At 40.0% G+C, this 57277-nt stretch carries 48 protein-coding genes and 1 rRNA gene (1 of these 49 running past the window's edge); 28 read left to right on the top strand and 21 right to left on the bottom strand.

The window, feature by feature from the left end; translation table 11 throughout:
- Window positions 1–48 precede the first annotated feature (48 nt).
- From L659_RS0103835 to rhlB, 3 genes are all read right to left on the bottom strand, one after another.
- Window positions 49–1584: ribosomal RNA gene (locus L659_RS0103835) — 16S ribosomal RNA — on the bottom strand.
- Window positions 1585–2112: 528 nt separating this feature from the next.
- Window positions 2113–3606 (bottom strand): guanosine-5'-triphosphate,3'-diphosphate diphosphatase, encoded by a 1494-nt coding sequence (gene gppA, locus L659_RS0103830; RefSeq protein ID WP_010555420.1) that lies wholly within the window; start codon window positions 3604–3606, stop codon window positions 2113–2115.
- 43 nt (window positions 3607–3649) lie between these two features.
- Window positions 3650–4927, bottom strand: coding sequence for an ATP-dependent RNA helicase RhlB (rhlB, locus tag L659_RS0103825; protein ID WP_002960940.1), 1278 nt, complete (start codon window positions 4925–4927; stop codon window positions 3650–3652).
- Window positions 4928–5018: 91 nt separating this feature from the next.
- Here rhlB and trxA point away from each other — a divergent pair, with 91 nt between their 5' ends.
- Together trxA and rho are read left to right on the top strand one after the other, a co-directional pair.
- Window positions 5019–5345 (top strand): thioredoxin TrxA, encoded by a 327-nt coding sequence (gene trxA / locus L659_RS0103820; protein ID WP_002960942.1) that lies wholly within the window; start codon window positions 5019–5021, stop codon window positions 5343–5345.
- A 185-nt stretch (window positions 5346–5530) separates the two neighbouring features.
- Window positions 5531–6790, top strand: a complete 1260-nt coding sequence (rho, locus tag L659_RS0103815; RefSeq protein ID WP_002960945.1) for a transcription termination factor Rho — start codon at window positions 5531–5533, stop codon at window positions 6788–6790.
- A gap of 63 nt (window positions 6791–6853) precedes the next feature.
- Here rho and L659_RS0103810 read toward each other — a convergent pair whose 3' ends face one another.
- Complete coding sequence (locus L659_RS0103810; RefSeq protein ID WP_024589666.1) at window positions 6854–9673, bottom strand: ATP-binding protein; 2820 nt, start codon at window positions 9671–9673, stop codon at window positions 6854–6856.
- A gap of 76 nt (window positions 9674–9749) precedes the next feature.
- On the opposite strand from L659_RS0103810, the gene L659_RS0103805 reads away from it, so the two are divergent.
- A complete protein-coding gene (locus L659_RS0103805) occupies window positions 9750–10322 on the top strand; it encodes a DNA-J related domain-containing protein (RefSeq protein WP_024589665.1) in 573 nt (190 codons plus the stop codon).
- 22 nt (window positions 10323–10344) lie between these two features.
- Here L659_RS0103805 and dbpA read toward each other — a convergent pair whose 3' ends face one another.
- A complete protein-coding gene (dbpA, locus tag L659_RS0103800) occupies window positions 10345–11733 on the bottom strand; it encodes an ATP-dependent RNA helicase DbpA (RefSeq protein WP_007580581.1) in 1389 nt (462 codons plus the stop codon).
- 191 nt (window positions 11734–11924) lie between these two features.
- Between dbpA and L659_RS0103795 the strand changes: the two genes are divergently transcribed.
- The 3 genes from L659_RS0103795 (at window position 11925) to L659_RS0103785 (ending at window position 16612) form a co-directional block, all read left to right on the top strand.
- Entirely contained in the window at window positions 11925–14003 is a 2079-nt protein-coding gene (locus tag L659_RS0103795) for a TonB-dependent siderophore receptor (RefSeq protein WP_024589664.1), read from the top strand.
- A 180-nt stretch (window positions 14004–14183) separates the two neighbouring features.
- Window positions 14184–15584, top strand: a complete 1401-nt coding sequence (locus tag L659_RS0103790; protein WP_024589663.1) for a M20/M25/M40 family metallo-hydrolase — start codon at window positions 14184–14186, stop codon at window positions 15582–15584.
- 86 nt (window positions 15585–15670) lie between these two features.
- Complete coding sequence (locus L659_RS0103785) at window positions 15671–16612, top strand: tetratricopeptide repeat protein (RefSeq protein ID WP_024589662.1); 942 nt, start codon at window positions 15671–15673, stop codon at window positions 16610–16612.
- A 44-nt stretch (window positions 16613–16656) separates the two neighbouring features.
- Here the strand turns inward: L659_RS0103785 and L659_RS0103780 are convergent, their stop codons facing one another.
- Window positions 16657–17562 carry a DUF808 domain-containing protein gene (locus L659_RS0103780; protein ID WP_024589661.1) on the bottom strand — a complete coding sequence of 302 codons (906 nt, stop codon included), beginning with the start codon at window positions 17560–17562 and terminating at the stop codon, window positions 16657–16659.
- A 145-nt stretch (window positions 17563–17707) separates the two neighbouring features.
- Here L659_RS0103780 and L659_RS0103775 point away from each other — a divergent pair, with 145 nt between their 5' ends.
- The 5 genes from L659_RS0103775 to L659_RS0103755 all read left to right on the top strand — a co-directional run bounded on the left by L659_RS0103775 (window position 17708) and on the right by L659_RS0103755 (window position 23026).
- A complete protein-coding gene (locus L659_RS0103775; protein WP_007580576.1) occupies window positions 17708–17989 on the top strand; it encodes an MliC family protein in 282 nt (93 codons plus the stop codon).
- 66 nt (window positions 17990–18055) lie between these two features.
- Entirely contained in the window at window positions 18056–20086 is a 2031-nt protein-coding gene (locus tag L659_RS0103770; protein WP_024589660.1) for a methyl-accepting chemotaxis protein, read from the top strand.
- Window positions 20087–20157: 71 nt separating this feature from the next.
- Window positions 20158–21624 carry a 4-hydroxy-3-polyprenylbenzoate decarboxylase gene (gene ubiD / locus L659_RS0103765; RefSeq protein WP_024589659.1) on the top strand — a complete coding sequence of 489 codons (1467 nt, stop codon included), beginning with the start codon at window positions 20158–20160 and terminating at the stop codon, window positions 21622–21624.
- 109 nt (window positions 21625–21733) lie between these two features.
- Entirely contained in the window at window positions 21734–22447 is a 714-nt protein-coding gene (gene fre, locus L659_RS0103760; RefSeq protein WP_024589658.1) for an NAD(P)H-flavin reductase, read from the top strand.
- 168 nt (window positions 22448–22615) lie between these two features.
- A complete protein-coding gene (locus L659_RS0103755) occupies window positions 22616–23026 on the top strand; it encodes a CBS domain-containing protein (protein ID WP_024589657.1) in 411 nt (136 codons plus the stop codon).
- A gap of 58 nt (window positions 23027–23084) precedes the next feature.
- Here L659_RS0103755 and add read toward each other — a convergent pair whose 3' ends face one another.
- From add to cyaY, 8 genes are all read right to left on the bottom strand, one after another.
- Window positions 23085–24086 carry an adenosine deaminase gene (gene add / locus L659_RS0103750; protein ID WP_007580566.1) on the bottom strand — a complete coding sequence of 334 codons (1002 nt, stop codon included), beginning with the start codon at window positions 24084–24086 and terminating at the stop codon, window positions 23085–23087.
- Window positions 24087–24216: 130 nt separating this feature from the next.
- On the bottom strand, window positions 24217–26904 hold the full coding sequence (locus L659_RS0103745; protein ID WP_024589656.1) for a CHASE domain-containing protein: 2688 nt from the start codon (window positions 26902–26904) through the stop codon (window positions 24217–24219).
- A 51-nt stretch (window positions 26905–26955) separates the two neighbouring features.
- Window positions 26956–28065, bottom strand: coding sequence for a heme biosynthesis HemY N-terminal domain-containing protein (locus L659_RS0103740; RefSeq protein WP_024589655.1), 1110 nt, complete (start codon window positions 28063–28065; stop codon window positions 26956–26958).
- Window positions 28062–29903 carry a uroporphyrinogen-III synthase gene (locus L659_RS0103735; protein WP_024589654.1) on the bottom strand — a complete coding sequence of 614 codons (1842 nt, stop codon included), beginning with the start codon at window positions 29901–29903 and terminating at the stop codon, window positions 28062–28064. The genes L659_RS0103740 and L659_RS0103735 overlap by 4 nt, the downstream gene beginning before the upstream one ends.
- Window positions 29904–30842: a hydroxymethylbilane synthase gene (gene hemC / locus L659_RS0103730; RefSeq protein ID WP_010554568.1), complete on the bottom strand. Its 939-nt coding sequence runs from the start codon at window positions 30840–30842 to the stop codon at window positions 29904–29906.
- Between the two features lie 35 nt (window positions 30843–30877).
- Window positions 30878–31855, bottom strand: a complete 978-nt coding sequence (locus L659_RS0103725; protein ID WP_024589653.1) for a DUF2914 domain-containing protein — start codon at window positions 31853–31855, stop codon at window positions 30878–30880.
- 22 nt (window positions 31856–31877) lie between these two features.
- Window positions 31878–32534 carry an alpha/beta hydrolase gene (locus L659_RS0103720; RefSeq protein WP_024589652.1) on the bottom strand — a complete coding sequence of 219 codons (657 nt, stop codon included), beginning with the start codon at window positions 32532–32534 and terminating at the stop codon, window positions 31878–31880.
- Window positions 32531–32854: an iron donor protein CyaY gene (gene cyaY / locus L659_RS0103715; protein ID WP_002960979.1), complete on the bottom strand. Its 324-nt coding sequence runs from the start codon at window positions 32852–32854 to the stop codon at window positions 32531–32533. Before cyaY ends, L659_RS0103720 begins: the two co-directional genes overlap by 4 nt.
- A 341-nt stretch (window positions 32855–33195) precedes the next feature.
- Here cyaY and lptM point away from each other — a divergent pair, with 341 nt between their 5' ends.
- The 8 genes from lptM (at window position 33196) to L659_RS0103675 (ending at window position 39317) form a co-directional block, all read left to right on the top strand.
- Window positions 33196–33390, top strand: coding sequence for an LPS translocon maturation chaperone LptM (gene lptM, locus L659_RS0103710; protein WP_024589651.1), 195 nt, complete (start codon window positions 33196–33198; stop codon window positions 33388–33390).
- Window positions 33391–34644, top strand: a complete 1254-nt coding sequence (gene lysA / locus L659_RS0103705; RefSeq protein WP_024589650.1) for a diaminopimelate decarboxylase — start codon at window positions 33391–33393, stop codon at window positions 34642–34644. It begins immediately after the preceding gene.
- Between the two features lie 64 nt (window positions 34645–34708).
- On the top strand, window positions 34709–35539 hold the full coding sequence (dapF, locus tag L659_RS0103700) for a diaminopimelate epimerase (RefSeq protein ID WP_024589649.1): 831 nt from the start codon (window positions 34709–34711) through the stop codon (window positions 35537–35539).
- Window positions 35536–36147, top strand: a complete 612-nt coding sequence (locus L659_RS0103695) for a DUF484 family protein (RefSeq protein WP_024589648.1) — start codon at window positions 35536–35538, stop codon at window positions 36145–36147. The genes dapF and L659_RS0103695 overlap by 4 nt, the downstream gene beginning before the upstream one ends.
- Window positions 36144–37088, top strand: coding sequence for a tyrosine recombinase XerC (locus tag L659_RS0103690; protein ID WP_024589647.1), 945 nt, complete (start codon window positions 36144–36146; stop codon window positions 37086–37088). Before L659_RS0103695 ends, L659_RS0103690 begins: the two co-directional genes overlap by 4 nt.
- Before the next feature lie 10 nt (window positions 37089–37098).
- Window positions 37099–37806, top strand: coding sequence for an HAD-IA family hydrolase (locus L659_RS0103685; RefSeq protein WP_024589646.1), 708 nt, complete (start codon window positions 37099–37101; stop codon window positions 37804–37806).
- Window positions 37807–37834: 28 nt separating this feature from the next.
- Complete coding sequence (locus L659_RS0103680; RefSeq protein ID WP_024589645.1) at window positions 37835–38938, top strand: retroviral-like aspartic protease family protein; 1104 nt, start codon at window positions 37835–37837, stop codon at window positions 38936–38938.
- Between the two features lie 22 nt (window positions 38939–38960).
- Window positions 38961–39317 carry a HopJ type III effector protein gene (locus L659_RS0103675; RefSeq protein WP_024589644.1) on the top strand — a complete coding sequence of 119 codons (357 nt, stop codon included), beginning with the start codon at window positions 38961–38963 and terminating at the stop codon, window positions 39315–39317.
- Window positions 39318–39327: 10 nt separating this feature from the next.
- On the opposite strand, the gene L659_RS0103670 is transcribed toward L659_RS0103675, so the two are convergent.
- Both L659_RS0103670 and L659_RS0103665 read right to left on the bottom strand, forming a co-directional pair.
- Window positions 39328–39735: a GNAT family N-acetyltransferase gene (locus L659_RS0103670; RefSeq protein ID WP_024589643.1), complete on the bottom strand. Its 408-nt coding sequence runs from the start codon at window positions 39733–39735 to the stop codon at window positions 39328–39330.
- A 40-nt stretch (window positions 39736–39775) separates the two neighbouring features.
- Complete coding sequence (locus L659_RS0103665) at window positions 39776–40081, bottom strand: DUF6482 family protein (RefSeq protein WP_024589642.1); 306 nt, start codon at window positions 40079–40081, stop codon at window positions 39776–39778.
- A 109-nt stretch (window positions 40082–40190) separates the two neighbouring features.
- Between L659_RS0103665 and L659_RS0103660 the strand changes: the two genes are divergently transcribed.
- The 3 genes from L659_RS0103660 to L659_RS0103650 all read left to right on the top strand — a co-directional run bounded on the left by L659_RS0103660 (window position 40191) and on the right by L659_RS0103650 (window position 42577).
- Window positions 40191–40883, top strand: coding sequence for a pseudouridine synthase (locus L659_RS0103660; RefSeq protein ID WP_024589641.1), 693 nt, complete (start codon window positions 40191–40193; stop codon window positions 40881–40883).
- Window positions 40884–40984: 101 nt separating this feature from the next.
- Window positions 40985–41359, top strand: coding sequence for a BlaI/MecI/CopY family transcriptional regulator (locus tag L659_RS0103655; protein ID WP_007580531.1), 375 nt, complete (start codon window positions 40985–40987; stop codon window positions 41357–41359).
- A gap of 9 nt (window positions 41360–41368) precedes the next feature.
- Complete coding sequence (locus L659_RS0103650) at window positions 41369–42577, top strand: M56 family metallopeptidase (RefSeq protein ID WP_024589640.1); 1209 nt, start codon at window positions 41369–41371, stop codon at window positions 42575–42577.
- A 73-nt stretch (window positions 42578–42650) separates the two neighbouring features.
- Here L659_RS0103650 and L659_RS0103645 read toward each other — a convergent pair whose 3' ends face one another.
- Window positions 42651–43034 (bottom strand): MAPEG family protein, encoded by a 384-nt coding sequence (locus tag L659_RS0103645; protein WP_010554555.1) that lies wholly within the window; start codon window positions 43032–43034, stop codon window positions 42651–42653.
- Between the two features lie 239 nt (window positions 43035–43273).
- Between L659_RS0103645 and L659_RS0103640 the strand changes: the two genes are divergently transcribed.
- Window positions 43274–44152 (top strand): DMT family transporter, encoded by an 879-nt coding sequence (locus L659_RS0103640; RefSeq protein ID WP_024589639.1) that lies wholly within the window; start codon window positions 43274–43276, stop codon window positions 44150–44152.
- A gap of 67 nt (window positions 44153–44219) precedes the next feature.
- On the opposite strand, the gene L659_RS0103635 is transcribed toward L659_RS0103640, so the two are convergent.
- From L659_RS0103635 to L659_RS0103620, 4 genes are all read right to left on the bottom strand, one after another.
- On the bottom strand, window positions 44220–44537 hold the full coding sequence (locus tag L659_RS0103635; protein ID WP_007580521.1) for a DMT family transporter: 318 nt from the start codon (window positions 44535–44537) through the stop codon (window positions 44220–44222).
- Window positions 44537–46069 carry a bifunctional GNAT family N-acetyltransferase/carbon-nitrogen hydrolase family protein gene (locus L659_RS0103630; protein ID WP_010554553.1) on the bottom strand — a complete coding sequence of 511 codons (1533 nt, stop codon included), beginning with the start codon at window positions 46067–46069 and terminating at the stop codon, window positions 44537–44539. Before L659_RS0103630 ends, L659_RS0103635 begins: the two co-directional genes overlap by 1 nt.
- Before the next feature lie 98 nt (window positions 46070–46167).
- The gene (locus L659_RS0103625; RefSeq protein WP_024589638.1) at window positions 46168–47016 is read right to left on the bottom strand and encodes an MBL fold metallo-hydrolase; all 849 of its coding nucleotides are present in this window, start codon (window positions 47014–47016) and stop codon (window positions 46168–46170) included.
- A gap of 79 nt (window positions 47017–47095) precedes the next feature.
- Window positions 47096–49381 carry a penicillin acylase family protein gene (locus L659_RS0103620; RefSeq protein WP_024589637.1) on the bottom strand — a complete coding sequence of 762 codons (2286 nt, stop codon included), beginning with the start codon at window positions 49379–49381 and terminating at the stop codon, window positions 47096–47098.
- Between the two features lie 156 nt (window positions 49382–49537).
- Here L659_RS0103620 and ycaO point away from each other — a divergent pair, with 156 nt between their 5' ends.
- The 5 genes from ycaO to folM form a co-directional block, all read left to right on the top strand.
- A complete protein-coding gene (gene ycaO, locus L659_RS0103615) occupies window positions 49538–51298 on the top strand; it encodes a 30S ribosomal protein S12 methylthiotransferase accessory factor YcaO (protein WP_024589636.1) in 1761 nt (586 codons plus the stop codon).
- A gap of 115 nt (window positions 51299–51413) precedes the next feature.
- Window positions 51414–54776 carry an ATP-binding protein gene (locus tag L659_RS0103610; RefSeq protein ID WP_024589635.1) on the top strand — a complete coding sequence of 1121 codons (3363 nt, stop codon included), beginning with the start codon at window positions 51414–51416 and terminating at the stop codon, window positions 54774–54776.
- A 43-nt stretch (window positions 54777–54819) separates the two neighbouring features.
- The gene (locus tag L659_RS0103605) at window positions 54820–55449 is read left to right on the top strand and encodes a YceH family protein (RefSeq protein WP_024589634.1); all 630 of its coding nucleotides are present in this window, start codon (window positions 54820–54822) and stop codon (window positions 55447–55449) included.
- A 68-nt stretch (window positions 55450–55517) separates the two neighbouring features.
- Window positions 55518–56348, top strand: coding sequence for an ammonia-dependent NAD(+) synthetase (gene nadE / locus L659_RS0103600; RefSeq protein WP_024589633.1), 831 nt, complete (start codon window positions 55518–55520; stop codon window positions 56346–56348).
- A gap of 223 nt (window positions 56349–56571) precedes the next feature.
- Window positions 56572–57277: the 5' portion of a dihydromonapterin reductase gene (gene folM / locus L659_RS0103595; protein WP_024589632.1), read on the top strand. Its footprint extends 14 nt past the window's final position; 706 of the gene's 720 nt are visible here — the first part of the coding sequence; the start codon lies at window positions 56572–56574; its stop codon lies beyond the right edge, outside the window.

Below are 57277 nucleotides of genomic sequence, written 5' to 3'. Positions count from 1 at the left end.
TAACAATCATCTGTGTGGACACTACGAACAAATAAGTTCTAAATCGTATAAGGAGGTGATCCAGCCCCAGGTTCCCCTAGGGCTACCTTGTTACGACTTCACCCCAGTCATGAATCACTCCGTGGTAAACGTCCTCCCGAGGGTTAGACTATCTACTTCTGGAGCAACCCACTCCCATGGTGTGACGGGCGGTGTGTACAAGGCCCGGGAACGTATTCACCGCGTCATTCTGATACGCGATTACTAGCGATTCCGACTTCATGGAGTCGAGTTGCAGACTCCAATCCGGACTACGACGCACTTTAAGTGATTCGCTTACTCTCGCGAGTTCGCAGCACTCTGTATGCGCCATTGTAGCACGTGTGTAGCCCTACACGTAAGGGCCATGATGACTTGACGTCGTCCCCACCTTCCTCCGGTTTATCACCGGCAGTCTCCTTAGAGTTCTCAGCATTACCTGCTAGCAACTAAGGATAGGGGTTGCGCTCGTTGCGGGACTTAACCCAACATCTCACAACACGAGCTGACGACAGCCATGCAGCACCTGTATCAGAGTTCCCGAAGGCACCAAACCATCTCTGGTAAGTTCTCTGTATGTCAAGTGTAGGTAAGGTTCTTCGCGTTGCATCGAATTAAACCACATGCTCCACCGCTTGTGCGGGCCCCCGTCAATTCATTTGAGTTTTAACCTTGCGGCCGTACTCCCCAGGCGGTCTACTTAATGCGTTAGCTTTGAAAAACAGAACCGAGGCTCCGAGCTTCTAGTAGACATCGTTTACGGCGTGGACTACCGGGGTATCTAATCCCGTTTGCTCCCCACGCTTTCGTACATGAGCGTCAGTGTTGACCCAGGTGGCTGCCTTCGCCATCGGTATTCCTTCAGATCTCTACGCATTTCACCGCTACACCTGAAATTCTACCACCCTCTATCACACTCTAGTTTGCCAGTTCGAAATGCAGTTCCCAGGTTGAGCCCGGGGCTTTCACATCTCGCTTAACAAACCGCCTGCGTACGCTTTACGCCCAGTAATTCCGATTAACGCTCGCACCCTCCGTATTACCGCGGCTGCTGGCACGGAGTTAGCCGGTGCTTCTTCTGTCAGTAACGTCACACATGATGGGTATTAACCACCACGCTTTCCTCCTGACTGAAAGTGCTTTACAACCCGAAGGCCTTCTTCACACACGCGGCATGGCTGCATCAGGCTTGCGCCCATTGTGCAATATTCCCCACTGCTGCCTCCCGTAGGAGTCTGGGCCGTGTCTCAGTCCCAGTGTGGCTGATCATCCTCTCAAACCAGCTAGGGATCGTCGCCTTGGTGAGCCATTACCTCACCAACTAGCTAATCCCACTTGGGCCAATCTAAAGGCGAGAGCCGAAGCCCCCTTTGGTCCGTAGACATTATGCGGTATTAGCAGTCGTTTCCAACTGTTGTCCCCCACCTCAAGGCATGTTCCCAAGCATTACTCACCCGTCCGCCGCTCGTCAGCAAAGTAGCAAGCTACTTTCTGTTACCGCTCGACTTGCATGTGTTAGGCCTGCCGCCAGCGTTCAATCTGAGCCATGATCAAACTCTTCAATTAAAAAGTTTTATGTCTTTCGACAGCTCAATGAATTCTGAATTTATTTTAATATCTTTCGATATTGAATTGACTGTGCCGAATAATTGCCGAAACAACTATTCTGTTGGTCACTCAGTTTTCAATTGAGACTCTAATTTATTTGCCTCTCTACCTAAGTAGGTTGGCTGTTAGAACTCAACCTGTACGAGTGCCCACACAGATGATTGCTTTATATTGTTAAAGAACGTTGCGATTATAAAGTCAAACTTTATCTCGCTAGGGCTGCGCATATTACGCTTTCCTATTTTTTTGTCAACACTTAAATTTAAACTTTCTAAAAAGATTCAAACTAAGTTTTACTTAACACCCTGAGTTGTTCGTGCCTCGCTATGCGTTGGCGTTTCCCGTCTCAGTGGGGTCGCATTATAGGGAGATCCGAAAACAGATCAACCCTTTTTTGAAGAAAACTTGAAATAATGTGCTGTTCGCACATATTTGCATCGAAATGGTTACTTTAAACACTAAAAAGGCCCTGGTGGGCCTTTTTAATTAGTTTACTATGAGCTTCCACCCAAGTTTACCTTGTTGTTTAGACTCTTGTTGTAGCTCGCTGGCCATTAATGGATGATCTTTTAACCAGTTACTTTCAAACTTAAGGTCTAACACTTCATTTTTAGCAGTTAACTTAAACTTAGGCAGTACGTCATCTTGTCTGCGCATTGATAAGATGACTGCTATTCGTAGTAATCTCACTATATATTGCGCTAATAGACTATTTACGCCGAGTGAATTAAAACAGCCTTTTGGAAAATCAGAACGATGCGCATCCGCTACCGCTACTATTAATTTATGCTCTGACTGTGAAAAACCAGGCATATCAGTATTTTCCAAAATATAAGCAGTGTGTTTATGGTACTGCTTATATTCTATTAGTAATCCAATCTCATGAAGCTGCGCTACCGCTTTTAATAGTGGTAACCCATTTAAACTTTCAATTGGCCAATCTTTATCAATACTTACCGCTAACTGCATAGCCAAGCTTGAAACTCGACACGCTTGTTTTTGATCAACGTGATAACGACTCATAAACCCATCAACTGTGCGTTTACGAATGTCGTTATTATGAAACTCCGGAACCATGCTATATAAAACACCTTCACGCAGTGCTCCACCCGCCAACCCCATTTTTTCTATTTCAAGAGATTCAAATAGTGCGATTAAGATTGCAAGTCCTGATACAAATACCAGTCGACGGTCTTCACTTAATCCAGGAAGGTCTAGCGCTGCAATAGTGCTAAATGCAATTGCTTGCTCTTTTATAGTGTTGAGCTTTTCAAGCGTAAGTAAATCGTCAAGATTTTGAGCGACCATAATTTCTTGAATTGCTTGCACTGTGCCAGAAGCACCAGATGCAATTTGCCATCCCGCTGTTTTATATTCTGGAGAAATTTCATCAATGACTGTACGAGCTGCCTTTATGGCTGCGTTAAAGTTACTCTTACTTAATTGGCAATCTTTAAAGTAGCGCTCAAGATAGGTAACACAGCCCATATTGAGGCTTTTGTAATGTAAGGCATCAAATGCTTTACCAATTACAACTTCGGTACTTGCACCACCAATGTCAATAACAAGCTGTTTGCCAGTACAAGATGAAGTATGAGCAACACCTTTATAAATTGTGCGCGCTTCTAATTCTCCGCTAATAACATTAATGTTATGGCCAAGAATCTTTTCTGCATGATTTTTGAATACTTCGGCGTTAGTTGCTAACCGTAAGGTGGCTGTTGCTACTATGGTGATGTTTTTATCTGGGATATCTTGTAGACGCTCAGCAAAAAGGGCAAGGCATTCCCAGCCTCGCTGCATTGCTTCAGTGCTCAATACGTTATCTTTATCAAGCCCTGCGGCTAATCGGACTTTGCGTTTAACACGTCCAATTGTTTGTAGACCGCCAGCAATTGATTTGGCTATAAGCATATGAAAGCTATTTGAGCCCAAATCAATAACTGCGTACACATTTTTTTGCGGTTTAAGTTGCCCCACCGTTCAAAAACCTCTAGTTACTACTACTTATACAAACGGTCGTTTACGACCGTCCTTTTTGGTAACTATTATTTGGGCGACGTCCGCTGTTATTACTACGGTTACGTGGACCTGTTGAATAGTTGCGCTTTCTTTGAATAATAGGCTGAGTTAAATCATCTAGCAATGCTGTTTTATCATAATGTGATAAAGGAATGCTGTGCTCTATATATTCTTCAATTTCATGCAGGTTATATGCATATTGCTCACATGCAAAACTAATTGCGTGGCCTGATGCACCAGCGCGGCCAGTACGACCAATACGGTGAACATAGTCTTCACAATCGTCAGGTAAATCAAAGTTAAATACATGACTTACTTCTGGAATATGAAGACCACGCGCTGCAACATCAGTCGCAACCAAAAAGTCTAAGTCGCCTTTGCTAAACTGCGCTAATATAGTTTGGCGTTTTTTCTGGTTAACATCACCAGTAAGCATACCTACACGATGACCGTCTGACTTAAGCCAAGCATATACTGTTTCACAACTGTGCTTGGTATTTGCAAACACGATTGCTTTCTCTGGCCATTCTTCTTCAATTAAGGTTAACAACAGCTTAATTTTATCTTCTTGCGAAGGATGAAATAGCTCTTCTTGAATACGTTTACCCGTTTTAACGTCAGGTTCAATTTGAACATGTTCTGGGTTTGTCATGTGCTCAAAAGCTAATTCTTGTACGCGATACGATAATGTGGCAGAAAATAATAAGTTTAAACGCTTTGATGTATCTGGCATACGATCGAACATATAGCGAATATCTTTGATAAAACCTAAATCGAACATACGATCAGCTTCGTCAAGCACGACTACCTCAATTTCATTAAGGGTGTAACAGCCTTGCTTATACAGATCAATTAGACGACCTGTAGTACCAATTAAAATATCAACGCCTTTTTCTAGTTGTGCACGTTGTTTTTCGTAATCTTCGCCACCATATACTAAACCTAAGTTAAGATTACAGTGCGGCGCTAAAATTTTAGCATCTTTGTGTATCTGAATCGCAAGCTCCCGAGTAGGGGCCATGATCAGGGCTCTTGGATGTTTACTAGGTGCTTTGCTAGATTGTAATAACCGATGGCACGTGGCAGTTAAAAACGCCAACGTTTTGCCTGTACCTGTTTGAGCTTGGCCCGCGATATCGCGTCCATCACAAATAAAAGGTAGGCATTTTGCTTGAATAGGTGTGCAATATTCAAACCCATTCTCGGTTAAACCGGCAACCACTTCCGGTGCGATAGCAAAGTCTGAAAACTTTTTATCGGTTAAATGTGTCTTAGTCATAGCGTTTAAGCATAACGTTTAAACTTGCAATAAGAAACAAGAGTGTTTAAATACGCACTAAATATTTCGCCTAACTAAATCGGAGAGCGCAATGAGCGAGAAAATAATCCAAATTACTGACGATAGCTTTGAAGCTGACGTATTACAATCTGACAAACCAGTACTAGTAGATTTCTGGGCTGAATGGTGTGGACCTTGTAAAATGATCGCCCCTATTCTTCACGAAGTTGCTGATGAATACGACAGCCGTGTGACTGTTGCTAAATTAAACATTGACCAAAATGCTGGCACACCGCCAAAATTTGGTATTCGTGGTATCCCTACTTTACTTCTTTTTAAAGATGGTCAAGTAGCTGCAACGAAAGTAGGTGCTCTTTCAAAAACTCAACTTATTGAGTTTTTAGAAAACAACATCTAACTGTAAGCTAGAACAATAAAAAGGGCTTTTTGCCCTTTTTTAAATTTATTTTGTATAAAGACTGGACGCTTTGCCAGTGAACTGCTAGTTTATAAAGCCAACTAATCCTTAGTTATATTCAACAAACCTCACTCAACGATCAAAGCGATTTTGAGTATGACAACTGTAATAAAGAACCCACCAATATGCATTTACGCGAATTAAAAGACAAGTCCATTAAAGAGCTTGTAGACTTAGCTGAGTCCATGGGGCTCGAAAACGTAGCCCGCTTAAGAAAGCAAGATATCATTTTTGCCATTCTTAAATCCCATGCCAAAGGCGGAGAGAATATCTTCGGCGGCGGTGTATTAGAGATTTTACAAGATGGTTTCGGCTTCTTAAGATCATCAGAAGCCTCTTACTTAGCTGGCCCAGATGACATTTATGTTTCACCTAGCCAAATTCGCCGTTTCAGCATGCGTACTGGCGATTCAATTTCAGGTCTTATTCGTCCACCTAAAGACGGTGAACGTTACTTTGCTTTACTTAAAGTAAATGAAGTTAACTTTGATAAACCTGAAAACTCTCGAACTAAAATTCTTTTTGAAAACCTTACTCCATTACATGCAAACGAACGTTTTCGCATGGAACGTGGTAACGGCAGTAAAGAAGATATTACAGCCCGTGTACTTGATTTAGCATCTCCTATTGGCCGCGGCCAACGTGGTTTGTTAGTAGCTCCGCCAAAAGCGGGTAAAACAATGCTACTTCAAAATATTGCACAATCAATTACGCACAACCATCCTGATGTAACATTAATGGTTTTACTTATTGATGAACGTCCGGAAGAAGTAACAGAGATGCAACGCCTAGTTAAAGGTGAAGTTATTGCATCAACGTTCGATGAACCAGCTTCTCGTCACGTACAAGTTGCCGAAATGGTTATCGAAAAAGCAAAACGCCTAGTTGAACATAAAAAAGATGTTGTTATCTTATTGGATTCAATCACTCGTTTAGCACGTGCTTATAACACCGTTATTCCTTCATCAGGTAAAGTACTTACTGGTGGTGTTGACGCTAACGCATTACATAAACCTAAGCGCTTCTTTGGTGCTGCACGTAACGTTGAGGAAGGTGGTAGCTTAACAATCATAGCTACAGCTCTTATCGATACTGGCTCTAAAATGGATGAAGTTATCTACGAAGAGTTTAAAGGTACTGGTAACATGGAACTTCACCTTAACCGTAAAATTGCGGAAAGACGTGTATTCCCAGCTATCGACTTTAACCGCTCAGGTACTCGTCGTGAAGAATTACTAACAAAACCAGATGAACTTCAAAAGCTTTGGATTTTACGTAAAATTGTTCATGACATGTCAGAAATTGATGCAATGGAATTCTTAATCGATAAACTATCGATGAGCAAAACCAATGATGAATTTTTTGATTCGATGAGACGCCAATAAAAGCGTTTTAATTGAATAAAAAAGCGCCTTAGGCGCTTTTTTTATGTCTGGATTAAATACAGTTTAACTTTCATTATACTTTTTAAGTACACCCTGCAGCGTATCAACGAGCGCTTTAAAGTCATTTGCACTGCTTTTTTGGCTTCTGCGTAGAAGTGCTCTGTCTAAATTTTTAGCCGATTGCGCAATTTCATCCAAACCAAACATTTGTGCAGCCCCTAAAATGCGATGGCTATCTTTTTGTAGCGCATCTAAATCTTCGCTTATAAAATGCTGCGTAATCGTTTCACTCTCCAAAGCAAAGCTCTGCTTGAAACTAATCACAAGATCGCTCATATCAACTTCATTTTGCTTTGTAATTGGCTGATCTTCTGCATTATGTAGGTGACTAGAAAGCGCTTTATAAAATGACTCTTTGTCTATCGGTTTACCTAAGTAACCAGTAAACCCTAACTCTAAATAACCATCCACTTCATGACTCATAGCATTTGCTGTTAAAGCAAAAATAGGTCGCTCAAAACCACATTGTTTTAATAGCTGAAAAGCAGAACGCCCATCCATCACTGGCATTTGAATATCGAGCAATACCAAATCTGGATATTCTTTTAAGCACTGCTCTACCGCTTGCTCACCATTTTCAACAGCAATAACCTCGAGTCCCATTGAGCGTAAATAACGACTTATTAACCTACGATTATCAGGATGATCCTCCGCAAGTACGACACGACCTGCCAATTGCTTATTTGCCTTAGGAGCACTTTGAGTTTCAATCATGCTTTGAGATTTATTTACTTCTGCGCACGGTAAAAAGAACGAAAACTGACTGCCCTTTTTGTATTCGCTTTGTACGCTGATATAACCGCCCATCATCGCAGCTAATTGTTGCGATAAGCTAAGGCCTAACCCTGTACCACCAAAGCGACGGCTAATGCTGTTATCAGCTTGGCTAAAGCATTCAAAAATAAGCTTTAACTGTTTAGAGCTCATACCAATACCGGTATCTTTTACAATAATAACTAGTCCTTGCTCACTCTTATTTAATGCAATAATGATCTGCCCAGAATGAGTAAACTTAATAGCATTTGCACATAAGTTTATAAGAATCTGTTTTACGCGTATTAAATCCAGCTTAGTGTAAAACTCATTACCCACTTGATTGTCTAAAATAAGGTGTAGATTTTTTGCTTTTGCTTGGGTGATAAACATTGCGTGCACATCATTTACCAGCTCTACAATATCAAAGCACGAAATATTTAACTCTAATCTATTGGCTTCAATTTTACTTAAATCGAGTACATCATTTATTAAGCTTTTTAAATGGTCACTGTGACGCTGAATTACTCTTAATTCATCTTTAAGTGACTCAGGCTCATATAATTCATTAATCAAAGCATCTGTTTGCCCTAAAATAGCCGTTAGTGGAGTGCGAATTTCGTGACTAATATTAGCCAAAAACTGGCTTTTAACATCGTTGGCTTCTCTCAGCTCTTGTGCAATTGCCTGCAATTCTGCAGTACGTTGCGTAACTTGTTCTGTTAACTGCTGCTTAGCGCGTTTTTCTGCACCACGGCGATAAAGCGCGATACCAGTTACGACAACTAAAAGTAATAGTAAAAAAGAGAATAAAGTAAGCTGAGAACGCTGCGACATTTTTAGCTCTTGCACACGGCGATCTTGCTTAAGTTTTTCTATCTCTTGGTTCAATTGCGTTGCTTTAAATTGATGCTGAAGTACCGCTAGTGCATTTATAATTGCCGTACTTCTAAGCTTTCGCAACTCACTAATATATTTTTGTTGCAAAGCCATTGCGCTTGAATAATCGCCTTTACTGGCTTCAAGAAGTGCTTTGGCCCCTAAGCTCTCTCTAATTATTCGCTCACTACCATATTCATGAGCAAGTAAAATAGCTCTATCTAAATTTATTTGCGCCTCTTCTAAGTTACCCTTAACAAACTGAATTTTAGCCAGCGCATGTAGCGCATTAAGCTCTAAATTATGATTATCTATTTTAAGGGCGTAGTACTCACCTAATTTAGCTTGCTCGTACGCTTCATCCACTTTTTTTAATACTAAATTAGTATTTGCTAAATTTGTATATTGTGTAGATAACTTATTGTAATCATTAGCTGAAATATAATAGCGCAGCGCTAACTGATAATAATGCAGTGCTAAGTCAAATTGATTACTCTCCATATGGGCAACACCCATATTGTTATATACCTGCGCAATACCGCTTTTATCATCTAATCGTTGATAAACCTTAAGTACATCTTGATAAAGACCAAACGCACTATCGTAGCGTGATAAGCGTATATAAACGCCTGCTATATTAAGTAGTATATCGGTTTTATCTTGCTCACTGCCGTACGCCTCGTAGATAGCTTTTGCTTTTAAATAAAACTCTAGGGTATCGCCTAGCTTATTCATATTAAAATAGGCCAAACCAATATTATTTAATAAGTTTGCCTGCTCTAGTAATTGCTTATTCTTTTCTGCTAATGCTAGGGTACGGGTATATTCAATAATCGCTTTTTGAAATAAGCCTTGATAAAAAAGTACAACACCTTGCATTTTAATTGCACGAAAGTGCTCATCAGGGAAGAAAGTACCCGAAGTATGTTGTTCAAGTAATTTAAAGTAATGTAATGAGTCTTTAAAATTATCAACCGATAACGCAGTATTACCCAATGCCGAATAAACAGCGACACGCTCTTTTTTGGAGGCATTTTTATTAGCAAGTAGCATGTTTGCTAATTGTAATTTAGGCTCCCACTGCACTTCGTTTTTGAATTGCTCAAATAACGAATCATTATTTTGGGCATAGCTAGGAGCTATTAGTACACAGCATATAGTAAATAAGAGGCATTTTAACTTGCCCAGCATAATTTTAATCCTTCAAACCGTTACTTATATCAGTGTAATCTTTATTGAAGATACACCAACTACTAGGGCCTAAACAATGCTTAACCCACTGATTGATGAGATTTTTGAGCTAATACTAACAAAGCAGGTTTGGCAAGTTCATACTTTAGCAGCAGAACTGACAAACCGCAGCGCTATGACCACTCTCGATAAAAGTCCTGAACGTGATTTATTTAAACGTAACTTTTTAATCATGAATGCACTGTACCAACTGCAGGCACAATTACGCCCTCAGAGTTTACTCATTTCAGCTCTGCATATCGAGCTTTTAGAAAAAGGAGATAATAGTTTAGTAACAACAAGCGAAAATTTGCGAGATTATTATTTAGATTGGCATAATTACGATACCAGTGAAGATCAGATTGATGAGCTTTTAAATAGCTTTTGGCGTCAGTTTAAAACGACATCACCACAACAGGCTTTAAATGAAAATGAATTTAAAGCATTGGCTTTAGAATGGAAGTTACCTGAAAATTTCACTCTTAAAAATGTTCAAAAGCGCTGGAGACAACTTGCATTACAAGTGCACCCAGATAAACCAAATGGCTGTGAAGTTGAGTTTAAAAAAATAAAAATACAATACGAGCAGCTAAAGGTAGCTGCTCGTTAATCTATTAATTTAGAAGTTTAAATTAACGAGTAAGGCGGCGTGCGCGTATTTTACGCCCTTTAATATTGCCTTCGGTTAATTTACGAAGCGCAGGTTTTAATGAGTTACGCTCAACAGCAACAAACGCTACGTTATCAAGTACGTTAATTTTACCCACCTGACGACCTGCAACCCCATCTTTACCCGTTAAAGCACCTAAAATATCACCTGCACGTACTTTTTGCTTTTTACCTGAATCAATCATCAAAGTAACCATTTCAGGGCGGTATGGTGGCTTGTCTAATAAATTAAATGGTGGCATTTGCTCTGGAGTAATATCGCGTTCGTAATGTTCGCCTATTTGAGCAATTTTAAACGCTTCGGCTTCACCGTAAATAGAACATGCAATGCCCTTTTTACCAGCGCGACCTGTACGACCAACACGATGCACATGTGTTTGCGTGTCATGTGCTAAATGGTAGTTAATCACCATATCCATATCGTCAATATCTAAACCACGTGCAGCAACATCGGTTGCAACAAGTATTGAAGCACTTTTATTTGAAAAGTGAATTAACGTACGTTCACGATCGCGCTGTTCTAAATCACCGTGTAGCGAAACAGCACTAAAGCCTTCATCAGCTAAATCGTCACACACTTGTTGTGTTTCTACTTTAGTATTACAAAACACAACACAGCTTTGTGGTGTAAATTTAAGTAATAATAATTTTAGCGTTGGGTAGCGCTGCTTATTATTATCCATTTTGTAGAAGTACTGCTTAATTGTACTTTTGGCTTGCTCTTCTTCTACTTTAACCATTTCTGGATTTTTAAGTACACGCTTAGCAATTGCTTCAATAGCTCTTGGGAATGTTGCACTAAATAACAATGTTTGACGATTTTGTGGGATACGCTCAATAATTGCATCAAGTGTATCTTGAAAACCCATATCAAGCATTTGATCGGCTTCATCAAGTACCAATGTTTCAACATCATCTAAACGTAAAGTACCTTTACGAATATGGTCATCAACACGCCCAGGTGTGCCAACAATAATATGCGCGCCATGTTCAAGCGAGCCTATTTGTGGACCAATTGATACACCGCCACATAACGTTAATATTTTAATGTTATGGATACCGCGCGCTAATTTACGCATTTCAACCGCAACCTGCTCGGCAAGCTCACGAGTAGGACACAACACTAAAGATTGAATACGAAAGCGTTTTACGTTTAATTTAGCTAACACACCCAAGCTAAACGCAGCAGTTTTACCTGAACCGGTTTTTGCCTGAGCAATGATGTCTTTACCAGCAAGTACAGGCGGTAAACTTTGCGCTTGTACAGGTGTCATATGCGCATAACCAAGTGTTGATAAATTATCAACGAGTCCAGCTGGTAAAGCCAAAGATGAAAAAGCAGTTGAAGTCACAGTAAGTTCCATAGCAATAAAAATAACGTGGGGGAAAGCCCCACTAAATATGCTGCTAATAATAGCAGAATTCGTAATTAGCAACCATTAACAAACACATAATAAAGCACGTTAACAAAAGATGTTGAAAATGATAGTAGTTTGCATTAAGATCGCGATTGTTTTTTACATATCACTGCTGGAAGCAAACAATGAAACTGAATTCTCTTTACATAGCACTATTAGCAAGCATTACAACAAACACATACGCAAACACTACTGACCTTGAGCGTATAGAAGTAAAAGGTAGCTACTTTAACGATTACAAAGTAGATAACGCTAATGGCGCAATGAGAACATCAGCTTCATTACTTGAAACCGCACAATCTGTAACCGTAATAACCGACACTATTATTAGTGAGCAACTTGCCACTACCCTTGGCGAAGTACTCACAAATGACGCAAGCTTAACTGCAGGCTCACAACAACGAAATCGTGAGGTATTTAACTTACGCGGGTTTGAGCTAAGCTCATCAACAGGTTATTTACGTGATGGGCATCAGCATTGGTCGCACTACCAACAACCAATCGAAATTTTACAACAAGTTGAAGTAATTAAAGGCCCATCGAGCATTTTATATGGTCAATCAGGTCCGGGTGGCTTGGTGAACATGGTTACTAAAAAGCCTACAGCACAAACATTATTTAATGCCAGTGCCGATGTAGATCAGCATGGTTCAACTCGCTTTATGGTAGATGCCAGTGGTGCATTGACTGAATCAGAAGATTTACGTGCTCGTGGTATTTTAGTTAAACAAGATGTTGATTACTGGCGTGAATACCAAAACGGTGAAAACCGCGAGCGTGACCGCTTTTTAGGTGCTTTAGTTGTAGATTACGATATTAGCGACAACGCATTAGTACGTGTGCATTACGACCGCACAGACGACGAAGCCGGTTTAGATACTGGCGCATGGATAGACGAAAACGCCAATGTAATTGGTGATGATAAAACAATCCGTGATATGTCTTGGGCGTTTACCGATATAACCGTAGAAAATCTAGGTGTAGACCTAGAAGTATTTTTAACCGATAGCTGGCAAGTAAAGCTTGGCTATAACGAACAAACATTTGAACGCCAACGCTTTGAGTCAGCACCGCGTATGCCAGGTGGCTTTGCTGAAGGCGATAGTTATGAATCTCGCCCTTATGATCGCTTTGACGATTGGCAATTTAAAACTGCATTTATTGATTTTATTGGTGAATTTAAAACAGGTAGCTTACAGCACCAATTTTTAATTGGCGCAAACTCGCTTGATTATTACTACGGACAGCGCCGTACCTCTGCCGACTACTTTGATTTTTCTGCAGGACAAGCAGAACCATCTCGTCCATCAGTAAGCTATAAAACAGATGATACAGTAAGCGAAACTGAATACGACTACTACGGAATTTACGTTCAAGACTTAATTTCGTTCTCGCCTGAGTGGCAACTATCATTGGGTGGTCGTTACGACAAACAAAATAGCACAGGAAATGATAACGAATCATTTGTACCAAAAGTAGGTGTGCTTTATCACCCAAATGCTTCTGCAACTATATACGCTAGTTACTCAGAAGGTTTTGAGCCTCAAGGTAGTGAAACACTGATTGATGAAACAGATGTAAATAACGGCATGAAATTAGATGCTGTTACATCTAAGCAAAGAGAGATTGGTATTAAATGGCAGTTATTTGATGACCGCCTAATGCTTACCAGTGCTATTTTTGATATTAGCAAAGAAGGTACTCTTGTTAGCGAACAACTTGAGACGCCTATTGGCTCATTCACAAGTGAAACAAACCAAGTGGGTGAACAACGCCACAAAGGTGTTGAAGTAAGCGCACAAGGTGCCGCTACTGACCGCTTATTTGTTATGGCATCAACTATGTATCTAGATGCTAACTTTGAACGCGATGAAGTATTGGAAGGTAAACGCCCTACCGATGCACCAAAATGGTCGGCATCACTTTGGACGCGTTATGAATTAAACGACGCCATTGCACTTAATGCTGGTGCTTTTTACGAAGGTGAGCGCTTTGCCGATAGCGCCAATACAATTACTAAAGATGCATATACACGTGTTGATGTTGGCGCCACTTATAAGTTTAACTTAAGCAATACCGATATTAACTTACGCCTTAACATCGAAAACTTATTTGATAAAAGCTATTTAGGTGGTGGCGGCACAAATAATGTAACTGTTGGCGAGGGCACAAATCTTCGTTTAGCTGCGCAATTTAGCTTTTAAATAAATGCCTTAAATAACAGCTTTAAAATATAGCCCGCGTACATTTACGCGGGCTTTTTTATATCTAAATATTCACACCTAACAGCATTAAACCTATTACAAAGCCTATTCATCTCATCTATTTTTTATCATGTTTGTTACATGCTCTAATAGCGCTAATTATTAAAAAGGCCTACCAAAATGAAAAAATTAATTACCGCACTGCTGCTTACTAGCAGTATGGCTGCAAACGCTAACAGCGCCGAATTTACCCAAAAGCAATTACAACAAGTAGACAAAGTGCGCACCTCTGCACTAAATAGTGATTTAAGTTATAAATTACTAGAGTCATTAACAACTGAAGTAGGCCCACGCCTTCCTGGTACCGAAAACGATAAAAAAGCCGTGGCATGGGCTCAAGCCAAATTTAATGAACTGGGCTTTGATAAAGTATGGTTAGAAAAAGCCACATTTCCTGAATGGCGCCGTTATAGCGAAAGCGGAAAAATACTAACACCAAGCGAGCAACCACTGCACTTAACTGCATTAGGTAACAGTATAAGCACGCCAAAAGATGGGATTACAGCGCCGGTTGTATTATTCGAAACACTTGATGAATTAAAAGCCGCACCGGCAAACAGTTTAAAAGGTAAAATTGCGTATATTAATTACCGTATGAACCGCGACATAGACGGGAATGGTTACGGACCTGCTGTAAAAGCACGCGGTACAGGCGCTATAGAAGCATCTAAAAAAGGCGCTGTTGCCTACATGATGCGCTCGGTTAGTACCGGTCATCATCGCTTTGCACACACTGGCGGTAGTTACTACAAAGAAGGTGTTACAAAAATACCTAACGTAACAATTGCTAACCCAGATGCAGATCAAATAGCACGCTTAGTTGCTTTAAATAAAGAAGTGTCGGTAAATATTAATGTGCAAACCGAAAGCCTTGGTGAAGGCACTGGTTATAACGTTATTGGCCAATTTAATGGTACCGAAAACCCTGAGCAATATGTATTAATTGGAGGGCATTTAGATTCTTGGGACTTAGGGACTGGCGCATTAGATGACGGCGCAGGCGTTGCACTAACAATGGCAGCCGCTAAACATATTAGCGATGTAAAACGCCCTAAGCGCAGTATTCGTGTGGTACTTTTTGCAGCTGAAGAGCTTGGCCTTTGGGGAGCAAAAGCATACTTTTCACAGCATAAAAACGAGCTAAGCAATATTGTTGCAGCCGCTGAGTCTGATTTTGGCGCCGATGTTGTATATGCTTTTGAATCGAACGTAAGCGCAGAGTCACTTCCTGTAGTTCGCGCTATAGCAAAAGAACTTGCGCCGTTAAATATTGAGCACATTGGTAAAAACCAAGCGAATGGTGGCCCCGATCTAATTCCACTTAAAGCAGCAACGTCAGCGCCTATTTTTGAACTTGCTCAAGATGGAACAGATTACTTTGATTACCACCATACAGCTGACGATACGCTTGATAAAGTAACACCTGCTAAGCTTCGTCAAAATACCGCTGCATACGCTGTATTTGCTCTAATGGCTGCCGATGCAAAAACCACTATCAAGCCTAAAGCTCAAAATAAGTAATAACAGACATACTTACTTACAGTTTGTAGCTTTAACTAACACGCTTCTTGTTTTACCTTTAGGTAATTAAACAAGGAGCGTGCTTTATGTTACTTTTCAACACGAGTGAATCATTTCCACATTTTGCACAAATAACACGCTGCCCTCACTGCCAAAGCGACGCCTACCATTTAGTAAATAAAAGCCGCTATTTACGATTTAGCATTTTACCTATGCTTGCCTTAAAATTAAGCTATAAACGCGAGTGCTATCAATGCGGAAAAAGCGAACCTGTTAAAATACCGCAACTACCGTTAATAGAAAAACTAAGCCTACCTAAATACTTTATTGGCGTATTTTTATTGCTTTGGATTGTTTCGTTTTTTTATCAACAACACCTTGATACCGAGACTCAAAAGCAAAGTTATTTGAATACACCTAAAATATATGACACCTACTTAGTACACGCCGACAAATTTACACACGAACCCTGGACCCTAACCAATTTAAGAATTGCTCAAGTTTTAAGTTTTGATAAGCAGTTTATTACCTTTCAGATAAGCAACTACAGCTATAAACGTAATAATAGTATTACCTTGGCAATGCGTACCAGCCAACTAATTCAAGACAATTACTTCTCCACTAAAACAATCACTCTCCCTCGTGATGAAGTAAAGCGTTTGTATAAAGACGAAGCTATTTATGACGTGCTGCGACCTTATGCCAACAGTCTTTATGGCGGGTTTGTGATGTTTCCCCCCAAACCTAAGCCACTATATAAAGGTTTAAAACTCGATAAAAACAATCAACAAGGCATTATTTATTTTAAAGATAAGTTGTTTTTTGAAGCATTTAATAGCTTTAAGCTAGCTGCTGAAGCGGGTTCTCAATGGGGGCAATTAAATTTAGCGCAAATGTATCGTGATGGTCAGGGAATAGCTCAAAATTATCAACAGGCTATTTATTGGTATAAAAAGGCCATTGAGCAAAAAAATACTAAAGCACAATTTGAATTAGAATCGCTTTGTAAAATAGCTAACTGTGAATGAGTGAATTTAAATATAGCTGGCGCAACAAGTACGCCAGCTATAAACTATTTTTTAAATAACTTTGTATAACTTACATGTATAAGCACAACAACTAAGCCGGCAATAACACCTAGCAAACCATCAAACAAGAGAGGCGCTAATACTTCTCCTGTGCCGCCAGCAACAGACTGAGCATAGCTCGTTACATCCACTTGAGTATGATGCAATAACTCAACACCATGCACTAAAATCCCGCCGCCTACTAAAAACATTGCAATGGTGCCCGCAAATGCTAAAAACTGCATCAACCTAGGCGCTGCTGCGAGTAAGCCTTTACCAAGTAACTCTTTAAATTTATTAGCTGACACTTTAGATTCGTTGAGTAAATAAAGCCCGGCATCATCCAGCTTTACAATACCGGCCACTAAGCCATAAACGCCAATCGTCATTATAATTGCGATAACACAAAGCACTAAAGCTTGGTTAAGTAACGTAGCGCCTGCCACAGTGCCTAAAGTAATAACAATAATTTCGGCAGAAAGAATAAAGTCGGTTCTTATTGCCCCTTTTATTTTTTGTTTTTCATACTCAACTAAATCTAATTTTTCATCTTCATCTACCACTTCATTGTGATGAGGCAAAAACTTAGCAAATACTTTTTCAGCTCCCTCAAAACACAAAAACAAACCACCCATCATTAAAAGCGGTGTTATTAACCAAGGCAGCCATACGCTTATTAATAAAGCAGCGGGTACGAGTATCGCTTTATTTAAAAATGAGCCCTTTGCCACAGCCCAAACAACCGGTAATTCACGCTCTGCTGCAACACCTGTAACCTGCTGTGCATTGAGCGCTAAGTCATCGCCTAATACACCCGCTGTTTTTTTTGTTGCTACCTTACTCATTGTCGCAATGTCATCAAGTAAAGTGGTTATATCGTCTAATAACGTTAAAAGGTTAGTGCCTGCCATAAAGCTTCCGAGCTCAAAAAATATTGCTATAAACATAACGTAAAGCGCTACTTTCACCAACGGTTAATTTTGCTTTGTTATTCTTACATTAGATTAAAATTTTGCCCTGTGTTTTAACTAACTTTTAAAGAAGATGGGAGGAAAAATGAAAGTATATTTAGCATTAATCGCTATTTTACTAAGCTTAACCGCATGTAGTGATTTACAAACCAGTACTGCTTACCAATGCGATGATGAGAGCGTAAAACTCAATATCATTAATAATTCTGAAGCCGAACTTATCTTTAACAATAAAGTGCATGTACTTAATCACGAAAAAAGTGCATCAGGGAATAAATATATAAGTGAAGAGGTACTGTTTTGGGGTAAGGGAAATGAGGCCATGCTAATCATTGCTGGTAAAAAAAGACAGTGCATCAAGGTTTAACACAAAACTAACCAATAAATTACAGCAATGCTACAATAATTAAAGACCCATTATTGTGATGAAGTTATGCGTTCAATTGCGATCAAACATAAAATAATTTTAGCTTTTACTGCCATTGGTTTATTGGTGCTAACAAGTAGTGTGTTTTTTTATTGGTCATTAAACAAAATTAGCGTTAACAATACCCGAACCGAAAAATTAGCAGTTCCGGTACAGCAGTTCAGTAAAGATTTAAGGCTATCATTACTGTCTATTACCAAATTTAATGCCTTAGCTTACAGCCAAGCAAACCTTGATTTACTTCAAAAAAATAAAAAACAGGCGCAAGCTGAGCAACAACAATTTAGCGATATGCTCAATTCGTTAAGCACTCAACTAAATCAACAAATAACAATGCAAAATTTACTCGCCAGTACCAACGAAGGCTTTGAGCAATTGACTAAAGTAAGTGTCGCAATGTTTAGTGCTAAAGAGAGTAAGTTTGTAGCGCAAAATTCCACCATAGAATTATCAGCAACGTTTAACGAGCAACTTTACAATTTAAGTTCTAACTTACTTGATATAGAACTTTTAGAAGTGCCTGCAAAACAGCAGGCGCTACTTAATGCTATGTTTGGAACAGCGACCCGTATAGATGATTTATTGTTTAACTTAAGCAATAATATAAAAAGCATTACTCAAACTACAAGTATCAATGATTTAAATAGCCATCAGCAAGATACCCTATTTCTACTAGATAACATCCAACCTAATTTCACCTATTTAGAGCAACAAGCGCTACCCTTTAATAATGCGTTTAATGCTAAAAATTTAACGACTAAGTTTAATCAATTAAGAGAGTTACTTAACAACAATACAGGAATTTATGCCCAACAAAATAAAGTACTCAAAAGTACTATTGCTGCGGCTCAAAATTTTGAACACTTTCAACAGCAATTTATAACAACAGAAGGTCAGCTTATTGAACTTAATAAATTGGCTGATGAGCGCTTTAATGCCTTACAAACTAATGCAAAGGCCGCCATAAATACTGGGATTAGTTCTGTAGTAATTATTACGCTTGTTTTAATTATATTGATTATCGCTATCTCTATTTTTACAACTCGCGCAATGCTAAAACCGCTTAAAAAAGTAAACCGCGATTTAGCCCGAATCGCCTCAGGTGATTTATCAAAGCGAAGCCATCCGCGCAGTAAAGATGAATTTGGTACTTTGCTAAATAACATAAATAAACTCAGTGAAGACCTTACCCAGTTAATTGGCGCAATTAGTAGTGACGCCCATGAACTAGACCGCAGCGCTATTAAAACCAGTGAAAAAGGTCAGCAAATGACGGTTGTTGCACAACAGCAGTTGGAGCGAAGCGCGCAGGCAACATCGCTTGCACAAAATATGCTAACCAACTCACAAGCGGTTTATGAACAAGCAGATAAAACATCAAGTGAAATAACCAATGCATCGCAATTTGCCAATGACGTAAACAAGATTGCTAATAAAAATAGTCTAAGTATAGAAACTTTATTACAGCGCCTTGATAAAGCAGTAGGCAGCACTGAGGAACTAGCCCAACACACTCAGCTTATTGAAGCCATTGTTGAAACAATTAGCAGCATTGCCGAGCAGACCAACTTATTGGCACTCAATGCTGCAATTGAAGCAGCGCGAGCGGGTGAAAACGGACGCGGGTTTGCTGTAGTTGCTGATGAGGTTCGATCATTAGCTGCACGTACACAGACCTCGACTAGCGAAATAAACACCATGATCCAAACATTGCAACAACACACTAAAACAACTCAAGAACACATTACTGATGGCCAACACCAAGCCAAGCAATGTGTCAAAAACAGCACTGAACTAAATAAAGCCGTAGAGCGTATTAAAAGCACATTGTTGTCTGTTAATCAGATGAGTGAGCAAATTGCTCATGCATCACATGAGCAATTGACTAACAGTAGCGACATTCAACAAATAATGGCCAAGGTGACAGAGCAAGCAACCTTGAATGCCAAAAACGCGACAACCCTAGCAAGCGAAAGTGAAGACGTAAATCAACTTGCACACTCCTTAACAAGTGCCGTTGAGCGCTTTAAGTTTTAAGTGCAAGTAATGACTTGGCTTGCATGAAATGGGTATAATACTTCAACTCTTTTGCTTAATAGCGGCCCACAATGAAATATAAAGATCTACGTGATTTTATCGATTTGCTTGAAAAAAAAGGCGAACTTAAACGTATCACCCAAGAAATCGACCCGTATCTTGAAATGACCGAAATATCTGATCGCACATTGCGTGCTAAAGGTCCTGCGTTATTATTCGAAAATCCAAAAGGCTACGATATGCCGGTGCTTACCAACTTATTTGGTACACCAAAACGCGTAGCAATGGGCATGGGCCAAACAGACGTTAGCGAGCTGCGCGAAGTGGGTAAGCTACTCGCTTTTTTAAAAGAACCTGATCCACCAAAGGGTATTAAAGAAGCTTTAGGCGCTATACCTATTTTTAAGCAAGTGCTTAATATGCCTGCAAAAGAAGTTAAAAAAGCACCTTGCCAACAAGTGGTTTTAGAAGGTGATGACGTAGACTTAACTAAATTACCTATTCAGCATTGCTGGCCAGGTGATGCAGCGCCATTAATTACTTGGGGCCTTACAGTTACTAAAGGGCCTTATAAAAAGCGCCAAAATTTAGGTATTTATCGCCAGCAATTATTAGGCAAAAATAAAATAATTATGCGTTGGTTGTCGCATCGTGGTGGCGCGCTTGATTTTCAAGAATGGTGTAAAGAAAACCCAGGGCAGCCTTACCCTGTCTCGGTAGCACTAGGTGCCGATCCAGCTACTATATTAGGTGCAGTAACGCCTGTACCCGACACATTAAGCGAATATGCATTTGCTGGTTTATTACGTGGTAGCAGAACCGAAGTTGTAAAATCTATTTCCAATGACTTGCAAGTCCCTGCCAGTGCAGAAATAGTACTTGAAGGTTACATTATGCCAGGTGAAATCGCACCTGAAGGCCCTTATGGTGACCACACCGGTTACTATAATGAAGTAGATGACTTTCCAGTTATGACTGTGACTCACTTAACGCATCGTAAAGATCCTATTTATCACAGCACATTTACTGGCCGACCGCCTGATGAGCCTGCGATTTTGGGTGTAGCACTTAATGAAGTGTTTGTGCCTATATTACAAAAGCAGTTTCCTGAAATAGTCGACTTTTACCTTCCGCCTGAAGGGTGCTCGTACCGTATGGCGATTGTAACAATGAAAAAACAATATCCTGGCCATGCCAAGCGCGTGATGATGGGGGTTTGGTCGTTCTTACGTCAGTTTATGTATACCAAGTTTGTAATTGTGTGCGATGACGATATTAATGCCCGTGATTGGGAAGATGTTATTTGGGCTATAACAACCCGAATGGATCCTGCTCGCGATACAACATTAATAGAAAACACACCTATTGATTATCTCGATTTTGCATCGCCAGTCTCTGGCCTTGGTTCAAAAATGGGAATGGATGCCACCAATAAATGGCCTGGCGAAACCACCCGCGAATGGGGCGAGCCTATTGTTATGGATAAAGACACCAAAGACCGCGTAGATGATATTTGGGAAAGCCTAAATATTCTTTAAGTGTTTATATGTAAGTACATAACAGGCTATAAAATAACCCTGCAGATATGCTAGAATCGAGTCATTCGATTGCGTATCTGCTGTTTAAAGCGCTGCTAAAAGGTAAAAAATGCAAACATTAAAAGCTGAAGTTGTAGCTATCAGCCCACTTACAGAATTTGTTCACAAAGTAATTTTAAAGCCACAACAACCTGTGACCTTTGAAGCTGGCCAATACATGCAACTCGTATTGGGCGAAAAAGACAAACGTGCTTTTTCTATAGCTAGTCGCCCTTCACAGTGCGATGCAATAGAACTGCATATTGGCGCGTCAGGTGCCGATTCGTATGCAATGCAATCGCTGGAACATTTACGAAACGCCCATACCACTGGGCAGTTAGTAGACATTGAAGCTGGCTTGGGTATTTCACAGTTGCGCCTGCAATGTGAGCGTCCTATTATTTTACTTGCCGGTGGCACTGGTTTTTCATACGCAAAATCAATGGCTGATCACTTAGCTGAAATTAAGTGCGACCGTCCTGTATTATTTTACTGGGGTGTAAAAGAAGAATCTGCTTTATACGCACATACAGAAATGCAAACATGGGCCGATAGCCACAAAAACTTTGAGTTTATCCCTGTGGTAGAAAACCCATCTGCTAATTGGCAAGGTCACACTGGCTATGTACATAAAGCGGTAATGCAAGATATTGTATCACTTGAACCATACGATATTTACATGGCCGGTCGTTTTGACATGATAGGTATTGTCCGTGATGACTTTATTACTCATGGTGCAATTCGTGAAAACATGTACGCCGATGCATTCGCATTTATCAAATAATTGAAATTAACTTTCAGTTATGAATAAAGGCACCTAATCGGTGCTTTTATTTTATATAACAACAAATACTTAATAGTTAAAACCTATCAATCTCATCAACATAAACAATTTCCTAAATCCCTATCTATAAACCATACTTTGTATAGAACATCAGCGGGAGAGACCCAAATGCTAAATACAAAAGTAAAAGATTTTATGCAACGCAAGTTGCCAAATATCACACCAGATACAGAAATGACGACAGCCATAGCAGAACTACAAAAATTTAAACTACTTGGCGCACCAGTATTTGATAAAGATAAATGCCTAGTCGGATTTATATCTGAGCAAGAACTATTAAAACCACTTACGCAAAGCAGTTATTTTTGTGATGGGATGGTTAAAGTATCGCAACTTATGCAAACAAAGGTAGTGACCGTTAGCGGCGATACCAACATTATTGAGCTTGCACAGCAGATGCAGCCTGGTAAACCAAAAAACTACCCTGTTGTAGAGGGTGCTAAAGTAATAGGCATGATCAGCCGAGCAGATGTACTTAAAGCACTTTACGATAATTACATAAGCTGCCAAACACACTAAATTGCAGATAACAAAATGCCGCTTATAAAGCGGCATTTTTAATGTGTATTAAATAGAGTTAACGTGCGCTAACGATTGCTGAAAGCTCTTTTTTATCGCCATCGCTTAAAAATGCTATTTCTAATGCATTTTTTTGGGCTTTTTCCATATCAGCTTGAGATAAGCCCGCTTTAGGTGCTGCAACGGTATATTCGTACTCAATTTCAATGCCTTCAACCGCAGGGTCATCAGTATTAATACACGCTAAAATACCGTGATCTAAAAACTGTTTAAGTGGGTGCTTAGCTAAATCGTTTACTGTACTGGTTTGAATATTACTTGTTAAGCACGACTCAATACCAATACGGTTATCGCGTAAGTAATCCATTAGTTTTGGATCTTCAATAGCTTTAACGCCATGCCCTATTCGGCTTGCACCTAGCTCATTAATTGCTTGCCAAATACTTGGAGCACCGAGTGCCTCTCCAGCATGAATAGTCGAAGCTAAATAAGCATTTCGTACTTGTTTAAAGTGCTCTACAAACAACTCACCAGGAAAGCCAATTTCGTCACCGGCTAAATCAACAGCGACTAAATCATTTTTAAATGCGAGTAATGCATCAAGCTCTTTTTGACATGTTTTTACGCCATAAGTGCGCGATAAAATACCAATCAAGTTAGCTTTTATATTTGCACCCTTTGTTGCTGATTTAATACCATCAACAACCGCCTCTACAACCCCTTCTGGGTGTAAACCTTGGCTTTGTGCCATGTAGTAAGGGCTAAATCGAAGCTCTACATAATCAAGGCCTTGTGCTTGTGCATCTTCAATGTTTTCAATCGCTATGCGTCTACACGCATCGTAGTCGCCAAGTACAGTGACACCCCAATCTAACTTTTGTAAAAAAGCCATAAGGTTTGGCTCAGGGTCAATAACTTGAACATGAGGAATTAATGCCTCAACGTTATCTGCAGGTAACTCTATATTAAACTGACGACCAAGTTCTAATATGGTTTGCGCACGTACATTACCATCTAAATGACGGTGAATATCTAGCAAAGGTAATTTTCTATTGATCATAATAGCAACCCAGTTTAGTTAAATTTGCGCGCATGATACGCAGATATAGTTATTTTTCAAGTCTATATGGTTTGCGTTAAGTTTAAGCGGTCATATGTCTGCTTTTTGTGCAAAAAATAACGTTACTTATTTATTTATTTGATAAATAATGCCAAAGAGTTTTAAAAAGCGTATTTGCATCAATAGGTTTGGTAATATAACTATTCATTCCAGAGGCTAATGCCTTTTTAACGTCATCGTCATGGGCGTTCGCCGATAGCCCTATTATGGGTAAATCAATTAACCCTAAATCACAACGAATTACTTTTGTTGCTTGGAGTCCATCCATTTTTGGCATCTGAATATCCATAAGAACAATGTCGTAGCTATTTTCGGTTAGCTTTTCTATGGCTTCAAAACCATCATTAGCAATATCGGCAATACACTCTTTTGTTTTTAAAATGGCACTGGCAACATGCTGGTTAAGTGGGTTATCTTCTACTAGAAGCAACTTATAGTTTGCGAATGATAAGGTACTTACATCTATTTCGTCGTATTGCTGCTGAATTTGCTCTGCCTTTGGTAAAGGCGATATAAGCGGCAAACTAAATGTAAATGTAGAACCTTTGCCTTCATAACTGACTAAATCAATTGCACCACCCATTAACTCAACCAGCTTTCTGCAAATACTTAACCCTAAGCCTGTACCACCATATTGACGTGAGGTTGAGCTATCGGCTTGCGCAAACGGTTTAAACAATTGTTTTTGTGCTTCACTACTAATACCAATACCCGTATCGTTAATACTAAAGTAAGTCATTTTTTTCGACTGCCAAATTTTCAGAGTGATCTCACCTTCCCCTGTAAATTTAACCGCATTATTGAGCAGATTCAGCAGCACTTGTTTTAAGCGGATTGGATCGGTATTAATGACCAAAGTTGATGTTTTATCAAAATCGAGACTTAACTTTATTGATTTAATGTCAGCTTCAAACTGAAGTAAATTAAGCATTTCATCCGCTAAACTCGCTACATTAATAGGCTCTTGCATTAAGTCTAGCTTGCCTGCTTCCATTTTTGAAAAGTCGAGCACATCGTTTAATACCCGCAGTAAAACACCCAGTGCTCCATCTGCTTGTTCAATGTAACTTCTTGCTTGTTGCCAATCATTCTGCTGCAGCGCTAAATAATGCAGCCCTTTTATACCGTTAATAGGGGTGCGGACTTCGTGACTCATGTTTGCTAAAAACTGTCCTTTAATATGACTCGCTTCATCTGCTTTTTGTTTTTCTTTGCGTAGTGTATGTGTTTGCTTGGCCACTTGTTCGCGAATTTGTATGTTTGTACCTGTAACTGAAATCAAAAATGTAATCAGTAACCACACAAACAACATACCTACTATTTGTGCAAGCCAATACATTAACCAAGACGTTCTAACTATTGGTTCATATAACTCGACCTGCCACATGCGCTTGCCAATCAACAATTGATATTCTTTAAATAGCGCCTGCGAGTTATCGGTATCGGCAATATAAATTGCCTGCTTTTTCCCTGGTATCGTTGTATCAAAAAAACTGGCTGAAATTGAGTTGTTGTGATCAAATAATAGTGTTTGCGATAAGCGTTTCAGGCTGATAATCGCTGCCACAAAGCCTTGAAAATCATCTTCGGTAGAGGACTCTCCAAAAACAGGATATAAAAAAAGTACACCGTGTTCGGCTGTATTTTGGACCAAGTTAATTGGCTCACTTAGTGCAAGTTCATTAAGCTCTTTCGCTTTGCTAAGCGCTGCACCTCTTACTTTACTAGAAGCTAAATCAAACCCTAAAACATCTTCATTACCTTTTAAGGGATATACGTACTTTACTGGAAAGTAATTACTACGAGTACCTGCAGGTTGCCAAGCTCCATCTAGTGACTTTTCTTTTATATATAGAGGTTGGCCGGAGGCTGGATTTTCATGTGTTTCAAAATCTGCGAGTTTATTTGCTGGTATATAAGGTATCCATTCAAATGCTAGAATTTCTTGGCTGTAGCCCAACTGCTTTGAAGTAAATTGTTTAAACTCTTTGAAATCCACGTCACTACTACTAGCAAAAAATGTAGCTAATAAGCCTAAATGAGCAGTAATACCATCAAGCTTTTGGCTTATAGCATTTTGCACAACAAGTATTTTGGCTTCTTGCTTTTGAATATCTTTTTCTTTTTTAACACTAGCAGCGCCATAAAAACTAACGCTAATCAGTATGTAAATTAATAGTGAAGGTAAAATTACCAACATACGTTGGCGTACTTGCGTGTAATTAAAGGCTGCGAGCATGAGTGGAGTAAATATAAGTACACCAATACTGTCGCCAATCCACCATGCTATAAAGTTATCAAAAATAGCATTGGTCGGAATCACATTATTCAATGCTAATAAGCTAGTTCCCACACCTGCAGCAATAACACAACATATTGGCCCCGCTACTATTAAGCTTTGAACACTGTGTTTTAAAGAAGATAAATCTAGCGGAGCCTTTATAACATTTACTATAATTTGACGACCAATCCAAGCCTGTAAAACAGAGGCTAAAGTGACGCAAATAGCTTGTAAAAGCACATTAAAATGAAGAATATCTACGGTGTTATCAAGGTGAATTAAGTTAGTACAGAAAGCACCAAGAATAAGGCCAATAAATGACTTACGTCCCCAAATTAAAAAGCTCGCTAAAGCAATTCCTGAGGGCGGCCAAGAGGCGACCGCATAGCCATCTACAGAAAGAAGTGAATTGCTAAAATACCCAGTAAAGAAGTAAGCACAAGCCAAGCTAAGGGTTAATATTAAAAACTTTCTCAATGCTTGTGCTCCTGAACTACAAAAAATGCTAAGTAGTTATAGTGTAGTCATTTATTGATATAAAACGAGCGCCTTTTCTGCTTGTGCACTATTTTTATAACTCAAAACAGCTTGTTCAGAGAACTGTTTTTTATTGTCACTATTCAGTGCTTTATCAAAAATTCTAGCTGCTAAGTCATAATCACCTTTAGCATTAGCAAGGCAAGCCAGCGCAAGTAATAGTGAATTATTTGAATCATCCTTTTTAAGGCGTTCTTGTATGTTTATTTGCAACTTAGGCGCATCGGCTGCTGTTGATTTACTTAATATATTGGCAAGCTCTAAGTGTTGCTCATTGTGCTTAACCATTTTAATTAAGTCACTTTCAATAACAGCCAATTGACCTGCTTGCGCCATTTGCATTAAATATGCGGTGTGGGCATGAGCTTGCAGCTTTTTAGGTAGCTGTTTATATTTTTCGCTCAGTTTGTCTGCATCTAACGCATTAAAGTAGGCACTAAATAACTGCGTCCACTGTGCATCAGTAAGTGCTTTTTTGCGCAGTAAACGCGGCAAAAAGTCTTCCAGCGCACTAAAGTGTTGTTGCTGTACTAATACTTCTGCATAAAGTTTTAACTCAAGTGCGGTGACTTTTTTAGCTTCTGCACTAATACGCATTTGTGACTCAATCGCGCTACTGTCGCCACTTGCCAACCATAGCTTTGCTACTTTTAATTGATGCTCTGGGCTTATTTCAAATAAACGCTCAAGTGCTTTATCTGTTTGATTATTAGCAAGCGCTGCTTTTGCAAGTAATGCTAAGCGAATATCTTCAAACTTATCTGGTACGCTATTACCCGATAAAGCCTGTTCTACGTGCTCGTAATCATCATTAATAGCACTCCACAGAGCCTGCTCAATAGCTACTTGTTTGCGCTCTTGGCTACGTGCAAAAAAGCCATGTTTAGTATTATGATAAATCGATAATAAGTAGCGGATTAGCTTATATGTTAAATATAAAACAACAGCGGTAATGACTGCCATTATACAAAACGATACTATCGTGCCTTCTATCGTCGTATTGTTAAATGAAATAAGTACATAACCTTTCTCATCTAGCACAAATGGAGTAACCGCTAGTACAACAACAATAGCTACAATTAAAATAATTAGCCCTATCATTGCGCCCACTCCTTAACCTTTTGTGTACTATTTAAGGTTATTTTTGGATTAAAATTAAGCTGCTCTTTTTCGAGTTTAGACAACGCTTTAAGTACCGTTTTGGTTGCATCATCGTCTTGCTTAAAGTACTCACCAACTAAACGTTTTGCTTCACTTAAGGCGCTAAAGAAAATACTCGCCTGCTTACTCATAAGTGCATCTTGTGCCTGAGTTATATTAAGCTTGATTCGTTGATTAATTAAATGGCGCTCTTGATCTGTAAGTAATGGCTCAATGGAAACACCTTCGTGCTGGCGAATAGTAATAAAGCTATCCACAATTTTATTCCAGCTATTACTCAGGTTTTGCTGCCAATCACTCACGTCATCACTTAAAGCATTTTCATCTATTGCAGCCGCTTCTTCTGGCAAGTTAACCGCATTAAAAACTAAATTATCAACGCTATTAAGTGCACTGTTTAGCTGTAAATAAATAGCCTCTGTTGCAACAGGTTTAAGGCTATCAAGTGTTTGTATGTCTTGCATAATAGCTTGGCGAACTTCAACTGTTCCTGGGTGTTCGCTAAGTAATGCATCTAAGCGCTTTAAAACAGCACTAGTGCCTTGGTAATCTTTTTCAGCCCATAGTTTAAATTCAGCCATACGCTGTAAGCTGGTTACTTCTTGTGGGTTTAAAGACGAGCCTTGTTGCTGCGCTTTTTGCAGGGCTGCTTTTAGCTCTTGCTGATTTTGAGCTGCACTTTCACTTAGGGTTGCGGCTACTTTTTTCTCACTATTAAACAGCGCTTGCTGCAAATTAGATTGCGCCGATTTAAGTGCTTGCAGCTCTTGAACGAGTAACTTATTTTGCTCGCTTAACTCATTAACGGCTAGGTTTCGCGCCTTACCAGCATTTAATTTTTGATAAAACTCGTATCCAACACCAGAGGCCACAATTAACGAAATAAGAAGCGCAAGTGCTGCAACCTTACTTACCTTTTGTTTGTTTTTTTCTGTCGTATTTTTTGTAGCTGCTGGCTCTTGCTTAGCTGATTTAGCTGAGGCCGTGTTAGCTATTGTTGGTGTGGCTTTTTCTGCCGTAACTGGCTTTGACTGTTCGCTCATGTTGCTACCTTGCTGATTTATGCAGGTAAACATAGCATTATCGCTAGCCCCTGCTGCAATGTGTATATTAGCCGAACTTACCTGTTGCAACTTTAAATAAGCGGCTATCCGCTCGCTTGCAACATAAAATCGGCACTGTTGTAACCATTGTAGTTGGTGTGCAGTAAGGCTTTTAAATATAGCATCAACTGCTGCATTACTTGTTATGACTATACCGTGTACATTCTGGCTTTTCCAGTGGTCTGTCCAGTTGGGGGTGATACTCTCTGTGGGTTCACGTTTGTACACAACACAATTATTTAAAAAAGCACCGCGCTCTTTCAGCGTTTTAGCTAACTCAGGGCGGCCACCTTGACCCTTAACTAACACTATATTACTGCCATCAACCTCGGCGAGTGATTTGAGCGCAAGTAACCCTTCTGAATCATACTGCTTTGGTACTGCTGCGCGCACACCAAATTGCTCATATATAATGTCGGCTGTTTGTTGTCCAACCGCATAAAACTGCGCCTTGGTATTTATATCGGGTTTTAATTGCGAAAGTGCACTGACTGCATCTTGCGATATAAATATTATTTTATCTGCATTTAACAGCGGACTAAGTTCAGTGCTGGAGGGTGTTAAATGCGTTATTTTTAATACCGGAAATAAAGACGCCTGATAACCCGCTTGCTCAAGTTGCTGTGCAAGGGCTGCGCCTTTTCCTTCGGGCCGAGTTATCAGAATATGTGTCATTTATGCGTCTCTATAAACTTCAGCTAATATTTTGTCTGCGCCTTGAGCTAGTAATTTTTTAGCAAGCTCAATACCTAGTTCTTCTGCGTCATTTACATGACCTGTTACTTCGTCACGTAAAATTTCGCTGCCATCAACAGCACCAACTAAACCACGCAAATGTACTTGCTCGCCATCAACTAATGCATAAGCACCAATAGGAACTTGGCAACCACCTTCTAAATAGCGGTTCATCGAACGCTCTGCATTTACGCGAATACGTGTTTGGGTATGCTCAAGTGGTGCAAGTAATGCTTTTGTTACTTCATCATCAATACGACATTCAATACCTACAGCACCTTGACCATTTGCCGGTAATGACACTTCTGGCTCAATGTAGTCAGCAATACGCTTACTCATTTTTAAACGAATAAGCCCCGCTGCCGCTAAAATAATAGCATCATATTGGCCATCATCTAATTTACCTAAACGCGTATTTACATTACCGCGCAAATCACGAATATCTAAATCAGGGCGAAGTGCTTTAATTTGGCACTGGCGGCGTAAGCTCGAAGTACCCACAATGGCGCCCTGTGGTAGCTCGTTTAAATTTGCAAAATTGTTTGATACAAACGCATCACGCGGATCTTCACGCTCACAAATAGTATACAGCTCTAATCCTTCTGGGAACTCTACTGGCACGTCCTTCATAGAATGCACGGCAATATCAGCTCGGCCATCTAACATGGCTTGCTCTAGCTCTTTAACAAATAAGCCTTTACCGCCAATTTTAGCCAATGGCGTATCTAAAATTATATCCCCTTGCGTCGACATTGGGACTAATTCTACGCGCACATCTGCATGAAAACGCTCAAGCTCTGCTTTTACAAATTCGGCCTGCCAAAGTGCTAAGGCGCTTTTGCGCGTTGCGATGCGTACTAATTTTGTTTTTTCTGTCATAGGGGTATCCAATTAATTACTGCGTTTAGCTAGTTTTAGTCAGCTAAAATTCTAAATTCTTTTTGGGCAATTAAATTGCCTTGCTCATCAACTACATCAACACGCCAATGGCCTGTCTGTGTGTCCATGATATTTTTTGTTGAGTACGTTCTGTAGCGAGGCGAAGTAACATTAAGTGTAATTTCAGCCATAGTTTCACCTTCAAACGACCAAACATGCTTAACTTGCTGGCCTTGAAGGTTTTTAATCTCACTAAAAAACGAAAGCCCTTCATCAAACTGACTTAATCTAATATCAGCAGCAAACACATTAGTAGGTTCACGCTTACTTACTTTGCGAGTAAGTACTGCACGGCTAATTTTACCTGTATCTATTTGCGCCCCCAATGCCACACTTGCCACTTGTGCTGTAGGTGAAAAACCTTCAGTGCCACTCAATGCACCATCATCACTTTCTAAATCTAAAAGTAAGTCGCTTTGACTGGCTGGCTCAGCTACGTTTTGAGCTTCTGCGGTTTCTTCTTGCACATCATTATCAAGGTTTGAGTTTAACTCTGTATTAATACTCTCACTTTGATCAATCACAATATCGTTGTTAGCTAATAAAACTGTATCAGTATTTACAAGATCCGCTTTATCAGGTGCATTAATTGATATGCTTTGCTCAACCTCATTCTGCGCAAATAATAACGGTTCAATGCTCGGTTGCGTTATCTCTGCGGGCTCGTTAGGAGTGTTGTTTACTGATGATTGAGGCTCAACATCCGTTACTTCAACGCTTGTCTGGTTTTGAGCGTTACTACTAAAGCTTAAAAATTGCTCCTGCTCATTTGGATGCTCACCTTGCTCTGCACTGGCTGACGTTGTTAAGCCATACACAACTGCTGCAGAGGTCATTAATACCAACATAGCAATACTCACAATACGACGCCAATTCCACTCGTAGCTTACCGTTGGTACACTCTCTTGTAGTTCGCGTTTAACATTTGCTTTAATAACTATTTTTTGACTCATATTGACCTCAGCGGTTCCAAAATTAGCTTAAACGAGCAATTAACCATTGGCGAATAGCTTGCAATTCTTCTGCGCAAACTTGGTGGGCCATTGGGTATTCTTGCCAGCTTACATCCATGTTATGTGCTGTTAATACTTCAAACGCACTTCTTCCCGCACTATGCGGTACAACGTTATCTTGGCTACCATGAGCCATAAATACGTTTAAATCAGTATGCTTTGCTTCATCAGTAAATTTTTGCGGCACACACATATAAGTAGAAAGCGCCATAACACCCCCAAGCTTTTGCTCAAAGCGCGGTGCTAAATGCAGAGACACAACACCACCTTGAGAAAAACCAGCTAAAATAATTTTATTAGCAGGTATGCCATTAGCAATTTCTTTATTAATTAACTCTTCTACCTTTGCAGCCGAATCCCTTACGCCTTGTTCATCGGCACGCTTATCTAATTCTATAGATTTAATATCGTACCAAGAGCGCATTTCCATACCACCATTTATGGTGACCGGTTGTACTGGCGCATGCGGAAAAACAAACCGTATACCAAGCTCACTTGGTAAATTAAGCTGCGGAGCTACGGGTGCAAAACCATCCCCAGAGTCACCTAAACCATGTAACCAAATAACCGTTGCTTTGTGCTCACTTTGGGCTGCATATTCTACAAATTCTAAACTCATAGTGATGATTGCCACTTAACTTCTTGGCCTGCTTGGCGAGTTGAGGCTTCATTTATAAACGCCCAAAATTCAGCGCCAGAGCGGTTATCAATCCATAACCCATCACGCATTTCAAAATGATGTCCGTTAAACTTAGTCGCAACCCATACTTGATGAAGAGGTGCTTGCTTATTAATCACTATTTTACTTTTATCAGGAAAAATAATTTCTAAAATACCTTGTGCCGATTCGTAATCTAAATCAGCTTCGCAATCATCAACCTGCTCTTCAATAGTGAACATAAGAGCTTCGGCTAATTGGTGATATTCGTGTTCAGTCATTGTTATTTCCTTTGCAGGCGAGCCGCCTAATATTGGGTACGTTTTAGCTTTGAATTAGCTTTAAAAATGTGCAGCTAGGGCCTGTTAACCTTTCAGGATTGAAATTTGTTCTATCTAGGGACGATTTAATCGCGGCGCGAGGTTTGTAACCTAGTGGACTAAGTTAAAACCGAGCAACAAAGAGTAAATCGTTCCTAGGACGAACCCAACGGGCAGCGCAAATTCAACCTCGAGAGATAAACAAGTCCTAGTGTAACAGGAATAAAATCATCCGCGAATAGCTGCATTTTTTAGATATTCTGTTACTCTGCGATTATAAAGCCAGCAACCGTATTAATCTAATGAAAGCGACACATACCTTACAATTAAAAAAACTATTAATAAGCACTGTACTGTTAAGCGCCTTAGCTGGCTGCGGACAAAGCGGTCCGTTATATTTACCAGAGCAACAAACAGAGCAAAACCAACCTCAAAATACAGCTAAACCAGCCACTACCGCTGAGCAAGCCAAAACATCGCAAAGTCAGGAGCAATAAATGGATTATTTTAACTACAAAAACAACCAATTATTTGCCGAAGACGTAAGTGTGGCAAGCATAGCGCAGCAATACGGTACGCCTTGTTATGTGTACTCGCGCGCCACATTTGAACGCCATTACTTAGCGTTTGCTAACGCCACTAAAAATCATAAAAGCTTGGTATGTTACGCCGTTAAAGCAAACTCAAATATAGCCGTGCTTAATATATTAGCGCGCCTAGGATCGGGTTTCGATATTGTATCCAAAGGCGAACTTGCACGTGTAATTAAAGCGGGAGGCGATGCTTCTAAAGTGGTTTTTTCGGGCGTGGCTAAAACAGCAGACGAAATAGCGTACGCATTAAAATTGGGGATTAAATGCTTTAACGTTGAATCAGCCTCTGAGCTTGAGCGTATTTCTGAAGTGGCTTGCGAGCTTAACTTAGAAGCACCTATTTCTATTCGCGTAAACCCCGACATAGATGCAAAAACACATCCGTATATTTCTACCGGCTTAAAAGAGAATAAATTTGGTATTGATATACAAACTGCTGTAAGTGTTTATCAACAAGCAGCGGCTTTACCTGGTTTAAAAATTATTGGTGTTGATTGCCATATTGGCTCTCAATTAACTGAAGTCAGACCTTTTTTAGAAGCCCTTGATAAATTAATGGCGCTTATTGATGAGCTAAAAACCAACGGTATTGAGCTAACTCACTTAGATATTGGTGGCGGTTTAGGCGTGCCATATAACAACGAGCAACCACCGCACCCAAGTGAATATGCAGCGCAAGTTACCGAACGCTTAGCTAACTACAAACACCTTGAACTTATTTTTGAACCAGGGCGCGCTATTGCAGCTAATGCAGGTATTTTAGTTACTCAAGTTGAATTTATTAAACAAAACCAAGACAAATTTTTTGCCATTGTAGATGCCGGTATGAACGACATGCTTCGCCCTGCGCTTTATCAAGCGTGGCAAAAAATCATTCCGGTATCAGTTCGCGACGACGAAACACCTACTCACAACTTTGATATTGTGGGTCCGGTGTGCGAAACCGGCGACTTTTTAGGAAAAGATCGTGAACTAGCGCTTAAACAAGGCGACTTACTCGCACAACGAAGTGCTGGTGCATATGGCTTTACCATGAGTTCAAACTACAACTCGCGCCCGCGTGTTGCAGAAATAATGGTAGATGGTCAGCAGCATCATCTTATTCGTGAACGCGAAACTATTGAAAGCCTTTATCAAGGTGAGAAAGTTTTACCATAAACGTTTTTGTCTACTAGCTGCTCTGTGGCATGATTAGCACAGAGCAAAACCGAATTAGAGCGCTATGTTAGTTAATTTTTCCAAAATGCACGGCTTAGGCAACGACTTTGTTGTGATTGATAACATTACACAAAATGTTTTTTTGTCGCGAGATCAAATCAAAAAACTGGCAGATCGCCATTTTGGCATTGGCTTTGACCAATTGCTAATGGTTGAAGCGCCATATTCTCCTGATCTCGACTTTCATTATCGAATATTTAATGCCGATGGTACCGAAGTAGAACAATGCGGTAACGGCGCACGCTGTTTTGCCCGCTTTGTACGTATGAAGGGCCTTACTAACAAGCATAAAATTACTGTGTCGACCAAGTCGGGCAACTTAACGCTCTACATAGAAAAAGACGGTCAAGTAACGGTTAACATGGGTCATCCAAATTTTGAGCCAAGTAAAATCCCTTTAAAAGCGAGCAAGCGTGAGCTTACTTATATTATTAGAACCGAAGAACACACTGTATTTAGTGGCGCGGTATCTATGGGTAACCCGCATTGCGTGCTAGAAGTTGACGACGTAACCACCGCGCAAGTTGATATATTGGGTCCATTACTTGAAAACCACGAACGTTTTCCGCAAAAAGCGAACATTGGCTTTATGCAAGTTGTATCGCAAGAACACATTAAATTAAGAGTGTGGGAGCGCGGCGTTAACGAAACCCTAGCCTGTGGCACAGGTGCGTGTGCAGCAATGGTGATTGGTCATATGCAAAATAAGTTATCAACAACTGTTCAAGTAGATTTACCAGGCGGTAGCTTACAAGTACGTTGGAGTGGCGAAGGTCACCCAGTACGCATGACTGGCCCCGCAGAGCATGTGTTCGACGGGCAAGTAGCGCTATGAGCGAGCTAAGTAAAGAACAGGTTATTGATTACTTACATCAACATCCTGATTTTTTGGTTCAGCACCCGGAGCTACTCGCACAACTTGAGCTGCAACAGCAAGCTCAAGGTGCAACGTCGCTGGTACATATTCAGCAACGCCAATTACGCGAGCACAACACGCTTTTAAAAAGCCAAATAGACGCCATGAGCAAGCATGCAACGCAAAACGAGCTTGTATATCGTTTGTTTAGCCAGTGCCATCGCCAGCTTTGGAATCATGACGATTTTGATACTCTTGCAAATAATCTACGCAATATAATTTGCTCAAGTGAAGATGTTAACGACTGCAAATTAGTAAAATATAATCCCGAGTACGACGAGCTTATTGCGCATCGCCTTACCCATTCTGGGCATTATTTAGGGCGTATTAATCAGCAAGAGCGCGAATTATTATTTAGTGAAGATACACAATCCGTCGCTATTTATTTAATTGGCGACACCAAGCACCCTATCGCTATTTTGGCGTTTGGTAGCAGTAACGTAAACCATTTTGAGCCCGCGCAAGATAACCTGTTTGTACTCGACTTTATAAACGCATTACACCTGCGGTTGCAAAAACTAGCATGAGTGACGATGCGCCTAATATTACCCAGTTAAGCGACAATTGGCGTACACCTATAACGCTATTTAGTGACTATTTAAAGTTTGAAAAACAATATTCAGCGCACACCGTAAACCAATATGTAAGCCAGCTTGGCTTTGCAGCACTTTATTTTAGCAAATTATGTGACGACTGGTTTGGCGTGCAAGGCGAGCATATTCGCCGCTACAGCATGGCACTACGCTCAAAACAATTAAGTGGCCGTACAATTAGCTTAAAGCTCAGTTGTATTCGCAGCTTATATAAGTTTTTAAAAGCAAAAAATATTGCCGAGCAATCGCATTACCATAATCCGGCTATAGGTATAAAAGGCCCTAAGTTTGCAAAGCCTCTACCTAAAAATCTCGACGTAGATCAAATGGCACGCTTGCTCGAAATACCCGACGACGAACCTCTCGCAATTAGAGATAAAGCAATGATGGAGCTTATGTATTCATCAGGACTGCGTATAAGCGAGTTAGTTGGCGCTAACATACAAGATATTAGTGCTGCCAATGGCGAAATTTTAGTGCGTGGTAAAGGCAATAAAGAGCGATTAATTCCGGTGGGCAAAAAAGCGTTAGATGCATTAAAAAAATGGCTCACAATACGCCCTCAGTTTGCAAAGCCCGATGAAATAGCAGTATTTTTAAGTAGCCAAAAAAACCGTATTTCTATTCGCCAAGTGCGCCTACGCATGCAAGAGTGGGGAATAAAACAAGGCATTAGCTCGCAGGTTCACCCGCATAAGCTGCGCCACTCGTTTGCGTCACATATTTTAGAATCATCTGGTGATTTACGCGCAGTGCAAGAATTACTAGGGCACAGCAGTTTGTCGGCTACACAAGTATATACACATTTAGATTTTCAACATTTAGCCAAGGTGTACGACAACACTCACCCTCGCGCAAAAAAACGAACTGATTAGGAAAATAAATATGATCCGATTTAATCGTGCTATTAAGCCATTTTCTGTCATGAGCTTTGATTTAGACGACACGCTATACAGCAATCACCCTATTATAAAAGCAGCCGTTAAAGCCCAACAAAATTATTTAAACGCGCTACCGGGCTATCAAGAGCAAGGTCCAAAGTACTGGCAACTATGTCGCGAACTTGCCGTAATACAAAACCCAGATCTCGCAGATGATGTAACTAAATGGCGCAAACACACCCTACGTTTAGCGCTTTCTAAACTTGGGTTTACCGCAGATGATGTAGAGCGCCATGCAAATGCCGCCTATAACGCCTTTGCCGATACGCGCAGCAACATAGTCGTAAGCGATGACGTACTAAACTTACTAGATAACCTAGCCAAACACTTTACGCTTGTTGCGATTACTAACGGTAACGTTGAAATTGAACGCTTTAACTTACACGATAAATTTGAACTCGTACTGCAAGCAGGTATGCACGGTAAAGCAAAACCTCACAGCACCTTATTTGATAAAGCAGCCACACATTTAAACGTTGCTAAAAGTGAAATTTTACACATTGGCGATAGCCTAGATACCGACGTACAAGGCGCAAATAATGCCGGTTGCCAATCGGTATGGTTAAACGACCAAGGCGCCAATTACGCCTATAAAGGGCTGGCTGATATTGAAATAGCCAATGTTCATGCCTTAACGCACTTTATTAAATAATACCAATTGCATTAAATAAGAGGTCACAATGAGCCACTATACCAAGCTAATCACCTTGCTATTAATTGGCTCACTTAGCCTTAACGCTTATTTATTGTGGCCGCAGCCTGCATTAACTAAAGTACAAAAAACACAAAGTGCCCAGCAAAGCATATCGCCGAAACAACAAAATACGTTATTAAATACGGCAAAGCAGCAATTTAAACAACACCAATTTGAAGCCGCACTCAGTAGCTATCAACAACTCAAAAACAGCAATCCTGAAATCGCAAAAAAACTTTATTCATCGTGGCTGATACAGCTTAAAACATGGCTAAATAGCAATTTATTACTCAGCGAGTCATTTCTCAATGCGCTATTAAATAACAGCCCTTATAACGTAGAATTACTTAACTTACAGGTTGAGTATTTAATAAATAGCGAGCAAACACAAAACGCCATTATTGCTTTATTTGAGCTTAATTCATTACAACCTGCTGATCAGCAAAGTAACGAAAATACACGTTTAAATACGCTCACTCAAAACGAATTACACACATTAACTGAGCAACAAAATTGGCAAGCTATTATTGAGCAAACACAAATTTGGCTTGATTATAAAAGCGATAACGCGCAGTTTTTATATCCGCTTGCGTACGCCCACTATCAGCAAGGCGATTTAATTAGCGCACAAGCAACCCTTGATCGAATGCCAAACCAGCACAATCTGAAAAGCCAAGTGCAAACACTGCAAGCTATGATCAATAAAGCACTATCGCAAGACGACTTTGTTGCTTTAACGCCTTACGGCGCGCATTACTTAATAAACACCGAAATAAATAACAATCTATCGACCGAACTAATGATTGATACAGGCGCAAGCGTAACCTCACTACCTACAAGTATAATTGAGCAAATTTCGCCACTGCCTTTGTATTTAGGCGATGTAACGGTAAATACAGCGAATGGTCAAATTATTGTAAAGCGTTATCAAATTGAATCGTTTAAAGTGGGCTCGCAAATTATTTATGGTTTTGAAGTGTTGAGCATTGAAAGCACAGGTGGGCAAGGTTTGCTAGGGATGAACTTTTTATCGCGATTTAAATTCAATATAAATCAGCAAACAGATGAGCTAGAGTTGAGCGCTAAATAATTATAAAATATAAGGACAAAAAATGACGTTAAATGACTACTTAGCAACCCTTGCAGAAAACCCAAAAAGCATTCAATTTACCGATACTATTGCTGTTATTGAGGCAAATTACACGTTTACCGCGTGCGGCTTTAATAACCATGGATTACTTAGCTCTGTAAGTGAGAACAACGGTTCATGTAAAATTTTTGCATTTGCTAAATTAAACGATTTAAGTAAACAAAATACCTTAGATTGCTTTGGTAAGTTTTACCGAGAGGACGTGCTGAAAAACCCTAAAGGGGATGATCACATGAACATTCGCACCTTTATGTTAGCACCAGAGGCAACGCCTTTTTTAGGAATTACCTTTGAAGGCGAGCCACTAAAAGAAAAATAGCCAGCAAAAATTAAAGTGGCTTTTCCATAAAGTAACGCGTACCTGAGCGTGGGTAATTATTAAGTTGATACTTAACACTATAACCGCGCTTTTCGTAAAAAGGTTTTGCTTGAAAATCAAGTGTATCAAGCTGAGCAGTTGTTGCTCCTAGCTCAATAGCAGCTTGCTCAAGTGCCGTTAGCAATTTATCTGCAAGCCCTTTACCTCGTGCACTATCGCTACACCAAAGCCAACTAATCATCAGCCAATTTCCAAACACACACCCACTAATACCGGCAACAAGCTCGCCTTGCTCATCAGTAAATTTATAGCCTAATGGCACTCTTTGCGCATCAAAATACTGGGCGTTAAATTCAACCATTTGTGCGCGAAGCGCTGAGTTTAACGCATCGGTATTATCTACTTTTAATTGATACATTTATCGCCCTTAAAAAGCAGATACTAGCAAATTAGCTCAATCAATAAAGATTATTTTTACCGTAAGGTACTTCAAGCATATTGCTGCCGGTTTTTTCTGGCTGACCGCACATTTCGTCGTAAGCGCTTGTTTGGCGCAGTACCATTTCGGCATACGCTATTTTGTCAAAACGCTTTTGAACATGCAGTGGGCTTAGCGCTCTTAAAAACTCACCGCTGTCTTCTGTTACATAGTATTCAACGTTATTAATCATTACTGATACTTGATAAAGCGCCATATCTAACGAGTGAACAATGACTTTTTGTAGCGGCTCGTGCTTTTTTAACTGTGAAAATTTAATACCCATCTTGGCTACCTTTTTATATTTAACCTGAGTTCTGGTTATTTAACATTATCGATACGCAGCTTTGCTATAATCACGATCAAATTTTTATTAGCCGCTGGCGTCACACGTTATGAGCACAAAAATCCGACTCGCTAAATATATTGCCCATGCAGGTATTTGTTCTCGTAAACAGGCATCGCGTTTAATTGATGAAGGTGTTGTGACTGTAAATAATCGCCCAGCGAATCATATAGATCACGTTGATGAGCAAGACATTGTAATAGTGAATGAAAAAGAAATTAAAGGTGCTGCCGATTTAGTTTATTTTGCGTACCACAAACCAGTAGGTATTGACTGCAAATTAAATATTGATGACCCAGCCAGCCTTATTCACCATTTGCCCACACTCACCCGCGTATACCCTATTGGTCGATTAGATAAAGACTCTCGCGGTTTGCTTATTTTGACCAATGATGGGGATTTTTGTAATCAACTAATACATCCTGACTTCCACCAGCCTAAACATTATTTAGTCACCGTAAATAAGCCTTTAGACGATGCTTTTTGTAAAAAAATGGCAGCAGGCGTACCCGTTGATAAACACATAACCCTGCCTTGTGAAGTAAATAAAATAGCCAGCAATCAGTTTAGTATTGTTTTAAAACAAGGGCTAAACAGACAAATACGTAAAATGGCGCATTACTGCGGATATAAAGTAATTGATTTATTTAGAGTGCAATTTAGTGACCTCACCCTTTCAAAACTAAACCTACCTGAAAACCAATATATACAAATTAATAAAAACGATATTTCAAAAATCTAATACCAAGTCACTTAATTACATCTCAAAAAGTTAAAAATAAACTTGCAATTACAGATTACAGGTGTAGTCTTTAATTAAAGATTACATTTGTAGGCAATAGCATGATTGAGTTATCAAAAGCAGAGTTTGACGTGCTCGACGCACTTTGGATTAACTACCCCGCCACCGCGAGCCAAATAATTGAGCGCTTAAGCGACGATAAGCAATGGCACGAAAAAACCATTAAAACCCTACTAGGTCGACTAGTAAAAAAAGGCGCACTTACATTTGAAAAAGAAGGTCGTCAGTATATTTATATGCCGTGTATGGAGCGCGCCGACTACACCTTAAAAGAAAGCCAAAACTTTATTGAGCGCTTTTTTAGTGGACGTATTGCGCCACTTGTAAGCGGTTTTGCTAAATCGGAGCAGCTTTCTCAGCAAGATATAAACGAGCTTAAAAAAGTTATAGATGACTGGGAAAAAAACCAAAAGTAAGGGATTAACATGGTTATTCAAACTGGTTTTAATTGGTTGATTGAGCAGCAATTACTATTAAGCATTTTGTTTTGTGGATTTATTTTACTCGAGCGATTTGGTTTAAAAGCCCTTGGCTCGCGGTTTGTATATAAATTAGCATGGCTATTACCTGCGGCATTGGTGATTGCTAATTTACCAAATGCGATTAAACCACTGCAAAATAGCAATATTAGCCATTACTTAATCACCCCTAACCAGCCTTTTACACATGAAATGGGTATTAGCTGGGCGCTCATGTATGTACTTATTACCGCATGGTTATTAATAGCTAGTTTTATTACACATACCCGTTTTGTTAAAAGCCTGCAGTTAACTGAGTTAACCCAATTTGAAGGCACTCTTGCCACTAGTGTTAAAACCTACACCAGTCAATATGTGGCAACGCCAATGGTGGTGGGTATTTTAAACAGCAAGCTGGTGTTACCGAGTAACTACAATACCCAGTTTGATAAAGCCACATTAGCGCTTATTTTAGAGCACGAAAACGTACACATAAAACGCAAAGACAACCTAACAAACGCACTTATATTACTACCTACTATTTTACTTTGGTTTAACCCACTAGCTTGGTTTTGTTACGCAAGCATGCGCCGACTACAAGAGCTGACTTGTGATGAACGGGTACTTAGCAATAAAACCACACAACAACATATTTTATATAGCAAAGCCTTAATAAACTGCGCGGCAAATGCGCCCACAGGACTTATGGCTTATTCACACTACGGAGATAAAAAAACCATGTTACAACGACTTACTAATATAAAACACAACGGGGAGCGTTCAAAGTTTGCTAAAGGTGGCTTATTACTTGTAGCCGCAAGCATGCTAAGTGGCTTAGCAATTGCAAAGCAACCAGAAGCAATGACTAAAGAGGATCACATTTCACCAACAATACGCATTGAACCTGCTTACCCAATACAAGCAGCTCAACAAGGGATCAGCGGCTCTGTTGTATTAAAATACGATATTGCAGCAAACGGTAAAACAAAAAACATTAGTGTTATTCAATCTAAACCTAAAGATGTTTTTGATAAATCAGCGAAAGAGGCGCTAGCAAAATGGAAATATAAAGCATCAGATTCAGGTTTTGAAGATGTACTTGTGCAACTAGATTTTGCGATTAATAGTGAAGTGGCGCCTACCGATTTAATAGAGCGAATTAAAGTATCGCATTAACACCTCGAGTTGTTCAAGACTACAAAGCAAGCGCCCTTTTAGGCTGCTTGCTTTGTGGTTTTACGCTATAAAGTTACAAACTCACCACAATCATGGCAATGGCTGTACCCAAGCCAATAAACCACACTAATGAGCGAATTATATCTAGGTTCATATAGTAAAAAACGCAATACAAAATACGCGACACAATATGCGTAACCGCTAACATTTCGGTCACTGCACCTACAGAGTTAGTGCCCAGTACAACTGCAATAGCGACAGCAAAAACAGCAAGCGATTCAAAACAGTTTTGATGAGCAGCGAGCGCCCGTGCACCAAAGCCGGTTAATTTTTTTTGTTGCGCCCTTGGATGTTTATTGTCGTATCGACCTAATTTTGCCATTGCTATAGCAACCGGCACTTTTGCAAAGTAAGGCATTAATACCGCAAGTAATGCACATACAACTAATGTTGTCATAATTTATCCTTTTGATGTTTCGGATAATTTAGCATAAGCGCAATAAAAAAGCCGCCAGATACGTTTTATGACAAACGCTGGCGGCTAACAATAACATCAGGCTTACTATAGCTAAATATATCCTCAAACCCATGCGACATAATGTCGCAGATGATGAATATTCAACATCATAGTTAATGCATCGCTTTACTTCACAAAGCTTGTTAACTTTACTGCCTTACATTTTAACGATGACGACCATGACCTGGATATTTTTCACTTTTTTAGCCGCCTTCATGCAAGCATGGCGTAATGCCCTGCAAAGTAAATTAAGTAACGATGTGAGTGTTGCTGGCGTAACTCTCTCCCGCTTTATTATTGCAGGCCCTATTGCTGCCGTGTATTTATATGGCCTTTATCAATATCAAGATACCGCCATGCCTACGTTTAATAATGCCTTTTGGGGATTTATTATAGGCGCAAGTGTGATGCAAATACTTGCCACTGGTTTAATGGTTAAGTTATTTAAAATGAATAATTACGCTGTAGGTGCTGGTCTTGCCAAAAGCGAAGCGTTAGTGGCTGCTATTTTAGGTGTATTATTTTTTGGCTCGGCACTTTCTTTACTCGGTTGGCTTGGTGTGTTTTTTGGCGCTATTGCCGTATTGCTACTCAGCGGCATAACAAGCGTTAAACACTTTAATGCTAAAACTGCATTACTAGGACTTTCTTGTGGTACTTGCTTTGCACTTACATCACTGTGGGTACGTGAAGCGAGCTTAAACTCAGGATTATTATTTCCACACTCAGCCGCTTGGGTTTTGCTGTTTGTAATTAGCTTACAAACGCTAATACTACTGGGCTATTTATTACTAAAAGAGCCAAAAACGCTCAGTAAACTGTGGCAATACAAAGGCACTACAGCCGCTATTAGTGTTTTTAGTTGTGTCGGCTCTATTGGCTGGTTTAGTGCAATGAGCTTACAGCACGTTGCTTACGTTAAAACACTTGGACAGGTTGAAGTATTTTTTACCATGCTAATTGCCGTACTTTGGTTAAAGCAGCCACTTAAAAAACAAGATACTGCAGGCTTAATACTCATAGCCATTGCCGCTATTTTGGTCATGTTGCCAAGTTAAGAGCATAAAAAAGCGCAGGCTTTTATACCTGCGCTATTCATAATTAAGCGTTTATTCAAATTACCAATTAAGAGCTTATTTTAAGTGTTATCACACCGCTAATAATCATTAATACTCCCGCAATACGACCAAATGTAGCTGCATCGTTATAAAACAATATACCTACTAAAAACGTACCCGCAGCGCCAATACCTGTCCACACCGCGTATGAGGTGCCCATTGATATTTGCCTTTGAGCAAGCCACAACATAAAACCACTAGCAACTAAAAATGCCACCGCTATTGCGATGCCTTGCCAGCGAGTATCTGAGTTTTGCGAAATTTTTAAACCTATCGGCCAGCCAATTTCAAGTAAACCGGCAATAACCAAATAAATCCACGCCATTAAACATCTCTCTTTTTCAATATAACTTCATATAAATCTTCGCGGCGATCTTTTAAGTTACGCACTGTGCCTTCGCTGTGAAGAATTTTTAACTTATCCATATCAAGGTCACTAAATAACAGCATTTCTGTATTAGGTGTTGCTTCGTTAAGTGTTGCATCGTGCGGGAACGAAAAGTCCGATGGCGTTAATACAGCCGATTGTGAGTACTGCACATCAAGGCTTTCTACTTGTGGTAAGTTACCTACCGAGCCTGCAATAACCACATAACATTCGTTTTCTATTGCACGCGCTTGTGCACAATGGCGCACACGTAAGTAGCTATTTTTAGTGTCGGTCCAAAATGGGACGAACAAAATATCTAACCCTTGTTTTGCTAATATGCGTGAAAGCTCAGGAAACTCTACGTCATAACAAATTTGAATACCTACACGCCCAGCATCGGTTTCAAATACGGCAATTTTGTCGCCGCCTTGAATAACCCAATCGTTTTGCTCATGCGGGGTAATATGTATTTTACGTTGCTCGTCTATTTTACCGCTGCGGTGGCATAAATAACTCACGTTATAAATTTTATCGTCTTCGGCAAGCGGCATAGAGCCGGTAATAATATTGGCGTTGTATTCTATTGCCATACGCGACATCGCGTTTTTAAACGTTTCGGTATATTCCGCTAAATAACGAATCGCTTCAGTTTGATTACTTTGATTTCCTAGCCCCATTAATGGCGCATTAAAAAATTCAGGGAATAGTATAAAGTCACTTTTGTAGTCAGATACGGTATCTACAAAGTATTCAACCTGCTTTAGCATTTCTTCAACCGATTCAACACAACGCATTTGCCATTGCACAGCACCTACGCGCACAATTGATTTAGTTGACTCGAGTACCGTGTCGGTTGGTTCATACATAATGTTATTCCACTCAAGTAAAGTGGCGTAACCTACTGACTCTTGATCCTCCGGTAAATACTTTTTAAGCAAACGCTTTACCTGAAAATCATTAGACAACTGAAAGCTTAAAATAGGATCGTATAGCTCCCTCTGATCTACTTTTGCAATGTACTCCATTGGCGTCATTTCACTGCTGTGATTGTAATAACGTGGAATACGACCACCCGCTAAAATAGCGCGTAGGTTATATTGGCGGCACAGTTCTTTACGGGCATCATAAAGGCGACGACCTAAGCGCATGCCTCTGTGAGTTTCGCTAATGGCAACATCTAAGCCGTATAGCGCATCGCCGTCTGTATCGCTAAATACACGGTCGTGACCATCTGCAATGTCTTCGTATGTATGCGGGTTTGAAAAACGTGTGTAATCAACTTGTACGCTCAGCGCTAAGCCCACCAGCACGCCGTCATCTACAATACCTATTTGCCCTTCAGGAAATTGGTCTATTAATCTAAAAATGGTATGACTTGGCCACGCACCACCTAAGTCGGGATACGCTTGATCCATCAAGGTTTTAATTTGCGGATATTGCTCTCTGGTTAAGTTACAAATTTCAAGATGGGTTTTTTCTGCCGACATACACAACTCCTTAGGCATAAGAAAATAAAAGCCGAATGTACGCTCGATTAAATCAAGAATACACTCAGCTTTGTATCATGTTTTTTACTTTAGATGTACTACTTTAAACTGCGATAAAAGAGTGTGGTTACTTTCTCTTTTGGTAACCAGCCTGCGTATTCAAGACCAAGTTCTGCCAATGGATCGGCTTTAAGTACTTGCTCTAAGCTTGCATTATTTTGCATTGCTTTTAGCATTACGTCTTTCGCGTTTTGAACTAGCTTACCATACGCTATCAGTCCTGAACGGTCACTTACCTTACCGTGTCCTGGTATTACTTTAGTGTTGTCGTCAATTTGTTTAACTACATCGTCTACTGCCGCTAAAATACCATCAACGCTGCCGCCGCTATCTACATCAACAAACGGTAAGCTGCCAAAATTAAAGTAAATATCGCCCATGTGCACTATGTTGTCGTTACTAAAAAAGACAACCGAGTCACCATCGGTATGTGCATGTTCGTAATGCACTACATGGGCGTGTTCGTTATTAAAATGCAGTTTTAAATCGTGACCAAAACTAATGCGCGGTAAAAAGTCTGACCCTTCTCCATGCTGCTCTTCTAAACGTTTATGTACATTGTCGTGTGCTATAACGTGCGCACCCGCTTTAGCAAAGTTTTCGTTGCCACCGGTATGATCGCCATGATGATGCGTATTAATAACAAACTCTGCACTGCCTGGTTTTAAATCGCTAATCGTTTTTTTAATATCATCTGAGAGTTTGGCAAACTGATCATCAATAATATAAATGCCATCATCACCTACACTCGCTGCAATATTACCGCCTTGCCCAAATAGTACGTATACATGCTCACTTAGCTTTTGTGCTGTTACTGGTCCCTCGTCGGATTGCGCTGCTGTACTTAGTAATAAACCTGTTATTAATGCGGGTAGTATTTTTTTCATTTTTGTTCTCTGTTGTATGAATTAATAAATATAGAACGTTTTTATCACTATTTAAGCTCACTCACTTATCACTTAAACGTTATTTAATAGGACTTATGACTATTTGATGCATAAGTGTTTGCGGCAATAAAGGTGTATGTTTACCCTCTACGTAATCACTAAACCCCGCTCTATAAAATTCAGAAAGAGGATGCCCCGATTGCCCACCGGGAATAGCTAAAATTGCATGTTCTAAATGCCCAGGTTGAGCAATAAAGCGCTGCGATGCGCCAAAACTGCGCCCTTGTACGGCGGGCATGTAGCTATCACCAAAACCCGCTGCTGTGGGCATATTTAATAACTTAGCAAGTAACGGCATTTGCTTTGCAAACGGATGCTCTATCACTAACTCATTGACCTTGCCCCACTGCCAGCTTTGTACATTATTACCAAATTGCTCAGTAAGCTTAGTGATAGTTTGGTTAAATGCACCGTGTAATTGTGCATCCCAGCTTTTAAATTGCGGGTTTATCCACGTATCGGGTTTGTTATTAATAAGCTGCCAAACTGCAGGCTCTAAATCTCGTTTTACGTATTTAAGTGTGCCTTGCTGTTTATTTAATTGGCTTTCAATATTACTAAATAAAATATTAATCACTTCATCGCGGTAGCGCTTAACTAAGGTATACCCTATGGAGGTTGAACACGCACATTGCTGCCAATTTTCGAGCGCTGTTATATATTGCTGATTTTTGGTTTGATCGGCTTTTAATTGCTTTAATAACAAAGCATGCCAAGGCATTAAAAAGCGAGCTTGGTTATCGAGCTGTAGTGCGTAAAAGTCGCTCTCTGCAAATGTTTGTTTTTCAAATAATCTATCGCGGATTTGGCTCGAACGTGCACCGAGTGCATAGCCACCATTGCCAAAGCGGGCGTTATCTTCAGCCGATACCACGCGAGAATTACCAGTCCATAATCGCCCACTTTGTGGGTTTTTAATAAAGGGGCGTTCTAATTCGGTTTGCTGCCAAAGCGCTGAGTAGTCACCGGCATTTACACCGAGCTCACTTGGCGTTTTACGAGCCGGTATACCGCCCATATTTTTCCACGCTGCACTACCTTGGCTATCTACCACCATTAGGTTTTGCACAGGTATTCCTACATCGCTTGCTACAGCAAGTGCATCATCTACTGTTTTGGCTTGTTCTAACTTTAATAGTTGCATATTAACGGCGTAAGGCTGATGTGCAGCCCAGCTCAATGCATAAGGTTTTTCGTTAATATATTTTACAGGGCCATATTCGCTGAGTATTAATGAATAGTTTTCAACCTCCCCATCGGGTAATACAATAGGTTCATCTACTTGCCATGTTTTACTATCATCGTTTAATGCAATCCAATCGGCTGTATCTAAATAACCATTAGTAAATCCCCATGCAACATTGTTGTTAGTGCCAACAACAATTGCCGGCGCTCCGGGCAGCGATACACCGGTTACCTGAGCGGGTTTTCCATTTTGTATATAATTTAGCTGAGCCCTGTACCAAATTACAGGCACTGCCATCGATAAATGCATATCATCAGACACCATTCCAGCGCCTGTTTTAGTAAGCGTTCCCGTAACTGCCCAGTTATTACTGCCGCGCTCTTGGTTTGCTTCAATACTTTTAACTGTATGCTCTGTTTGAGTGGGCAAAGTAGGTATACCGGCGTTATAAGGCGTTAATTTACTGCCATCAAGTGCGGCTTGGTACTTACTTGGTTGCGTTAAAAAATCAACCATTTGCTTACCATACGCTTGCTCAATTTGAATGAGTGCTTGGTCACGTTCAAATGTCGCGCTTTGTAAATCAAGGTACATGCTAAATATCACAAGTAGGCTGTCTTCGCTTTGCCATGGCTTTTGTGTTGCACCGGTTAGTAAATATTCAAAGCTTGAATACCCTACTTGCGCTAAACCTTCGTTTACACCTTGAGCGTAACTTTTAAGTAATTGCTTATCTGCATCAGGCAGCGTTTGTAAAATAATTTGGCTGCGTTTACGCAATTGATGAAAACGCATCTTTTTATCGAGCCCCAACGCGGCTTCGCCAAATAATTCACTTAGCTCGCCTGCGGCATTACGTCTTAGTAAATCCATTTGAAAAAATCGGTCTTGCCCATGCGCATAACCTAAACCATAGGCAACGTCGTTTCGGCTATTTGCATTTATCACTGCTTGCCCTAGTGCATCGCGCGAAATTTTTACGGGCTCTACTACCGCGTTACTACGTCCGTTTCCATCAAGGGCAGGTAAACTTAAACTAAGCACACCATAAACAACGGCGGTACTTGCCAGCCCTAAAATCACAATTAATAATAACAAGCGTTTGATTACTTTAAACATCAACCTTTCCTTTGCACGTTTTGACCAAGCGTTAAGGACATATAATAACCACAGTTTTATTAAATAATAATGTTCTTGCTCGCAAAGGGTGAAATAAACATCAAAATCCACGATAATGTCAGCTCCACACATCGTGCAGAACTAGTTGAGATCAATATGACTGAAAAAACATTTATCAAAGGTAAAGACCGCGACCTAGAATCGTCAATCTCTACCATGCAAAACAAGCTTGAAGCCCTACACATTAATGTTGAAGAAGCGCTTTGGCTTAACCCTGTAGCTAACTGTTATTCGGTTCATATAAAAGACAGTGACTGCGGTGTTATGTTTACCAATGGTAAAGGCGCAACCGACAAAGCCTCTATTGCCTCAGCACTCGGTGAATACTTTGAGCGTTTAAGCTGTAACTACTTTTTTGCAGACTTTTATCTAGGTGAAGAATTTGCCAATGGCGAGTTTACTCATTACCCAACCGAAAAATGGTTTAAAGTTGAAGGCGACGAAGTACCACAAGGTATTATGGATGAAAGCTTATGGGATTACTTTGACCCAGAGCGCGAACTTAACGCATCACATCTCTTTGATTTTAACTCTGGCAATATTGATCGTGGCATTTGTACCCTGCCCTACACTCGCCAACGCGATAACCAAGACGTATACATTCCGGTAAACGTTATTGGTAATATTTTTGTATCTAACGGTATGAGCGCAGGTAACACGAAGTTTGAAGCTCGCGTACAAGGTTTATCAGAAGTATTTGAGCGCGCGATTAAAAACCGCATCATCGCCGAAGGCATTTGTTTACCAATCGTGCCTGAAGATGTTGTTAAGCAATATCCTAAAATTCACGAAGCGTGTGAAGAGCTTCGCAGCCATGGCTTTCATTTACGTATTGCCGATGCATCACTTGGGGGAATTTACCCAGTAATGAGCGTAACGCTTATTAACCCAACTGATGGTTCTGTATTTGCCTCTTTTGGTGCTCACCCTTCATTTGAAGTAGCGCTTGAGCGTACCGTTACCGAGTTACTACAAGGTCGTCGTTTAGATCAACTAGATGTATTCCAACCTGCAACATTTGATAACGATGAAGTAGCAACACCAGAAAACATTGAACTGCACTTTATTGATTCAAGCGGTTTGATTTCGCATGATTTCTTCCGTGCAAAACCTGACTTTGAATTTGTACACTGGGACTTTAGCGGCACAACAGAGCAAGAATATAACTTCTGTACTGACCTGATTCACAGCATGGATCACGATATATACATCATGGATTACACGCACCTAAACGTATACGCATGTCGTATTTTAGTACCTGGCATGTCAGACATTTATCCAGTTGATGAGCTTATTTGGCGCAACAACAACGAAGGCGCAAAATTTCGCGAAGCATTCCTATCGCTTGATCAGTACGATGCAGAGCAATGGATGGAAATTTACGACAGCCTAGAAGAAGCCGGTCATAGCGATATTATCCGCGCCGCAGAATTTATTGGCTTAGCAACTGATGCCGACACACCATGGCACACACTGCGTATAGGTGAGCTTAAAGCGCACCTATGTTTAGCCGCAGGCAGCGAAGAAGCCATTGATTGGGTTGATTGGATACTTCATACGGGCCAAGTAAACGAAGATGCAATGCGCCACTTCCGCTGTTTAAAAGCAATTCTTGAAATTAAATACGATGACGAGCGCGAATACGCTGATTACCAAGATGCATTAGGCTTAATGTTTGGTGCTAATAATGTAGCGCTGGCTATAGAAATTGCCGAAGGTAAAAAGCAGTTTAACGGTTTAACTTTTCCAGGTTTATCGCTTGAAGGCTTTAAAAAGCATGCGGCACTACTTGATGGTTACCGCAAGCTACACGTAGCAAAGCAAAATCATTGGGCACGTGAAGTTAGCGATTCGTAACTCGCTAAACTACTAATTATAAAAAATAAACGGCGCATTTGTTAATTCGCCGTTTTCATTTATGTCATAAATTAGCTATAGTTAATTTGCCTAAATTAACGCCACGATGTAGCTAATGCCACCGTCTAGTAATAACAAAAAAACGAATGTTCATAACTTTAAGCTGACCTTTTGGTTATCGCTTACGCTAACTGTACTAGTTGGTGTTGTTCTTGATCGTATTAACTATAATCGTGTAAAAGATGCTCACAGGTTACAGATACTCTCTGAAATAAGTACCTATCGTGCTCAATTAGAATCTATTTTAGTTTCTAATATCCAATTGGTTCGAGGTTTAGGTGTTGCCGTAGCAGCACAGCCTAATCTACAACAAACCCAATTTGAACAAATTGCCCAACCCCTATTTAAAACCTCTAATGAGCTACGTAACATTGGTGGCGCTCCCGATATGGTCATTCGCATGACTTACCCCTTAGAAGGTAACGAAAAATCGCTCGGTTTGAACTTCTTAGAAGAAAAAAACCAACGCGCTGATGCAATTAGAGCCCGCGATACAAATGCTATCGTAATGGCTGGCCCATTAAAATTAGTCCAAGGTGACATCGCACTTATAGCCCGAGTTCCTGTTTACATACCGCCAGAGAATCGCTTTTGGGGATTACTCTCAGTTGTTCTCAACATTGACAAAGTCTATGAAAATTCAGGTATTTATGAGCTAGGAAAAGAGTACAACGTCGCTTTACAAGGCAGGCATGGACTTGGCAGCAAAGGGGAATTTTTTTACGGTGATCAAAACATAATAGAGCAAGATCCCCTTGAGTTTGCGTTAAGCTTTCAAGGTGGCAATTGGCAACTTTACGTAGCACCTAAAATAGGTTGGAGCCCACCAAATTCAGCTGTGTGGCCACTTCGGTTATCAATTATAATTATTTGCGGATTATTAATTTGGGCCTTTTTATTCTTTTTGAAAATGCTTAATCGTCAGCAACAAAATGAAAAAATGCTTGAAGCAATGAGTGATCTAGCTCAAATAGGCGCATGGTCATTTAACTTAGAAACTAAACAAGTGTATTGGTCTGATATGACCAAAAAACTATTTAAATACCCATTAAATAACCAACCAGAATGGCCTAAAGATTTAAATTACTTTAAAAAAGGCACTAGCAGAGAAACAATTAAACCTTTAATTGAACGAGCCATAAAATATGGTGAAAGCTACGAAGTTGAATTAGAAGTAATGGATGCAGAAGGTGGATCTGTTTGGGTACTCGTACATGGTGAAGCAGAACAAAAGAATGGACGATGCACACGTATTTTTGGCTCATTACAGAATATTGATACCCGTAAAAAGATTGAATTAGAAAATAATAAAACCGCATTACATAACGAAATTTTAGCTTCTCTTACCGTTAATAAATTAATATTAAATGGGCAACTTAGCCAATCGAAAGATATTATCACTGAAGCAATCTGCCAAGCATTCGATATTAAACGTGCCAGTATTTGGTTTTTTAATGAAGACAAGTCTCAACTAAGCCCCTTTGCCATACATAGCAAACATTCGTCTAGTGACAAAATTGACTCTATTTGGCTAAGAAAAAACAACCCCAGCTTTTTTAATGCAATAGATCATCAAGCAGTATTTAATGCACCCGATGCACTAGAACACCCAATACTCGCACCAATTAAAGAGCAGTATTTAATGCCACTCGAGATTAAATCAATGCTGTGCGTAATTATTCCTGCGGGAAGTGGTGCTATAGGCGTTGTTTGCGCCGAGCAATGTCAATCCAAGCGCCACTGGTCTAAAAACGAAGAAAGCTTTTTAATTGCCGTTGCAGCGTTAATAGGCAGCTTGCACTCGAGCCAGCAACGAATTGAAACTGAACAAAAGCTGGTTGCCGCCAAAGAAACTGCAGAACAAGCTGTTGAAGCTAAAAGTGAATTTTTAGCGAGTATGAGCCACGAAATTCGCACACCAATGAATGGTGTTTTAGGCATGCTTAATATAATTAAGCAAACGCAACTAGACCTACAGCAAAAGCATCATATCGAACTTGCTCAGTCATCAGCTCAATCTTTACTTAATATAATTAACGACATATTAGACTTTTCTAAAATTGAAGCCGGTAAGCTCGATATTGAAAACGTGCAATTTAACCTACCTCGGTTATTAGGAGAAGTGGTTGAGTCGTTTGCTTTAAAAGTAGAGCAAAATAATACAAAACTTATTTTAGATGCCACTCAAATTACAGTTAGCGAAATAATTAGTGATCCGAACCGCTTACGCCAAATTCTGAATAACTTAATTGGCAACGCCGTTAAATTTACTATTGATGGCGAAGTAGTTATTACCGCCAAAGTGGATGAAACAACGGATGGCTCGTTCCTACAATGTTCGATTATTGATACTGGCATTGGTATTGACCCTAAAAAACAAGCGTCGTTATTTGATTCATTTACACAAGCAGATACCTCAACTACACGCCAGTTTGGGGGCACAGGACTTGGCCTTGCGATAGTAAAACAATTGTGTGAATTAATGCACGGTGAAGTAAGCGTAAACAGTATGCAAGGTGAGGGAAGTACATTTTCTTTCACAATACAAATACAGCCTCGCTTAAGTAAAGAACAAGATTTACCGAGTCATTTAATTAAAAACAAACATATTTTAATTATTGATGAGTGTTCGTTAAATGCAAATACAGCCAGTAAACAACTCACAGTATGGGGCGCAAAAGTTAATTGCGTACATGACTATCTTGAGGTTGATGATTATTTAAATAATGTAACCACCCACCCTGAAGCTATTTTAGTTGATTACTACTTTTTTGAAAAAGCGCCGCAAACGCATATAACTGCGCTTAAAAACTTTATAAATATGCATAGTTGCAAGTTAGTTCTTATGGCGCCAATGAGTTATTCACCTGAGGAGTCTAAAGTAGGTATGGAAGTCGACTGTATGATTTTCAAACCACTCACACCTTCTGATTTGTTTGACTCACTCACTAACGATAAATACATTGAACAACAGCAGCAACAAGCACAACTACAAAATAAACTAACTAAAGCACCAGTACTCGATTCATCAGAGCCACAACTACTGCTCGTTGAAGACAATAAAATAAACCAAGTAGTTGCCTCGGCGCTATTAAAGCAAGCAGGTGTGACTTTTGATATTGCTGAAAATGGGCTTGAGGCAATTGTAAAACTCAATGCAAAACAAGGTAAGCCATATAAGCTAGTTTTAATGGATTGCCAAATGCCTGAAATGGATGGCTACCAAGCTACTAAAGCTATTAGAGAAGGCGATGCAGGTAAGGGTAATGAAAATATTACTATTATTGCACTTACAGCCAATGCCATGCAGGGCGATAAAGAAAAATGCCTAGCAGCAGGCATGAACGACTATTTAAGTAAGCCGCTCGATTTAGCCGCCCTAAAACCTAAACTCCAGCAATGGCTTGGTATCCAATAAAGGTGTAAGCTAATAAAATACGCTTACTAATTTGAGATTATTTATGCAGTTATCAGCAAATCAACAACGTATTCTTGGTTGTTTACTAGAAAAACAAAGCACAACGCCAGAACATTATCCGCTATCGTTAAACGCTCTAGTGAACGCATGTAATCAAAAGTCTAATCGCGATCCTGTGTTAAATCTTACAGATAGTGACGTGCAAAACGCACTTGATGAACTAATAGACATGCGTTTGGTAACTATAGATGAAGGGCTTTCTGGTCGCGTAAATAAATACGACCACCGCTTTTGCAACACTGAGTTTAGTAATCTGCAATTTTCTACTCAGCAGCGTGCCATTGTTTGTTTATTACTTTTACGTGGTGCCCAAACCCCAGGTGAATTAAGAACTCGCAGTGCTAGGCTTGCTGATTTTAATAACGTAAATGAAGTAGAAACAGCGCTCAATAAACTGATTGAAAGCGATTACGCCCGTAAATTAGAACGAGAAGCAGGTAAACGCGACAGCCGATACATTCATTTATTTGGCGAACAACAAAATAATCCCGCCGATGCCTTTGTTGCTCTACCAAGTGAAGTAATTAAAGATAAAGAATTAAGTGATTTACTGGCAGAAGTAGAAGAATTAAAAGTAGAGCTTCGCAAAATAAAAGCTCATTTAAAACTTTAATTAATTAAGACTAAATCACATAATAAGTTTATTGCGTATCACATATTAAATTTTATAAGGAGCTGGCAATGCGCGCCGAAATTATGGCTGAAATGAAGGTTCAGCCAACTATTGATGTAAATGCTGAGATAACTCGCCGAGTTAATTTTATTAAAACACGTTTGGTAGCAGCTCATTCACGCTCGTTAGTACTGGGTATTAGCGGTGGTGTTGACTCATCAACCTGCGGCCGCTTATGTCAACTTGCTGTAAACGAGCTAAATAAAGAACACGATACTGACAAGTATCAGTTTATTGCAGTGCGCCTACCTTATGGTGTACAAGCTGACGAAGATGAAGCACAAATGGCGGTTGATTTTATTCAGCCAAGTAAACGTATGACCGTAAACGTACAACCTGCGGCTGATGCATTGCATGAGCAAGCGATAGCTGCTGTAGTTGGCTGTGGTGAAGCACTGCCTGAGCAAGCTCAAATAGATTTTATTAAAGGTAATGTTAAAGCGCGTCAACGTATGGTTGCTCAGTACGAAATTGCAGGTTTTTGCCAAGGCCTAGTAGTGGGTACCGATCATAGTGCTGAAAACATTACTGGTTTTTATACTAAATTTGGTGACGGCGCGTGCGATTTAGCCCCTCTGTTTGGTTTATCAAAACGCCAAGTTCGTGCACTTGCTACTGCACTAGGTGCCCCAGCTTTATTGGTAGATAAAGCACCTACAGCTGATTTAGAAAGCGACCGCCCAGGCTTAACAGATGAAGAAGCACTTGGTTTGAGCTATGAGCAAATTGATGACTTTTTAGAAGGTAAACCTGTGTCTAATGATGTTGAACAAAAGCTTGTAAGTATTTACACGCGTACACAACATAAGCGTCAACCAATTCCGACAATCTACGATTAATGTTTAGTAGCTAAAATAAAGCAATTAATGCCTTTGAGGATTAATTGCTTTTTTGATCGACAGATTAAGAAGCTGCGTATATTTTAATGAATTAACGCTTTGAATTTTATAATACCAATTGCGTTAAGTTAGTGAGCTATTATAGCCCTATGAAAAAGCGATAGAACGATGATATTTTTAATAATATTGGTATAACTACCCGCCAAAGAGAACACTGCCTTATATGACATCGCCCATTTTAATTACCGGCGCAGGCCAACGTATTGGTTTAGCACTCGCTCAGCATTATATAGCCCAAGGGCTGAGTATTATTATCACGTATCGTACTCGTCACGCCGCTGTTGATAAATTAGAGCAACAAGGCGCTGTATGCATTTATGCCGATTTTAGTACCGATGACGGTATAAGTGCATTTATAAATAAGCTTAAAGAGCATACAACATCGCTGCGCGCTGTTGTTCACAATGCATCAAGCTGGGACTGCGAAGCTAACAATCCTGACTTTGCAGTACTGTTCGATAATATGATGCGTATACACGCCAAAACACCGTATTTAATTAATTTAATGTGCGCTGAGCTGCTTATAAACTATCAGCAAAGTGAAAAAGTACCTGCTGATATAATTCACCTTACTGATTATGTAGTTGAAACAGGCAGCCCTAAACACTTAGCTTATGCAGCAAGTAAAGCAGCTCTCGATAACTTAACTAAATCGTTTAGCGCTAAATATGCGCCAAACATAAAAGTGAACTCGGTTGCTCCATCACTCATTATTTTTAATGAACATGACGATGAGCAATATCGAGCTAAGACCCTTAAAAAATCATTAATGGGCATTGAACCCGGATGCCAAGAAATTATCAATAGCATTGATTTACTATTACAAAGCCACTACATCACAGGGCGCTCTTTGCCTGTTGATGGCGGCC

The organism is Pseudoalteromonas sp. S8-8 (assembly GCF_000497875.1).
In the GTDB taxonomy this organism is placed as follows: domain Bacteria; phylum Pseudomonadota; class Gammaproteobacteria; order Enterobacterales; family Alteromonadaceae; genus Pseudoalteromonas; species Pseudoalteromonas arctica.
Note: the sequence above shows the minus strand (reverse complement) of the source record. Positions and strands in the feature narration are given on the sequence as shown.

Bases quoted from the DNA above. Each gene is read 5' to 3' on its own strand.
- cyaY (WP_002960979.1), bottom strand. From the start codon at position 32,854: ATGACTGAACACGAATATCACCAATTAGCCGAAGCTCTTATGTTCACT.
- L659_RS0103635 (WP_007580521.1), bottom strand. From the start codon at position 44,537: ATGGCGTGGATTTATTTGGTTATTGCCGGTTTACTTGAAATTGGCTGG.
- L659_RS0103685 (WP_024589646.1), top strand. From the start codon at position 37,099: ATGATCCGATTTAATCGTGCTATTAAGCCATTTTCTGTCATGAGCTTT.
- rho (WP_002960945.1), top strand. From the start codon at position 5,531: ATGCATTTACGCGAATTAAAAGACAAGTCCATTAAAGAGCTTGTAGAC.
- L659_RS0103790 (WP_024589663.1), top strand. From the start codon at position 14,184: ATGAAAAAATTAATTACCGCACTGCTGCTTACTAGCAGTATGGCTGCA.
- rhlB (WP_002960940.1), bottom strand. From the start codon at position 4,927: ATGACTAAGACACATTTAACCGATAAAAAGTTTTCAGACTTTGCTATC.
- lptM (WP_024589651.1), top strand. From the start codon at position 33,196: ATGAAAGCGACACATACCTTACAATTAAAAAAACTATTAATAAGCACT.
- L659_RS0103720 (WP_024589652.1), bottom strand. From the start codon at position 32,534: ATGAGTTTAGAATTTGTAGAATATGCAGCCCAAAGTGAGCACAAAGCA.
- fre (WP_024589658.1), top strand. From the start codon at position 21,734: ATGCAAACATTAAAAGCTGAAGTTGTAGCTATCAGCCCACTTACAGAA.
- L659_RS0103630 (WP_010554553.1), bottom strand. From the start codon at position 46,069: ATGTCGGCAGAAAAAACCCATCTTGAAATTTGTAACTTAACCAGAGAG.
- nadE (WP_024589633.1), top strand. From the start codon at position 55,518: ATGCGCGCCGAAATTATGGCTGAAATGAAGGTTCAGCCAACTATTGAT.
- L659_RS0103695 (WP_024589648.1), top strand. From the start codon at position 35,536: ATGAGCGAGCTAAGTAAAGAACAGGTTATTGATTACTTACATCAACAT.
- L659_RS0103610 (WP_024589635.1), top strand. From the start codon at position 51,414: ATGCCACCGTCTAGTAATAACAAAAAAACGAATGTTCATAACTTTAAG.
- ubiD (WP_024589659.1), top strand. From the start codon at position 20,158: ATGAAATATAAAGATCTACGTGATTTTATCGATTTGCTTGAAAAAAAA.
- L659_RS0103770 (WP_024589660.1), top strand. From the start codon at position 18,056: ATGCGTTCAATTGCGATCAAACATAAAATAATTTTAGCTTTTACTGCC.
- L659_RS0103755 (WP_024589657.1), top strand. From the start codon at position 22,616: ATGCTAAATACAAAAGTAAAAGATTTTATGCAACGCAAGTTGCCAAAT.
- L659_RS0103650 (WP_024589640.1), top strand. From the start codon at position 41,369: ATGGTTATTCAAACTGGTTTTAATTGGTTGATTGAGCAGCAATTACTA.
- L659_RS0103605 (WP_024589634.1), top strand. From the start codon at position 54,820: ATGCAGTTATCAGCAAATCAACAACGTATTCTTGGTTGTTTACTAGAA.
- L659_RS0103805 (WP_024589665.1), top strand. From the start codon at position 9,750: ATGCTTAACCCACTGATTGATGAGATTTTTGAGCTAATACTAACAAAG.
- L659_RS0103675 (WP_024589644.1), top strand. From the start codon at position 38,961: ATGACGTTAAATGACTACTTAGCAACCCTTGCAGAAAACCCAAAAAGC.
- ycaO (WP_024589636.1), top strand. From the start codon at position 49,538: ATGACTGAAAAAACATTTATCAAAGGTAAAGACCGCGACCTAGAATCG.
- L659_RS0103670 (WP_024589643.1), bottom strand. From the start codon at position 39,735: ATGTATCAATTAAAAGTAGATAATACCGATGCGTTAAACTCAGCGCTT.
- hemC (WP_010554568.1), bottom strand. From the start codon at position 30,842: ATGACAGAAAAAACAAAATTAGTACGCATCGCAACGCGCAAAAGCGCC.
- L659_RS0103690 (WP_024589647.1), top strand. From the start codon at position 36,144: ATGAGTGACGATGCGCCTAATATTACCCAGTTAAGCGACAATTGGCGT.
- L659_RS0103775 (WP_007580576.1), top strand. From the start codon at position 17,708: ATGAAAGTATATTTAGCATTAATCGCTATTTTACTAAGCTTAACCGCA.
- dapF (WP_024589649.1), top strand. From the start codon at position 34,709: ATGTTAGTTAATTTTTCCAAAATGCACGGCTTAGGCAACGACTTTGTT.
- L659_RS0103665 (WP_024589642.1), bottom strand. From the start codon at position 40,081: ATGGGTATTAAATTTTCACAGTTAAAAAAGCACGAGCCGCTACAAAAA.
- L659_RS0103735 (WP_024589654.1), bottom strand. From the start codon at position 29,903: ATGACACATATTCTGATAACTCGGCCCGAAGGAAAAGGCGCAGCCCTT.
- L659_RS0103785 (WP_024589662.1), top strand. From the start codon at position 15,671: ATGTTACTTTTCAACACGAGTGAATCATTTCCACATTTTGCACAAATA.
- L659_RS0103725 (WP_024589653.1), bottom strand. From the start codon at position 31,855: ATGAGTCAAAAAATAGTTATTAAAGCAAATGTTAAACGCGAACTACAA.
- L659_RS0103655 (WP_007580531.1), top strand. From the start codon at position 40,985: ATGATTGAGTTATCAAAAGCAGAGTTTGACGTGCTCGACGCACTTTGG.
- L659_RS0103620 (WP_024589637.1), bottom strand. From the start codon at position 49,381: ATGTTTAAAGTAATCAAACGCTTGTTATTATTAATTGTGATTTTAGGG.
- L659_RS0103780 (WP_024589661.1), bottom strand. From the start codon at position 17,562: ATGGCAGGCACTAACCTTTTAACGTTATTAGACGATATAACCACTTTA.
- L659_RS0103810 (WP_024589666.1), bottom strand. From the start codon at position 9,673: ATGCTGGGCAAGTTAAAATGCCTCTTATTTACTATATGCTGTGTACTA.
- L659_RS0103680 (WP_024589645.1), top strand. From the start codon at position 37,835: ATGAGCCACTATACCAAGCTAATCACCTTGCTATTAATTGGCTCACTT.
- trxA (WP_002960942.1), top strand. From the start codon at position 5,019: ATGAGCGAGAAAATAATCCAAATTACTGACGATAGCTTTGAAGCTGAC.
- add (WP_007580566.1), bottom strand. From the start codon at position 24,086: ATGATCAATAGAAAATTACCTTTGCTAGATATTCACCGTCATTTAGAT.
- L659_RS0103740 (WP_024589655.1), bottom strand. From the start codon at position 28,065: ATGATAGGGCTAATTATTTTAATTGTAGCTATTGTTGTTGTACTAGCG.
- L659_RS0103625 (WP_024589638.1), bottom strand. From the start codon at position 47,016: ATGAAAAAAATACTACCCGCATTAATAACAGGTTTATTACTAAGTACA.
- L659_RS0103795 (WP_024589664.1), top strand. From the start codon at position 11,925: ATGAAACTGAATTCTCTTTACATAGCACTATTAGCAAGCATTACAACA.
- L659_RS0103645 (WP_010554555.1), bottom strand. From the start codon at position 43,034: ATGACAACATTAGTTGTATGTGCATTACTTGCGGTATTAATGCCTTAC.
- L659_RS0103640 (WP_024589639.1), top strand. From the start codon at position 43,274: ATGACCTGGATATTTTTCACTTTTTTAGCCGCCTTCATGCAAGCATGG.
- L659_RS0103660 (WP_024589641.1), top strand. From the start codon at position 40,191: ATGAGCACAAAAATCCGACTCGCTAAATATATTGCCCATGCAGGTATT.
- lysA (WP_024589650.1), top strand. From the start codon at position 33,391: ATGGATTATTTTAACTACAAAAACAACCAATTATTTGCCGAAGACGTA.